Source organism: Halomarina ordinaria (assembly GCF_030553305.1).
GTDB classification, from domain to species: Archaea; Halobacteriota; Halobacteria; order Halobacteriales; family Haloarculaceae; genus Halomarina; species Halomarina ordinaria.
In genome coordinates this window covers 497,080-548,998 of sequence record NZ_JARRAH010000001.1, presented here as the reverse complement: position 1 = coordinate 548,998, position 51,919 = coordinate 497,080, and the positions used below count along the sequence as shown (strand labels likewise).

General features: G+C 70.5%; 64 protein-coding genes and 1 pseudogene (2 of these 65 running past the window's edge). 37 read left to right on the top strand and 28 right to left on the bottom strand.

Annotated elements, in window-relative coordinates:
* Window positions 1-303, bottom strand: the 5' end (the start) of a protein-coding gene (locus P1Y20_RS02955) for a DUF7972 family membrane protein (protein WP_304447165.1). Its footprint begins 696 nt before the window's first position; 303 of the gene's 999 nt are visible here — the first part of the coding sequence; its start codon is at window positions 301-303; its stop codon lies off the left edge, out of view.
* Window positions 304-495: 192 nt separating this feature from the next.
* On the opposite strand from P1Y20_RS02955, the gene P1Y20_RS02950 reads away from it, so the two are divergent.
* Window positions 496-1,854, top strand: a complete 1,359-nt coding sequence (locus P1Y20_RS02950; protein WP_304447164.1) for a sodium-dependent transporter — start codon at window positions 496-498, stop codon at window positions 1,852-1,854.
* Here the strand turns inward: P1Y20_RS02950 and P1Y20_RS02945 are convergent, their stop codons facing one another.
* Window positions 1,855-2,481: a uracil-DNA glycosylase family protein gene (locus P1Y20_RS02945; RefSeq protein WP_304447163.1), complete on the bottom strand. Its 627-nt coding sequence runs from the start codon at window positions 2,479-2,481 to the stop codon at window positions 1,855-1,857. It lies immediately after the preceding gene.
* Window positions 2,482-2,713: 232 nt separating this feature from the next.
* On the opposite strand from P1Y20_RS02945, the gene P1Y20_RS02940 reads away from it, so the two are divergent.
* Window positions 2,714-4,258, top strand: coding sequence for an acyl-CoA carboxylase subunit beta (locus P1Y20_RS02940; protein WP_368662158.1), 1,545 nt, complete (start codon window positions 2,714-2,716; stop codon window positions 4,256-4,258).
* Window positions 4,255-4,509, top strand: a complete 255-nt coding sequence (locus P1Y20_RS02935; protein ID WP_304447161.1) for a DUF8022 family protein — start codon at window positions 4,255-4,257, stop codon at window positions 4,507-4,509. The genes P1Y20_RS02940 and P1Y20_RS02935 overlap by 4 nt, the downstream gene beginning before the upstream one ends.
* Here P1Y20_RS02935 and P1Y20_RS02930 read toward each other — a convergent pair.
* Window positions 4,506-5,186 carry a glycerophosphodiester phosphodiesterase gene (locus P1Y20_RS02930; protein ID WP_304447160.1) on the bottom strand — a complete coding sequence of 227 codons (681 nt, stop codon included), beginning with the start codon at window positions 5,184-5,186 and terminating at the stop codon, window positions 4,506-4,508. The genes P1Y20_RS02935 and P1Y20_RS02930 overlap by 4 nt on opposite strands.
* 163 nt (window positions 5,187-5,349) lie before the next feature.
* Here P1Y20_RS02930 and P1Y20_RS02925 point away from each other — a divergent pair, with 163 nt between their 5' ends.
* Window positions 5,350-7,161 (top strand): acetyl-CoA carboxylase biotin carboxylase subunit, encoded by a 1,812-nt coding sequence (locus P1Y20_RS02925; RefSeq protein ID WP_304447159.1) that lies wholly within the window; start codon window positions 5,350-5,352, stop codon window positions 7,159-7,161.
* Between the two features lie 94 nt (window positions 7,162-7,255).
* Here the strand turns inward: P1Y20_RS02925 and P1Y20_RS02920 are convergent, their stop codons facing one another.
* The gene (locus tag P1Y20_RS02920) at window positions 7,256-8,395 is read right to left on the bottom strand and encodes a DUF4397 domain-containing protein (protein WP_304447158.1); all 1,140 of its coding nucleotides are present in this window, start codon (window positions 8,393-8,395) and stop codon (window positions 7,256-7,258) included.
* A gap of 341 nt (window positions 8,396-8,736) precedes the next feature.
* Between P1Y20_RS02920 and P1Y20_RS02915 the strand changes: the two genes are divergently transcribed.
* From P1Y20_RS02915 to P1Y20_RS02905, 3 genes are all read left to right on the top strand, one after another.
* Window positions 8,737-9,012, top strand: a complete 276-nt coding sequence (locus tag P1Y20_RS02915) for an ArsR/SmtB family transcription factor (protein WP_304447157.1) — start codon at window positions 8,737-8,739, stop codon at window positions 9,010-9,012.
* 68 nt (window positions 9,013-9,080) lie between these two features.
* Window positions 9,081-9,386 (top strand): NifU family protein, encoded by a 306-nt coding sequence (locus P1Y20_RS02910; RefSeq protein ID WP_304447156.1) that lies wholly within the window; start codon window positions 9,081-9,083, stop codon window positions 9,384-9,386.
* Between the two features lie 175 nt (window positions 9,387-9,561).
* A complete protein-coding gene (locus P1Y20_RS02905; protein ID WP_304447155.1) occupies window positions 9,562-10,488 on the top strand; it encodes a biotin--[acetyl-CoA-carboxylase] ligase in 927 nt (308 codons plus the stop codon).
* Between the two features lie 5 nt (window positions 10,489-10,493).
* Here P1Y20_RS02905 and P1Y20_RS02900 read toward each other — a convergent pair whose 3' ends face one another.
* The 3 genes from P1Y20_RS02900 to P1Y20_RS02890 all read right to left on the bottom strand — a co-directional run bounded on the left by P1Y20_RS02900 (window position 10,494) and on the right by P1Y20_RS02890 (window position 13,156).
* Window positions 10,494-11,510, bottom strand: a complete 1,017-nt coding sequence (locus tag P1Y20_RS02900; RefSeq protein WP_304447154.1) for an amidohydrolase family protein — start codon at window positions 11,508-11,510, stop codon at window positions 10,494-10,496.
* 24 nt (window positions 11,511-11,534) lie between these two features.
* Window positions 11,535-12,761 (bottom strand): HD domain-containing protein, encoded by a 1,227-nt coding sequence (locus tag P1Y20_RS02895; protein ID WP_304447153.1) that lies wholly within the window; start codon window positions 12,759-12,761, stop codon window positions 11,535-11,537.
* Between the two features lie 89 nt (window positions 12,762-12,850).
* Window positions 12,851-13,156, bottom strand: coding sequence for a hypothetical protein (locus tag P1Y20_RS02890; protein ID WP_304447152.1), 306 nt, complete (start codon window positions 13,154-13,156; stop codon window positions 12,851-12,853).
* Window positions 13,157-13,250: 94 nt separating this feature from the next.
* On the opposite strand from P1Y20_RS02890, the gene cofD reads away from it, so the two are divergent.
* Genes cofD through P1Y20_RS02870 form a run of 4 tightly spaced genes read left to right on the top strand, consistent with a single transcriptional unit; the run spans window position 13,251 to window position 16,442 of the window.
* A complete protein-coding gene (gene cofD / locus P1Y20_RS02885; protein ID WP_304447151.1) occupies window positions 13,251-14,243 on the top strand; it encodes a 2-phospho-L-lactate transferase in 993 nt (330 codons plus the stop codon).
* Entirely contained in the window at window positions 14,240-15,016 is a 777-nt protein-coding gene (locus P1Y20_RS02880) for a tRNA-dihydrouridine synthase (RefSeq protein ID WP_304447150.1), read from the top strand. Before cofD ends, P1Y20_RS02880 begins: the two co-directional genes overlap by 4 nt.
* Window positions 15,010-15,849 (top strand): triphosphoribosyl-dephospho-CoA synthase, encoded by an 840-nt coding sequence (locus P1Y20_RS02875; protein ID WP_304447149.1) that lies wholly within the window; start codon window positions 15,010-15,012, stop codon window positions 15,847-15,849. Before P1Y20_RS02880 ends, P1Y20_RS02875 begins: the two co-directional genes overlap by 7 nt.
* Complete coding sequence (locus tag P1Y20_RS02870; RefSeq protein WP_304447148.1) at window positions 15,846-16,442, top strand: DUF447 domain-containing protein; 597 nt, start codon at window positions 15,846-15,848, stop codon at window positions 16,440-16,442. The genes P1Y20_RS02875 and P1Y20_RS02870 overlap by 4 nt, the downstream gene beginning before the upstream one ends.
* A 15-nt stretch (window positions 16,443-16,457) precedes the next feature.
* Here the strand turns inward: P1Y20_RS02870 and gvpO are convergent, their stop codons facing one another.
* Both gvpO and gvpA read right to left on the bottom strand, forming a co-directional pair.
* A complete protein-coding gene (gene gvpO, locus P1Y20_RS02865; RefSeq protein WP_304447147.1) occupies window positions 16,458-16,940 on the bottom strand; it encodes a gas vesicle protein GvpO, halophile-type in 483 nt (160 codons plus the stop codon).
* Window positions 16,941-16,966: 26 nt separating this feature from the next.
* Window positions 16,967-17,245: a gas vesicle protein GvpA gene (gene gvpA / locus P1Y20_RS02860; protein ID WP_304447146.1), complete on the bottom strand. Its 279-nt coding sequence runs from the start codon at window positions 17,243-17,245 to the stop codon at window positions 16,967-16,969.
* A gap of 171 nt (window positions 17,246-17,416) precedes the next feature.
* Between gvpA and P1Y20_RS02855 the strand changes: the two genes are divergently transcribed.
* Genes P1Y20_RS02855 through gvpM form a run of 7 tightly spaced genes read left to right on the top strand, consistent with a single transcriptional unit; the run spans window position 17,417 to window position 21,045 of the window.
* The gene (locus tag P1Y20_RS02855; RefSeq protein ID WP_368662157.1) at window positions 17,417-18,049 is read left to right on the top strand and encodes a GvpL/GvpF family gas vesicle protein; all 633 of its coding nucleotides are present in this window, start codon (window positions 17,417-17,419) and stop codon (window positions 18,047-18,049) included.
* Window positions 18,049-18,300: a gas vesicle protein GvpG gene (gene gvpG, locus P1Y20_RS02850; protein ID WP_304447144.1), complete on the top strand. Its 252-nt coding sequence runs from the start codon at window positions 18,049-18,051 to the stop codon at window positions 18,298-18,300. The genes P1Y20_RS02855 and gvpG overlap by 1 nt, the downstream gene beginning before the upstream one ends.
* Window positions 18,301-18,302: 2 nt before the next feature.
* On the top strand, window positions 18,303-19,142 hold the full coding sequence (locus P1Y20_RS02845) for a hypothetical protein (RefSeq protein ID WP_304447143.1): 840 nt from the start codon (window positions 18,303-18,305) through the stop codon (window positions 19,140-19,142).
* Entirely contained in the window at window positions 19,135-19,632 is a 498-nt protein-coding gene (gene gvpJ / locus P1Y20_RS02840) for a gas vesicle protein GvpJ (protein WP_304447142.1), read from the top strand. The genes P1Y20_RS02845 and gvpJ overlap by 8 nt, the downstream gene beginning before the upstream one ends.
* Complete coding sequence (gvpK, locus tag P1Y20_RS02835; protein WP_304447141.1) at window positions 19,619-19,933, top strand: gas vesicle protein GvpK; 315 nt, start codon at window positions 19,619-19,621, stop codon at window positions 19,931-19,933. Before gvpJ ends, gvpK begins: the two co-directional genes overlap by 14 nt.
* Window positions 19,926-20,783 carry a gas vesicle protein GvpL gene (gene gvpL, locus P1Y20_RS02830; protein ID WP_304447140.1) on the top strand — a complete coding sequence of 286 codons (858 nt, stop codon included), beginning with the start codon at window positions 19,926-19,928 and terminating at the stop codon, window positions 20,781-20,783. The genes gvpK and gvpL overlap by 8 nt, the downstream gene beginning before the upstream one ends.
* Window positions 20,770-21,045, top strand: a complete 276-nt coding sequence (gvpM, locus tag P1Y20_RS02825; RefSeq protein ID WP_304447139.1) for a gas vesicle protein GvpM — start codon at window positions 20,770-20,772, stop codon at window positions 21,043-21,045. The genes gvpL and gvpM overlap by 14 nt, the downstream gene beginning before the upstream one ends.
* 11 nt (window positions 21,046-21,056) lie before the next feature.
* Here the strand turns inward: gvpM and P1Y20_RS02820 are convergent, their stop codons facing one another.
* Window positions 21,057-21,188, bottom strand: a complete 132-nt coding sequence (locus tag P1Y20_RS02820) for a hypothetical protein (RefSeq protein WP_304447138.1) — start codon at window positions 21,186-21,188, stop codon at window positions 21,057-21,059.
* A 369-nt stretch (window positions 21,189-21,557) separates the two neighbouring features.
* On the opposite strand from P1Y20_RS02820, the gene P1Y20_RS02815 reads away from it, so the two are divergent.
* From P1Y20_RS02815 to P1Y20_RS02805, 3 genes are all read left to right on the top strand, one after another.
* Window positions 21,558-21,746: a 30S ribosomal protein S17e gene (locus P1Y20_RS02815; protein WP_304447137.1), complete on the top strand. Its 189-nt coding sequence runs from the start codon at window positions 21,558-21,560 to the stop codon at window positions 21,744-21,746.
* A 135-nt stretch (window positions 21,747-21,881) separates the two neighbouring features.
* A complete protein-coding gene (gene asd / locus P1Y20_RS02810; RefSeq protein ID WP_304447136.1) occupies window positions 21,882-22,919 on the top strand; it encodes an aspartate-semialdehyde dehydrogenase in 1,038 nt (345 codons plus the stop codon).
* A 60-nt stretch (window positions 22,920-22,979) separates the two neighbouring features.
* Complete coding sequence (locus tag P1Y20_RS02805) at window positions 22,980-23,351, top strand: VOC family protein (protein WP_304447135.1); 372 nt, start codon at window positions 22,980-22,982, stop codon at window positions 23,349-23,351.
* Here the strand turns inward: P1Y20_RS02805 and P1Y20_RS02800 are convergent, their stop codons facing one another.
* Together P1Y20_RS02800 and P1Y20_RS02795 are read right to left on the bottom strand one after the other, a co-directional pair.
* Window positions 23,352-23,534, bottom strand: a complete 183-nt coding sequence (locus tag P1Y20_RS02800) for a hypothetical protein (protein WP_304447134.1) — start codon at window positions 23,532-23,534, stop codon at window positions 23,352-23,354.
* Between the two features lie 85 nt (window positions 23,535-23,619).
* Entirely contained in the window at window positions 23,620-26,739 is a 3,120-nt protein-coding gene (locus P1Y20_RS02795; protein WP_304447133.1) for an FAD-binding and (Fe-S)-binding domain-containing protein, read from the bottom strand.
* Between the two features lie 144 nt (window positions 26,740-26,883).
* Here P1Y20_RS02795 and P1Y20_RS02790 point away from each other — a divergent pair, with 144 nt between their 5' ends.
* Window positions 26,884-27,654, top strand: a complete 771-nt coding sequence (locus tag P1Y20_RS02790) for a helix-turn-helix transcriptional regulator (RefSeq protein ID WP_304447132.1) — start codon at window positions 26,884-26,886, stop codon at window positions 27,652-27,654.
* Window positions 27,655-27,823: 169 nt separating this feature from the next.
* On the opposite strand, the gene P1Y20_RS02785 is transcribed toward P1Y20_RS02790, so the two are convergent.
* From P1Y20_RS02785 to P1Y20_RS02770, 4 genes are all read right to left on the bottom strand, one after another.
* Complete coding sequence (locus P1Y20_RS02785) at window positions 27,824-29,344, bottom strand: amidase (RefSeq protein WP_304447131.1); 1,521 nt, start codon at window positions 29,342-29,344, stop codon at window positions 27,824-27,826.
* A 99-nt stretch (window positions 29,345-29,443) separates the two neighbouring features.
* Window positions 29,444-30,460, bottom strand: coding sequence for a D-2-hydroxyacid dehydrogenase (locus tag P1Y20_RS02780; RefSeq protein ID WP_379736959.1), 1,017 nt, complete (start codon window positions 30,458-30,460; stop codon window positions 29,444-29,446).
* A 50-nt stretch (window positions 30,461-30,510) separates the two neighbouring features.
* Window positions 30,511-31,041 (bottom strand): hypothetical protein, encoded by a 531-nt coding sequence (locus P1Y20_RS02775; RefSeq protein WP_304447130.1) that lies wholly within the window; start codon window positions 31,039-31,041, stop codon window positions 30,511-30,513.
* The gene (locus tag P1Y20_RS02770) at window positions 31,038-31,412 is read right to left on the bottom strand and encodes a hypothetical protein (RefSeq protein ID WP_304447129.1); all 375 of its coding nucleotides are present in this window, start codon (window positions 31,410-31,412) and stop codon (window positions 31,038-31,040) included. Before P1Y20_RS02770 ends, P1Y20_RS02775 begins: the two co-directional genes overlap by 4 nt.
* A 162-nt stretch (window positions 31,413-31,574) precedes the next feature.
* Between P1Y20_RS02770 and P1Y20_RS02765 the strand changes: the two genes are divergently transcribed.
* Window positions 31,575-32,942: an NAD(P)/FAD-dependent oxidoreductase gene (locus P1Y20_RS02765; RefSeq protein WP_304447128.1), complete on the top strand. Its 1,368-nt coding sequence runs from the start codon at window positions 31,575-31,577 to the stop codon at window positions 32,940-32,942.
* A 515-nt stretch (window positions 32,943-33,457) separates the two neighbouring features.
* The gene (locus P1Y20_RS02760) at window positions 33,458-33,631 is read left to right on the top strand and encodes a DUF1059 domain-containing protein (protein ID WP_304447127.1); all 174 of its coding nucleotides are present in this window, start codon (window positions 33,458-33,460) and stop codon (window positions 33,629-33,631) included.
* Window positions 33,632-33,704: 73 nt separating this feature from the next.
* On the opposite strand, the pseudogene P1Y20_RS02755 reads toward P1Y20_RS02760, so the two are convergent.
* Window positions 33,705-34,833: pseudogene (locus P1Y20_RS02755) on the bottom strand (oxidoreductase).
* 94 nt (window positions 34,834-34,927) lie between these two features.
* On the bottom strand, window positions 34,928-35,353 hold the full coding sequence (locus P1Y20_RS02750; protein ID WP_304447125.1) for a hypothetical protein: 426 nt from the start codon (window positions 35,351-35,353) through the stop codon (window positions 34,928-34,930).
* A 131-nt stretch (window positions 35,354-35,484) separates the two neighbouring features.
* Between P1Y20_RS02750 and P1Y20_RS02745 the strand changes: the two genes are divergently transcribed.
* The 3 genes from P1Y20_RS02745 to hisD are packed head-to-tail and all read left to right on the top strand — an operon-like array spanning window position 35,485 to window position 37,740.
* Complete coding sequence (locus tag P1Y20_RS02745) at window positions 35,485-35,694, top strand: hypothetical protein (protein WP_304447124.1); 210 nt, start codon at window positions 35,485-35,487, stop codon at window positions 35,692-35,694.
* 60 nt (window positions 35,695-35,754) lie between these two features.
* The gene (locus tag P1Y20_RS02740) at window positions 35,755-36,417 is read left to right on the top strand and encodes an ArsR/SmtB family transcription factor (RefSeq protein ID WP_304447123.1); all 663 of its coding nucleotides are present in this window, start codon (window positions 35,755-35,757) and stop codon (window positions 36,415-36,417) included.
* 45 nt (window positions 36,418-36,462) lie between these two features.
* Window positions 36,463-37,740 carry a histidinol dehydrogenase gene (hisD, locus tag P1Y20_RS02735; RefSeq protein WP_304447122.1) on the top strand — a complete coding sequence of 426 codons (1,278 nt, stop codon included), beginning with the start codon at window positions 36,463-36,465 and terminating at the stop codon, window positions 37,738-37,740.
* 6 nt (window positions 37,741-37,746) lie between these two features.
* On the opposite strand, the gene P1Y20_RS02730 is transcribed toward hisD, so the two are convergent.
* Complete coding sequence (locus P1Y20_RS02730; protein WP_304447121.1) at window positions 37,747-38,163, bottom strand: GNAT family N-acetyltransferase; 417 nt, start codon at window positions 38,161-38,163, stop codon at window positions 37,747-37,749.
* Between the two features lie 122 nt (window positions 38,164-38,285).
* Between P1Y20_RS02730 and P1Y20_RS02725 the strand changes: the two genes are divergently transcribed.
* Together P1Y20_RS02725 and P1Y20_RS02720 are read left to right on the top strand one after the other, a co-directional pair.
* Window positions 38,286-38,645: a HesB/IscA family protein gene (locus tag P1Y20_RS02725; RefSeq protein WP_304447120.1), complete on the top strand. Its 360-nt coding sequence runs from the start codon at window positions 38,286-38,288 to the stop codon at window positions 38,643-38,645.
* Window positions 38,646-38,853: 208 nt separating this feature from the next.
* The gene (locus tag P1Y20_RS02720; protein WP_304447119.1) at window positions 38,854-39,618 is read left to right on the top strand and encodes a mechanosensitive ion channel family protein; all 765 of its coding nucleotides are present in this window, start codon (window positions 38,854-38,856) and stop codon (window positions 39,616-39,618) included.
* A 6-nt stretch (window positions 39,619-39,624) separates the two neighbouring features.
* Here the strand turns inward: P1Y20_RS02720 and P1Y20_RS02715 are convergent, their stop codons facing one another.
* From P1Y20_RS02715 to P1Y20_RS02690, 6 genes are all read right to left on the bottom strand, one after another.
* Complete coding sequence (locus P1Y20_RS02715) at window positions 39,625-39,822, bottom strand: dodecin (protein WP_304447118.1); 198 nt, start codon at window positions 39,820-39,822, stop codon at window positions 39,625-39,627.
* A gap of 68 nt (window positions 39,823-39,890) precedes the next feature.
* Window positions 39,891-40,553 (bottom strand): DUF2238 domain-containing protein, encoded by a 663-nt coding sequence (locus tag P1Y20_RS02710; protein ID WP_304447117.1) that lies wholly within the window; start codon window positions 40,551-40,553, stop codon window positions 39,891-39,893.
* Window positions 40,550-41,137 carry a hypothetical protein gene (locus P1Y20_RS02705; protein ID WP_304447116.1) on the bottom strand — a complete coding sequence of 196 codons (588 nt, stop codon included), beginning with the start codon at window positions 41,135-41,137 and terminating at the stop codon, window positions 40,550-40,552. The genes P1Y20_RS02710 and P1Y20_RS02705 overlap by 4 nt, the downstream gene beginning before the upstream one ends.
* A 59-nt stretch (window positions 41,138-41,196) precedes the next feature.
* The gene (locus P1Y20_RS02700; protein WP_304447115.1) at window positions 41,197-42,123 is read right to left on the bottom strand and encodes a metal-dependent hydrolase; all 927 of its coding nucleotides are present in this window, start codon (window positions 42,121-42,123) and stop codon (window positions 41,197-41,199) included.
* Window positions 42,124-42,242: 119 nt separating this feature from the next.
* Window positions 42,243-42,560 (bottom strand): DUF7116 family protein, encoded by a 318-nt coding sequence (locus tag P1Y20_RS02695; protein WP_304447114.1) that lies wholly within the window; start codon window positions 42,558-42,560, stop codon window positions 42,243-42,245.
* Window positions 42,561-42,647: 87 nt separating this feature from the next.
* Window positions 42,648-42,887 carry a DUF5816 domain-containing protein gene (locus P1Y20_RS02690; protein ID WP_304447113.1) on the bottom strand — a complete coding sequence of 80 codons (240 nt, stop codon included), beginning with the start codon at window positions 42,885-42,887 and terminating at the stop codon, window positions 42,648-42,650.
* Window positions 42,888-42,979: 92 nt separating this feature from the next.
* On the opposite strand from P1Y20_RS02690, the gene P1Y20_RS02685 reads away from it, so the two are divergent.
* Both P1Y20_RS02685 and P1Y20_RS02680 read left to right on the top strand, forming a co-directional pair.
* Complete coding sequence (locus tag P1Y20_RS02685; protein WP_304447112.1) at window positions 42,980-44,320, top strand: bifunctional metallophosphatase/5'-nucleotidase; 1,341 nt, start codon at window positions 42,980-42,982, stop codon at window positions 44,318-44,320.
* Between the two features lie 34 nt (window positions 44,321-44,354).
* Window positions 44,355-44,753, top strand: a complete 399-nt coding sequence (locus P1Y20_RS02680) for a universal stress protein (RefSeq protein ID WP_304447111.1) — start codon at window positions 44,355-44,357, stop codon at window positions 44,751-44,753.
* Here the strand turns inward: P1Y20_RS02680 and P1Y20_RS02675 are convergent.
* On the bottom strand, window positions 44,750-45,940 hold the full coding sequence (locus P1Y20_RS02675; RefSeq protein ID WP_304447110.1) for a mechanosensitive ion channel family protein: 1,191 nt from the start codon (window positions 45,938-45,940) through the stop codon (window positions 44,750-44,752). The two genes, P1Y20_RS02680 and P1Y20_RS02675, sit on opposite strands and share 4 nt — an antisense overlap.
* Window positions 45,941-46,016: 76 nt before the next feature.
* Between P1Y20_RS02675 and P1Y20_RS02670 the strand changes: the two genes are divergently transcribed.
* The 3 genes from P1Y20_RS02670 to P1Y20_RS02660 all read left to right on the top strand — a co-directional run bounded on the left by P1Y20_RS02670 (window position 46,017) and on the right by P1Y20_RS02660 (window position 47,949).
* On the top strand, window positions 46,017-46,757 hold the full coding sequence (locus tag P1Y20_RS02670) for a proteasome assembly chaperone family protein (RefSeq protein WP_304447109.1): 741 nt from the start codon (window positions 46,017-46,019) through the stop codon (window positions 46,755-46,757).
* A 274-nt stretch (window positions 46,758-47,031) separates the two neighbouring features.
* A complete protein-coding gene (locus tag P1Y20_RS02665) occupies window positions 47,032-47,247 on the top strand; it encodes a DUF8106 domain-containing protein (protein WP_304447108.1) in 216 nt (71 codons plus the stop codon).
* 30 nt (window positions 47,248-47,277) lie between these two features.
* Window positions 47,278-47,949, top strand: coding sequence for an HAD family hydrolase (locus P1Y20_RS02660; protein ID WP_304447107.1), 672 nt, complete (start codon window positions 47,278-47,280; stop codon window positions 47,947-47,949).
* On the opposite strand, the gene P1Y20_RS02655 is transcribed toward P1Y20_RS02660, so the two are convergent.
* Entirely contained in the window at window positions 47,939-48,772 is an 834-nt protein-coding gene (locus P1Y20_RS02655; protein WP_304447106.1) for an eIF2B alpha/beta/delta subunit family protein, read from the bottom strand. The two genes, P1Y20_RS02660 and P1Y20_RS02655, sit on opposite strands and share 11 nt — an antisense overlap.
* Before the next feature lie 90 nt (window positions 48,773-48,862).
* On the opposite strand from P1Y20_RS02655, the gene P1Y20_RS02650 reads away from it, so the two are divergent.
* Window positions 48,863-49,168: a DUF7969 family protein gene (locus P1Y20_RS02650; RefSeq protein ID WP_304447105.1), complete on the top strand. Its 306-nt coding sequence runs from the start codon at window positions 48,863-48,865 to the stop codon at window positions 49,166-49,168.
* Window positions 49,169-49,173: 5 nt separating this feature from the next.
* On the opposite strand, the gene P1Y20_RS02645 is transcribed toward P1Y20_RS02650, so the two are convergent.
* Window positions 49,174-49,956, bottom strand: a complete 783-nt coding sequence (locus P1Y20_RS02645; RefSeq protein WP_304447104.1) for a DUF502 domain-containing protein — start codon at window positions 49,954-49,956, stop codon at window positions 49,174-49,176.
* A gap of 85 nt (window positions 49,957-50,041) precedes the next feature.
* On the opposite strand from P1Y20_RS02645, the gene P1Y20_RS02640 reads away from it, so the two are divergent.
* Window positions 50,042-50,533 carry a GNAT family N-acetyltransferase gene (locus P1Y20_RS02640; RefSeq protein ID WP_304447103.1) on the top strand — a complete coding sequence of 164 codons (492 nt, stop codon included), beginning with the start codon at window positions 50,042-50,044 and terminating at the stop codon, window positions 50,531-50,533.
* Window positions 50,534-50,769: 236 nt separating this feature from the next.
* Window positions 50,770-51,919: the 5' portion of a gamma-glutamyltransferase gene (gene ggt, locus P1Y20_RS02635; RefSeq protein ID WP_304447102.1), read on the top strand. Its footprint extends 704 nt past the window's final position; 1,150 of the gene's 1,854 nt are visible here — the first part of the coding sequence; the start codon lies at window positions 50,770-50,772; its stop codon lies beyond the right edge, outside the window.

The following is a 51,919-nucleotide window of genomic DNA, read 5'->3' as shown; positions in this document are numbered from 1 at the left end:
CGGCGTGTCGAACACCCGCGAGAGGATGAGCTGATTGATGGACAGCGCGACGGTGATGAGCGTCAACAGCCCGGAGGTGATACCGCTCCCGAGGAGCGTCGGGAGCATCGACCCGCCGCCGATTATCAGGAGGTCCTGCCAGATGAGACCGTAGACGACGAGGCCGATGGCCAGCGAGATACCCGCGGCGATGAGCCGCCGGTCCCCGCCGAGGAGGAACCACCGTCCGACCCGACTGCCGCCCTTCCCTTCGGTCCCGAGTTCACTCATCGCCTGCCGTTCCCCCGAGTGGGACTGACTCATATCCCCGTGGCTGCACCGGCCGCGGGGAAAGGTGCTCCGCTTGCAACGGCCCGTGCGTGTCTGCGAGTCGAATCGGTCGGGAGGAAGCGGAGTCGAGAGATGGAGGAGTGGTCGAGGGCGCGAACGGCGTGTGCGCCGTTCGACGTGATTTCGCACGGTTTATCCCCGTGCTCGTGATTGTACGTGTCAAACATGGCAGAACGAGAGATGTGGGCCACGAGAATCGGGTTCATCCTCGCGGCCATCGGGAGTGCGGTCGGCCTCGGAAACATCTGGCGCTTCCCGTTCCAGGCGTCGGCGAACGGGGGGGCGGCGTTCCTCACCGTCTACCTCGCCGCCGTCCTCGTCATCGGGATTCCGGCCATCCTCGCGGAGTTCGTCATCGGTCGTCGGGCGAAGACGAGTGCCATCGGGGCGTTCTCGAAACTCGGCCGACCGCGGTGGTGGTTCGTCGGCGCCATCGGCGTCGTCGCCGCCGGGTGGACGCTCTCGTACTACAGCGTCATCGGCGGGTGGGTGATACGGTACATCGTCGGCGCGACGACGGGCGCGGCGCTCGCCGACCCCGGCACCTACTTCGGCACCGTCTCGGTGGGCATCGAGTCGGTCGTCGTCCACGCGCTGTTCATGCTCCTCACCGTCGGTATCGTCGCCTTCGGGATCGAGGACGGCATCGAACTGGCGACGAAGTTCATGGTTCCGAGTATCGTCGTCCTCCTGCTCGGTCTGGCCGTGTACGCCTTCACGCTGGAGGGGGCCGGCGCGGGCTACGACTTCCTGTTCACCGCCGACTTCGGCGCCATCGTCGACAACGCCGGGACGGTCATCCCCGCCGCGGTCGGTCAGGCGCTGTTCTCGCTCTCGCTCGGCTACAGCGTGATGATAACGTACGCCTCCTACCTCGGCAAGGACGACAGCCTCCTCTCGGACGGCCTCACCGTCGCGGTAGCCAACACCGGCGTCGGCATCCTCGCCGGCCTCGTCGTCCTGCCGCTGCTCGCCATCCAGTCCGGCGGCGAGATAAGCGCCGAGGGCGGTCCCGGCGCCGTCTTCGTCGCTATCCCGACTGCGCTGGCGGAACTCCCCGGCGGGAGCGTCGTCGGCCAGGCGGTCGGCTTCGTCTTCTTCGCCGTCGTCCTCGTGGCGGCGCTCTCATCGGCCATCAGCCTCCTCGAGACCGTCGTCGCCTACCTCGTCGACAACTACGGCTTCGCCCGCCTCCCGACGGCGGTGGGCCTCGGCGCCGGCATCTTCCTGCTCGGCGTCCCCTCGGCGTGGGACACCGCCTGGCTCACCTGGTTCGACAACATCTCCGTCGCGCTGTTCCTCCCGCTGGCGGTGCTGTTCGTCGTGCTGTTCGTCGGGTGGGTCCTCGGCGCGGACGCCGTCGCGGAACTGCGCGAGGGGTCGAACTCGCCCGGCATCGCGACGGTGTGGCTGTGGGCGCTCCGGACCGTCGTTCTGGTGGCAGTCATCGGCGTCGTCGCGCTCAACCTCTACGACCTCTTCCTCGTCCCGGACGAGGGGACGTACTTCGTCCCGCCGCTCTGATCACCGGACCCGGTAGGGTTCGTCCCCCGGCATGAACCGTCCGAGGTCGACTTCTCGGTAGAAATCGCCCGCCTGGAGCCGCTGTAGCGACTCGACGAGCGTCTCCTCGTCCCCTTCTCCCCACTCGCTCGGGTCGCGGATGGGGTAGACGAGGAAGCCGCTGCCGCGTATCTCCGTCGCGTGGAGCGTGGCCGCGTCGAGGTCGGGGGTGACGCGCCGGGCCGTGTACTGCCCGAGGACGTGGCGAATCGCCCGCTCGCCGACCGGCAGGAGGACGTGAGCGGCGATGGCGCGCAACTCGGCGTCGAAGAAGCGCTCCATCTCCACGTACTCGGCCTCGGTCGGCGTCCCCTCGACGACGCACATGTGCAGGTACGAGAGGAACGTCCGGTTCACGACGGGGCCCTCGCCGGCGCTCTCGAGCAGGTCGGCGTCGGCGAGCGCCCGCAGGAGGCGACGGCCGGCCTCGTTGGTGAAGGGGACGCCCGAGGTCACCCCGCCGTGGACGCCGGGGTGGTCGCCGACGACGTGGAAGTCGGCGTTGGCGTCGCCGTACCCGGCGACGTAGCGCTCACACGGCGGACGCATCCCGAAGGGGTTGGTCGTGCGGTCGGTGACGTTCTTCACGGCGGGCGTATGCGAGGGGACGAAAAAGCTCGTACGGTTCGGAGCGACGCTGTTCGTCGGCTTCGACGCCCTCGGCGTCCACGTCGGCTCGAGCGTCTCGCCGGCGGCCAGGACCGGCGGCAGGTCGCGTTCCCGCGCCGTGCGCCGCGTTACGCGTGACTCCGATAGCTGTTGTCCCATCCCGGTATTCTTTTGGCCCGCCTGCGCGGACTTCCGATAATCAACCATGACGATGGACGAGCGAATCGAGGAGTTGCGCGAGCGCAAGGCCGAGGCCGAGAAGGGCGGCGGCGAGGACCGCATCGAGTCCCAGCACGAGAAGGGGAAACTGACCGCCCGAGAGCGCATCGACTACTTCCTCGACGAGGGGACCTTCGAGGAGTTCGACCAGTTGCGCACCCACCGGAGTCACAACTTCGGGATGGAGGAGAAACAGATTCCCGGCGACGGCGTCGTGACGGGTTACGGCGAGGTGGACGGCCGGACGGTGTTCGTCTTCGCCCACGACTTCACCGTCTTCGGCGGCAGCCTCGGCGAGGTGTTCGCCGAGAAGGTGTGCAAGGTGATGGACCGCGCGCTGGAGGTCGGCGCTCCCATCGTCGGCCTGAACGACTCCGCGGGCGCGCGCATCCAGGAGGGCATCGACTCGCTGGCGGGGTACGCCGACATCTTCCACCGCAACCAGCAGGCCTCGGGCGTCGTCCCGCAGATATCAGCCATCATGGGGCCGTGTGCCGGCGGGGCCGTCTACTCGCCCGCCATCACGGACTTCATCTTCATGGTCCAGGAGACGAGCCACATGTTCATCACCGGCCCCGAGGTCATCAAGACCGTCACGGGCGAGGAGGTCGGGTTCGACGAACTGGGCGGCGCGAAGACCCACATGAACACGAGCGGCGTCTCGCACTTCGCGGAGTCCGGCGAGGAGGCGGCGCTCGACGACATCCGCCACCTCCTCTCGTACCTCCCGGCGAACAACGTCGAGGACCCGCCACAGGTCGAGCCCTGGGACGAGCCCGACCGCGCCGACGAGGACCTCCTCGACATCGTCCCGGACCAACCCCAGAAACCGTACGACATCGTCGACGTCGTCGACGGCGTGGTCGACGTCGACTCGTTCTTCGAGGTCCAGGAGGGGTACGCCCGCAACCTCGTCGTCGGCTTCGCCCGCCTCGACGGCCACAGCGTCGGCGTCGTCGCCAACCAGCCCCGGGTGAACGCCGGCACCCTCGACATCGACGCCTCGCTGAAGGGCGCGCGCTTCGTGCGCTTCTGTGACGCCTTCAACATCCCCATCGTCACCTTCGTCGACGTGCCGGGGTTCATGCCCGGTACCGACCAGGAACACGGGGGCATCATCAAGCACGGCGCGAAACTGCTGTACGCCTACTCGGAGGCGACCGTCCCGCTGGCGACGGTCATCACCCGGAAGGCCTACGGCGGCGCCTACGACGTCATGGCCTCGAAACACATCGGCGCGGACGTGAACTACGCCTGGCCGACGGCCGAAATCGCCGTCATGGGCCCCCAGGGCGCCGTCAACATCCTCTACCGCGACGAACTGGACGAGGCCGAGGACACCGACTCGCGAAGGGAGGAACTCATCGGCGAGTACCGCGAGACGTTCGCCAACCCCTACACGGCGGCCGACCGCGGGTTCGTCGACGACGTCATCGAACCGACGGACACCCGTCGCCGACTCGTTCACGACCTGGAGATGCTCCGGAGCAAGCGTAAGCAACAACCAAGTCGCAAGCACGGCAACATCCCGCTATGAGGATCGGGCTCCCCGAGGACGTCGACGCGGACGAGGCGGCGGCCATCGCGGCGGCGGTGGAGGCGCTCGTGCGCGAGCAGGCGGCGGCACTCGCGGCCGCCGGTGACGGCCCGGAGAACCCCTGGGAGTCGGGCGGTCGGCGCTGGCGCTTCGCCGGGCGGGTCGAGGGCGTCCGCGACCGGACCCGCCGGGTCCCCCGGTTCGCGCCGACCGACCCGTGGGCGGCCGCCGGCCGCGCCGAGCGCTTCTAGACGAGGCGCCAGTCGTCGACGATGACCCCGTCGACGCCCGCGCGGCGCAACCGCCGGACCGAACGCCGGTCCGGGACGGTCCAGGCGTTGACGCGCAGGCCCGCCTTCGTCGCCCGGACGACGCGCCGGTCGTCGTCGAGACAGAGGCGGTACTCCGGGTGGAGGTAGGTACAGCCGAGTTCGCGCGCGCGGCGCACCCCGCGTCGCCACGTCCGTCGTCTGGTGTCGAACCGCCGGTGAAACAGGTACGCGAGCGGCAGGTCGCTCCGGGCGCGCACCTGTTCGAGCGCGCTCGCCTCGAACGAGGAGACGACGACCTCGCCGGCGAACCCCTCGAGGAGGGACACGGCCTCGCGAGCCAGCCCGTCGTGTTTCAACTCGGCGTTGAGACCCACCTCGGCGGGGACGGCGTCGACGACGTCCGCCAGCAGGGGGATGCCCTCCTCGCTCCCGTCGACGCGCAACTCGCGGAGGGTCCGCCAGTCGGTGCGGTCGAGGCGGCCCGTCCCGTCGGTGAGGCGGTCGAGACGCTCGTCGTGGAAGACGACGAGTTCGCCCGACCCGCAGCGCCTCACGTCGACCTCGACCATGTCGACGTGGGGGGCGGCCGTCTCGACGGCGAGCAGGGTGTTCTCGGGGGCGTGGGCGGGACAGCCGCGATGGCCGATACAGCGCATGTCGCGCCGGTTCGGGGCGGGGGATGATGAACCCTCCCGGCGCGGAGCGGTCGCGTCGGGCGGTCGCGTCGACGCGACACCCGACGGGAACCGGGGTCGGTGGAACCGACGTCCCGCTCCCGTTACCTGCACATTTATCTGACGACTACTGATACAGGACAGCATGTTCGAGAAGGTTCTCGTCGCGAACCGGGGTGAAATCGCGGTGCGCGTCATGCGCGCCTGTGAGGAACTCGGCGTCTCGACGGTCGCCGTCTACAGCGAGGCGGACAAGAACGCCGGTCACGTCCGGTACGCCGACGAGGCGTACAACGTCGGCCCCGCGCGGGCCGCGGACTCCTACCTCGACCAGGAGGCCATCGTCGAGGCCGCCCGGAAGGCGGACGCCGACGCCGTCCACCCCGGCTACGGCTTCCTCGCGGAGAACGCCGACTTCGCCGCCCTCGTCGAGAGCGAGGAGGGCATCACGTGGGTCGGCCCCTCCAGCGAGTCGATGGAGCAACTGGGCGAGAAGACGAAAGCCCGGAAGGTGATGCGCGAGGCGGGCGTCCCCATCGTGCCCGGTACCACGGACCCCGTCGAGTCCGTCGAGGAGGTCCACGCCTTCGGAGAGGAGAACGGCTACCCCATCGCCATCAAGGCGGAGGGCGGCGGCGGCGGCCGCGGGATGAAGGTCGTCCACGACGCCGACGAGGCCGAGGAGCAACTCGAGAGCGCGAAGCGCGAGGGCGAGGCGTACTTCGACAACGCCTCGGTCTACCTCGAACGCTACCTCGAGGCGCCCCGCCACATCGAGGTCCAGATCATCGCCGACCACCACGGGAACGTCCGGCACCTCGGCGAGCGCGACTGCTCGCTCCAGCGCCGTCACCAGAAGATCATCGAGGAGGCGCCGTCGCCAGCGCTCTCGGACGACCTCCGCGAGCGCATCGGCGAGTCCGCCCGCGAGGGCGTCGCCGCCTCCGACTACGTCAACGCGGGGACCGTCGAGTTCCTCGTCGAGGACGGCGAGTTCTACTTCCTGGAGGTGAACACCCGCATCCAGGTCGAACACACCGTCACCGAGGAGATAACGGGTATCGACATCGTGAAGTGGCAACTGCGGGTGGCCGCGGGCGCGGAACTCGGCTTCGCACAGGACGACGTCGCGGTCGACGGCCACGCGATGGAGTTCCGCATCAACGCCGAGAACGCGGCCAACGGGTTCGCCCCCGCGACGGGGAAGCTCTCGACGTACGACCCGCCGGGCGGCATCGGGGTCCGCCTCGACGACGCCCTCCGGCAGGGCGACAAAATCGGCGGCGACTACGACTCGATGGTCGCCAAACTCATCGTCTGGGGGGAGGACCGCGAGGAGTGTCTCGTCCGCTCGCAGCGCGCGCTTGCGGAGTTCGAGATAGAGGGGCTGGTGACGGTCATCCCGTTCCACCGGCTGATGCTCACCGACGACGCGTTCGTCGCGGGCACGCACACGACCAACTACCTCGACAACGAACTCGACACGAGCGAGATAGAGGCCGCCCAGGAGCGGTGGGGCCCCGGCGAGAGCGAGGGCGACGACGAGGACGGGGAGGTCACCGAGCGGGAGTTCACCGTCGAGGTCAACGGCAAGCGCTTCGAGGTGAACCTGGAGGAACGCGGCGGCATCGCCCTCCCGCAGTCGGGCGGCGGCGGTGGCGGGCAGTCCAGGCGCCAGGCACCGCGTCGCTCGCGCTCCGGCGGTGACGGCGGCGGTAGCAGTAGTGACGCCGCGAGCGCCGAGGGCGAGCAGATAGAGGCGGAGATGCAGGGGACCATCCTCTCGGTGAACGTCGCCGAGGGCGACGAGGTGGAGGCGGGCGACGTGCTCTGCGTGCTGGAGGCGATGAAGATGGAGAACGACGTCGTCGCCGAGCGCGGCGGGACGGTCACGGCCGTCGCCGTCGAGGAGGGCCAGAGCGTCGACATGGGCGATGCGCTGATGTCGCTCGACTGAATCCTCTCCGTCCGTCGTCGACCGTCCACGGTCTCGACCGAGCGGCTCGAACGATGAAAAACGGAACGTGGACCGCGACGACCGGTCGACCCGCTCAGTAACCGGTGTCGTTCGTCTCGTTGGCCGTCGCGTTGTCGACGGTCTCGTTGACGGTCGCGTTGTCGGCCGTCTCGTTGGCCGTCGCGTTACCGACCGTCTCGTTGGCGTCGTCCGTCGCGTTGTCGTCGGTGACGTTGTCGTCTGCCACCTCGTCCTCGTCGTCAGCCGGTGCCTCGCCGCCGAGGTCGATGGGCGTCACGTCGAGCGGCGCGACGGCGTCGATGGTCGCCACGGCGCCGAGCGGCTGGTCCTCGGTCGCGAGCGACCCGGTGTCCGCGGCGTCGGTCTCGTTGCCGGTGGTGTCGTTCGCGGTCTCGTTCGTCGCGGTGGTCGCGTTCGCGCTGTCGTCGCCGCCACCGTCAGGCGAGACACTCCCGACGACGTACGCCGTCGACTTCGTCCCGCCGGGGAGGTACGCCTGGAGGACGAGCGCCGGGACGCCGCCGGCGATGACCTGGAGCACCTGCGTACAGTCCTCGCTCGGGACGTAGTCGCTCACGCCGCCGAACTCGACGTCCTCGGCGACCGTCCGGTCGGCGACGGCGATGTCGACCGCCCCGGCGTCCGGGGAGGCGTGGACGAACCGGATGGCGGCCTCGCCCGCCGAGGGGTCGGGCAGGTCCTCGCCCTCGGTGTCGGTGATGACGAGCGGTTCGAGCGCCGGTTCGTCGGACTCGGGGTCGAGTTCGCCGACCGCGAGGACCGTCGCGTCCTGGCCCTCGACCACCTCGAACTCGGGGACGTCGATGGCCACCGTCTCGGGGTCGCCGGCGGGCGTGACCTTCAGCGCGTACGTCCCCTCGGGGACCTCGAAGTACCGGCCCGTCGCGCCCGGCGCGAAGGTGCCGTACTCGAGGCCGGCCAGCGCGGGGGAGGTGTCGGCCGGGTCGAACTCCGCGTCGACGCCGACGTAGACGTCGACCGGCGGGGTGTCGGGAGAGAGGTGGCCGACGCGAACGCCACCGGTCGCGAGCCCCCCTGCGGCCCCGGGTACCATCTCCTCGCCGTCGGTTTCGTTGGCCGTCTCGTTCGACTCGTGTTCGTTCGCGCTGACGAAGCCGACGCCGCCGAGTGCGCTCGCCGCCCCCGCGACGCCGAGCAACTTGAGAACCGTCCGTCTATCTGTGTCTGTCATGGGTGCCTCGGTATAAACGTCGGTCGAGAGAATTGTTATCGGTTTTCCCAATTTAGGCCCAAAATCGACAGAAAAACAATCTCGTTTCCGGTTATCTGCTTCAATTCTTCAATATATTCACCGGTTCGTGTGGCTCACCGTCCACGGAGTCTCCCCGAGAGGGGAACTCTAGCGGTATGGGGGCTAGCCGCAGGGGATAAGCGCGTCCCGGCCGTTGTGAGGGGTGAGCGCATCGCCGCTCGCGTGCCGGGCCACCGTCGCGGCGAGTGACAACCGATGCAGGGACAACCACAACTCGCACGGCCGAGAGCCCGTGCTTTCGACGCCCGAGGAACCGTGTGATGGAGGGGGAACTCTGGTACGTCCTGGGAGGGACGCGCGGCGGCCCGAACCGTGCCCGGCTACTCCAGGCGGTCGCGGAGCGCCCGCGCAACGCGAACCAGCTGGCGAGCGAACTGGGCCTCGACTACAAGACGGTCCGCCACCACCTGGAGGTACTCCAGACGAACGGCCTCGTCCGGGACAGCGGCGGCGGCTACGGCACGGTCTACCTCCCGAGCGACCGGGTCCGGACCAACTGGGAGACCGTCGAGGAGATACTCGCGGAGACGGACTGAGGACGGCGGGAGCGAGCACGGCGCGCACGAGCGACGGCGCTAAGTCGCGTCGGCGCGTTTCTCCACCGATGAGCCTCGAAGGGGTAGACGAGGAGGAACTCAGGGAGCGCGTCTCGCGGTTCGTGATGCGCAACTTCCCGCAGATACAGATGCACGGCGGGAGCCACGCCATCCGCGACCTGGACGTCGAGAAGCGGAGCGTCACCGTCGCGCTCGGGGGCGCCTGCAGCGGCTGTGGCATCTCCCCGATGACGATACAGGCGCTGAAGACGCGCCTCGTCCAGGAGATACCCGAAATCGACGTCGTCCACGCCGACACCGGCTTCGGGGCGGAGACGCCGGTCGGCTACGACCCCGACGACGTTCCCTTCTGAGCGACGCACCCGCTCGACAGCGATACTCCCCGAGTGACATCTCGGCGTACGCGACGCCCGCGGAGGTTCCAGCGGGTCGGCGCGCCTCTCGCGGCCGGCGTGGTACGACCGGGCGGTGGACCGGTCGGTCGACCGATAGAGGCAGGTAGAAGGGTCGGCGGACGCAACCGCGGGCATGAACGAGACGCGACGGCGGGTGCTCGCCGCGCTCGCCGACGGTCCGGTCCCGGGACCGGCGCTGGCCGAGGAACTCGACGTCTCCCGGGCCGCGGTGTGGAAGCACGTCGAGGCGCTGCGCGAGGCGGGCTTCGAGGTCGAGAGCGGGGAGGCGGGCTACGCGCTCGTCTCGGTCCCCGACGAGGGGCTCGAAGCCCTCGAGTTCGGCCTCGACGCCCCCTTTACGGTCGAACACCACGACAGCCTCGACAGCACGAACCGGCGCGCTCGCGTCCTCGCGGAGTCGGGCGCGACGGACGTGGTCGTCGTCGCCGACGAACAGACCGGCGGCAGAGGGCGCCTCGACCGGACCTGGGAGTCGCCGCCCGGCGGCGTCTACCTGAGCGTCGTCTGTCGGCCCGACCTCTCGATGACCCGCGCACCGCTCTACACGCTCGCGGCGAGCGTCGCCATCGCCCGCACCACCCGCGAGGCGGGCGTCGACGCGCGCATCAAGTGGCCCAACGACGTCCTCGCGGGCGAGGAGCGTCGGAAACTCGCCGGTATCCGGACCGAGGTGCAGGGCGAGACCGACCGCGTGGCGTGGCTCGTCTGCGGCATCGGGGTGAACGCCGACGCGACCCGCGAGGACCTCCCCGAGGGCGCGACGAGCCTCCGCGCCGAGGGGGCGACCGTCTCGCGGCGCGTGTTCGTCCAGCGACTCCTCGAGACCTTCGACGAGCTCCGGGGGAACCCGGACGTCGTCCTCCCTGCGTGGCGCGACCTCGCGCTCACGCTCGGCCAGCGGGTGCGCGTCGAGACGCCCGGCGGCGAGGTGGTCGGCGAGGCCGTCGACGTCGAGGAACCGGGGACGCTCCTCGTCGACACCGGCGAGGGCGTCGTGCGAGTCAGCGCGGGCGACTGCGAACACCTCCGGCCGGTCTGAGCGCGCTACGGCAGCACGACCCGTTTCACGTCGCTCACGCCGGCGCGGCGGACGACCGCCCGCACGACGTCCTGCACCCCCGCGAGGTTGTCGGAGTCGCCGTCGAGGACCAGCAGGTGGGCCTCACGGCCCGGTTCGACGCAGCCGCGGTTCAGCCCCGCGATGTCCGCGCCGGCGACCGTCGCCATGCGGAGGACGGCCGGCGCGTCGAGGTCGGTCAGTTTCGCCGCGAACTCCATCTCGCGGAACATGGACGGGGCGTTCATCATCACGTTGTCCGTCCCGAGGGCGACGGTGGTCCGTTCCGCGAGCGTCTCGATGGGCGGGAAGCCGACGCCCGTCACGAGGTTCGAGCGGGGACAGACCACCGCGGGGACGCCCTCGCGCTCGATGCGGTCGAGGTGGTCCTCGCCGGCGTGAACGAGGTGGACGAGGAAGTCCGGGTCGTAGTCGAGCGCCGGGTGGATGTCCTCGTCGTCGCGCTCGCCGGCGTGGATACCGAACAGTTTCCCGGCCTCGCGGGTGGCCGCCCGCTCGCGTTCGAAGTCGGCGTCGCGCGCGCCGCTGGCGCCGTAGCCGTCCGCCACGTCGACGACGTCGGCCGACCCGCGCCCGAGGACGACCGGGTCGACGTCGAGGCCCTCGGCGGCCCGGTCGAGCAGGCGCACACCCGCGACGTCGCCCTCGCGGAACTCGAGGAACGTCCCGGTCCCGCCGCGCTGCATATACTGGAGCGAGCGGCGCATCGCCGCCACGAGGTCGTCGTCGCTCGCGGCGCGCAGCAGGCGGTGTTTCAACCCGTCCGGCGGCGCGACCAGGTCGTCGAGCGAGAGGCCCGCGCCGGCCTCCTTCGCGATGGAGTCGCCGACGTGGGTGTGGGCGTTGACGAACGCCGGGAGCACCACGTCCGTCGACTCGACGCGCTCCTCTTCTATCGCCGTGATACGACCGTCCTCGACGACGACCCGGCCCCGGACCGGGTCGAAGTCGCGACCCGTCAGTATCGTCCCCTCGATGTCCATGGTCGATAGCCACGGTACGCCCCCTTAGTTCTCGCTGAACTCGTCGAGCGTCCGGTGGCGGCCCGTCCGGACGTCGCTGACGAGCGCGTCGAGGTCGAGGCCGAGCACCCGCTCGACGGCGCGCCCGACGGCCGCCGTGTGTTCGTCGGGCGCGTAGACGCCGAGGCGCCACTGCTCGCGCTGGACGCGCACGAGCGCCTGGACGAGCGTCGATTGCCCCTCCAGTCGCCGGACGTTCCCGTTGACGACGACCCGGCTCGTCGACTCCGGTATCGACGGCCGAGCCGGGACGTCGAGGACGACGTACTCGGCGGCGACGCCGGCGGCGTCGGCCACCTCGCGTTCGAGGTCCGTCACCTCCCCGTGGGTGGCGTCGAGCAGCGCGTCGGAGACGTCGTCGAACTCCGCCCACACCGCCCGCTTGTAGAGCGCGCGGCGGTCGAGTCGGCTCGCGATTGCCGCCGTCGCCTCGCACTCCCGGAGGGCGACGAGCAGCGAGTGGTCGTCGAAGCGCCGGAGGTCCTCGGCGGCGACGTCGCCCTCGGCGAGCAGGCGCTCGGTCGCCCGGCGGAGCATCGCCTTCCCGATGCGCGCGACGTGGTGGTTGTACACCGTCGGCGTCATCAACGCGCGCGCGAGCAGGAGGCTCTCGGCGGTCTGGACGTTCCCCTCCGCGAGCACGAGTTCCTCGCCGACGAACCGGAGTTCGCGGACGAGGCGCTGGTGGTCGATGGTGCCGTAGGGGACGCCGGTGTGGTGGGCGTCCCTGACCAGGTAGTCCATGCGGTCGACGTCGAGTTCGCCCGAGACGAGCTGTCCGAGTTCCCCGTCGCCCCGGACGAGGGCGGCGATACGCGCCGGGTCGAGGTCGTAGTCGGCGAGGACGGCCGCCACCTCGCCGGTCCGGAGCAGGTCGTCGACGTCGTCGTGATACTTGCCCGTGTGGCGGTGGATGACGCCCTCGACGTTGTGGCTGTAGGGGCCGTGGCCCACGTCGTGGAGGAGCGCGGCCGCCCGGACGCGTTCCGCCGTCGTCCCGTCGATGTCGAGGTGGGCGAGCGCCCCCTCGGCCAAGTGGTAGACGCCGAGGCTGTGCTCGAAGCGGGTGTGGTTCGCCGAGGGGTAGACGAGCCCCACGGTCCCGAGTTGTCGGATGCGTCGGAGCCGCTGGACCATCGGGGTGTCGAGGAGGGCCTCCGCCACGCCCGTGACCTCGATGTGGTCGTGGACGCTGTCCTTGATGGTCGTCATACGCCGGGTTCGTCGCGTTCACGTAAAAACAATCGGCCGGCGGCGGCACCTCGCGGACGGTACGGGGGCTCCCTCGGCGACCGGTCCGATTACTCGGCGGCGAGGCCCCAGTCGTCGTCCGCGATGCGTTCGACGGCGAGTTCGTCGCCGTCGCCGAGGACGCGCACCTCGAAGGTGCCGTCCCCCCGTCCGTGCTGGAGCGTGAGGGTGAGCACGTCCGCCGTGAACTCCTGTTCTCTCGCGTCGGGGGCCTCCTCGCCCGCCGTCAGGCCGTAGTCCTCGTAGGGGAGGCGCGTCGTCTCGACGATGGTGTCGCTCTCGCCGTAGACGTCCGCGGTGATTCCCTCGCGGTTGTCGGTCTCTTCGACGACCAGTCGGTACGTTTCGAGCGCCATGTGCGACGCCACTCGACGCACCGAGGTATGTCTAGGGGCCGCGGCGAGCCGAACAGGCGCAACGGTTTAGCGTCACCGTGCGGGAGTGGCGGGTATGACGACCTTCCTCGCAGGCGGTACGGGCACGCCGAAGTTGCTCGCGGGGGCTGCCGACGTCTTCCCGCCGGGGGGGACGACCGTCGTCGGCAACACGGGCGACGACGTGGAACTCGGCGGCCTGTTCGTCTCGCCGGACCTCGACACCGTCCTCTTCCTCGACGGCGGCGTCCTCGACCGGGAGACGTGGTGGGGTATCGACGACGACGAGGGGACGACCCACGAGGAACTGGGCGCCATCGCGGAGCGGGCGGGCCTCGACGCGGGCGCGCGTTACCTCCCCGCCGCCCGCCAGACCGCGGGGCGGGACATCGCGCGCTGGCGGCGCTTCTCCGGCGTCGGTGAGTTCATGTACATCGGCGACCGCGACCGGGCCGTCCACCTGACGCGCACGAGCCTCCTCGACGAGGGGCGGACGCTCACGGAGGCGACGCGACTCCTCGCCGACGCCTTCGGCCTCGACCGCGACCTCCTCCCGATGAGCGACGACCCGGTGGCGACGCTCGTCCACACCCCCGACGGGCCGATGCACTTCCAGGAGTGGTGGGTCGCGGAGGGCGGCGCGCCGACCGTCACGGAGGTGGAGTTCCGCGGGGCCGAGACCGCAGAGCCGACGGCGGCCGTCCGCTCCGCCCTCGCGGACCCCGTCGTGGTCGGGCCATCGAACCCGGTGACGAGCCTCGGGCCGATGCTGGCGATGGACGCCGTCGGCCGCGCGCTGGCGGCGACGCCGGTCGTCGTCGTCTCGCCGTTCGTCGGCGACCGGGTGTTCTCCGGCCCGGCGGCGACGCTCATGGCCGCCGTCGGCTACGACCCCTCGACCGCCGGCGTCGCCGAGGCCTACCCCTTCGCCGACGCGTTCGTCCTCGACGAGGCGGACCCCACCGACCTGGGACGCCCGGTCGTCCGGACGGACACGACCCTCGACACGGACGCCGACAGCGAGCGGGTCGCGCGCGCCGTCCGCGAGGCGCTGGAGGCCGTCCGATGAGTCAGTTCGCCCCCCGCGTGGCGCTCGCCAGCCTCAGCGGGGCCGCGGACGCCGGGTGGGCGCGCCGGGGGAGTCGGTACGCCGGGTGTGCGTTCCTCGGCGGTATCGCACTCGACGACGCGACGCGCGACGCCGCCCGCGCCATGGTCGACCGCGACCGGGAGGAGTTCCTCCCCCCCGACCCCGTCGCGTTCGTCGAGCGCCAGTTCGAAGCGCTCGACGGCGTCCCGCTCCGCCCGGCGGTGAACGTCCGGAGCGCGACACTTGCGCCGCTCCGGCGCGTGGGCGCAGTCTGTCGTGCACACGACGCGATACTGGAGGTGAACGCCCACTGCCGGCAGGCGGAGATGTGCGCCGCGGGCGCCGGCGAGTCGCTGCTTCGACGTCCCGAACGCCTCGCCGCCCAGGTCCGGGCGGCGAGCGACGCCGGCGCGACGGTGAGCGTGAAGGTCCGCGCCGAGGTCGAGGGCGTCGACCTCCCCGACCTCGCCCGTCGGGTCGAGCGCGCCGGCGCGGGCGTGCTACACGTCGACGCGATGGACGCGGAGTCGGTCGTCGCCGACGTTCGAAACGCGTGCGACTGCTTCCTCGTCGCCAACAACGGCGTCCGCGACCGGGCGACCGTCCGGGAGTACCTCGGGCACGGCGCCGACGCGGTGAGCGTCGGGCGGCCGAGCGACGACCCGCGCGTGCTCGCGCGCGTCCGGGCGGCCGCCGACGAGTGGTTCGACGCCGACGCGCGCCGCCCGGGGAGGGTCGACGGCCGATGGTGAGGCGCGACCACGCGCGGAACGCGGAACTCGCGCTCCTGCTGGAGGTGGCCGGGACGCCGAAGCCGGGCAACGTCGACCGCCGGCGCGACCACGACGACCTCCGGTTCGAACACTTCCTCGCGGGGGCGGTCGGGAGCGCGCCCGGCCTCCGCCTCGCGGGGGGCGACGGGCCGATAGGCGAGGCCTTCGAACGGGCCGTCGCCGGGATGGCCGAACAGCGCGGCGGGAACACGCAGTTCGGCGCGCTGCTGGTGCTCGTTCCGCTCGTCCGCGCGGCGAGCGAGGGGGCCCTCTCGAAGGGGGGCGTCCGTCGCGTCTGCGAGGCGACGACCGTCGACGACGCCTGCACGTTCTACCGCGCGTTCGAACACGTCGACGTGGGCGTCCCTGACCCCCCCGCCGGGCTGGAACCGCTCGACGTCCGCCGGGGGAGCGCGGCCGAACCCGCCATCCGCGAGCGGGGGCTGACGCTGTTCGACGTGCTGGAGCGCAGCGCGAGCGTCGACGGCGTGGCCCGCGAGTGGGTCGAGGGGTTCCCCCGGACGTTCGGAGCGGCCGAGCGCATCACCGCGAGCGAGGGGCCGGCCCCGGACCGCGCCGCGCGGGTCTTCCTCGAACTGCTGGCGGCCGAACCCGACACGTTCGTCGTGAAGCGACGCGGACCCGAAGCGGCGCGCGAGGCGAGCGCGCGGGCACGGGCGGCGCTCGACGGCGAGACGGACCCCGAGGCGCTGGCGGAGGCGTTCGTCGCCGAGGGTATCAACCCGGGGACGACGGCCGACCTCACCGCCGGCGCGCTGTTCGTCGCGCTGGAACGGGGCCTCCCCGTATGAACGGGTCCGACGACCTCGCCGGGTGGCCCGTCGCGCTCGCGGGCGTCACCGAGTCGGTGGTGACGACGCTCGGCCCGAACGAGCGCTGGAACGTCGCCGCGCTCGGCCTGTTCGCACCCGAGGACGGCGGCCCGGTGACCGCCCGGACGTGGGGGCGAACCCGGACGTGGCGGAACTTCCGCGAGCGTGGCGAGGGGTACGTCCAGTTCACGCGCGACCCCGTCGACTTCGTCGAGGCGGCCTGCTCGGTGCGCGAGGAGGACGCCCCGGTCCTCGACGGCGCGGACGCGTGGGCGCACGTCACCGTCGCAGTCGTCGACGCGGGTGAGGAGAGCGACACCGAGTGGACGGAGTGGGAACTCGTGCCCGTCGAGGCGGCCGTCGAACGCCGGGTCGTCCCGACGACGAACCGCGCGCGCGCCGCCGTGGTGGAGGCGACGGTGGCCGCCTCCCGCCTCGGCGTCGCGGGGTACGACGACGAGGTGCTGCGCGAGCGCATCCGCTACTTCGAGTCGGTCGTCGACGCCTGCGCCGGCGCACGCGAGCGCGCCGCCTGGGAGCGTTTCGAAGAACTGGTCGCGTGGCGCCCGTGAGGGCACCGACGAGGGTTAGAACTCCTCGTCGTCGGTGTCGCCGCGGCGGAAGCGCCGCACGCGACGGTAGCCCGTGACGGTGCCGTCGCCGTCGAGGTCGACGTGGTACTCCCCGAGGATGTCCGAGGAGTCCGGGACGGCCCGGCGCTCGATGACCTCGACGCTCGCGCGCCAGCCGTCGCCGTCTCCGGGCTGTTCGACCGCGGAGACGCCGTCGAGCGGCCGCCCGATGAGGTCGGGGGCCACCTCGATGACCGACTCGCGGACCTCGAGGATGCTGGCGGCGGCGCTCTCGCCGTCCGACTCGTCCTCGTCGCTCTCGGCGTTCTCGCCGCTCGATTCCTCGTCGTCCGTGTCGGCCTCGCTCACTGTTGGGTCCTCCTCGTCGTGCTGGTAGCAGAACCCGTCCTCTCGGGCGGGGCGCTCACAGCGGCTTCCGTCGCCCGTCAGTGCTCGACACTGACCGGCGCCGTCGTCGGTCGATTCTGCCTCGCTCATTGGTCAATAAGGGGTGTCAGTCGGGGTTACGACGAGCCGGCCGGTTCGACCAGCGGGGTCGTCGAGCGGTCGAGGTCCTGCAGGTCCTCTAGCTCGCCGGACTGACTCGCTATCTCTATCTTCGACATCTCCCTCGCGTAGTGGAGGAACGTGTCGACGGACGCGACGACGACGCGCGCCTCGACGGTGAGGATCTCGATACCGATGATGGAGACCCGCGCCCAGATGTCGATGACGACACCTTTGTCGAGGATACGGTCGAGCACGTCTGCCAGACTAGATGTACCCGGTCGTTGGCTGGACATCGTGTAGTCCCCACTCCACTGCGCTACTTATCCTTTCTGCCCCCAGAGTTAAGACGCAATAGCGAGTGAGAGACCCCACATGAGTCGCTACTTTCTCTCTCGGTCGTGGTCCCCGCCCCGCTCGCCTACCGTCCCACGCGTACGCGCCGGGGGGCGCAGGGGTCGACGGCGATGAGCGACGCCCACCTCTACGTCTACGGCGTCACCCACGAGACCGACCTCGAACGGAGCGTCGAGGGGGTCGACGGCGGCGAGCGCCTCTACACGGTCGACTACGGCCCGCTCTCGGCGGTGGTGACCGACGTCGACGACCTCGAACCCGAGGAGACCGACGAGAACACGCGCGCGCACGACGACGTCATCCGCGACGTCATCACCGGCGAGGACCCGCTCACGCTCGTCCCGATGCGCTTCGGGATGGTGTTCAAGAACGGCCGGACGCTGAAGAGCGTCCTGCGCGAGGCGCGCCCGGCGTTCACGCGCGCGCTCCGCGACCTCGACGGCACCGTCGAACTGGGGGTGAAGTGCATCGTCCCGGAGGACTCGACGGTCGACCGGGAAGCGCTCGCCGAGGACGCCTCCGAGCGCCTGTCGGCGGTGAGCGAGGGGGAGGTCGACAACGGCCTGTTCAGCGACCGCCTCGCGTTCAACCGCTCGTACCTCGTCGAGCGCGCCGACCGCGAGGCGTTCGACATCGCGGTGGAGGAACTGGAGGCCGACTACGACGAGGAGGTGACGGTCCAGTACACCGGTCCGTACGCGCCGTACAACTTCGTCGACATCGAGATCGGGGCCCAGCGCTGATGTTCATCCTCGACGACCTCCTGTTGCGCCCGCTGGTCGCCATCGGGAACGTCCTCCACTCGATGGCCATCGAGGAGCTGTACGACGTCGGGGCACTCCGCGACGAACTGAAGGAGAACCGGCTGCTGTTCGAACTGGGGGAGCTCTCCCGCGAGGAGTACGAACTGCGCCAGGACGACGTCCGCGACCGTATCGCGCTCGCGGAGGAGGCGCGCGAACACCTGAGCGGCCGGGTCGAGGTGAAACGCTGACCATGTCTCAAGAATCCACACAGACCGAACCGTCCGTGACCGCCCTCGTCGAACGCGCGCGCGACGACCTCGCCGACCTCGTCTCCCTCGCGCTGGGGGACGGGGCCGTCGAGGACGCCGTCGACGCCGTCGACGACCTGCTCGCGGTCGCCCGCGAGGCCGAAGAGCTACTGGAGACCGTCGACGTCGACGACGCCGCGGCGTCGGCCGAGCCGTCGGAACTCCCGGAGGTGATCGACGTGGGGGAACTCGCGACCGGTGACCTCGACGACGGGGTCGCCCTCTCGCGACTCCACCGCCTCGTCGACCTCGGCGAACTCTGGTCGAGCGTCGACGTGCGGGAGTTCTGGCGCAACAAGCAGGAACTGGAGGCGGCGCTCGCCGAGGTCGGCCTGGTCGACGAGGAGAGCGAGGACGAGGGCGACGACGGCGGCGGGTTCGGCCTCGACACGGGCGACGTCGGGTTCGGCGGCGGGGACGGTGGCGGGAGCGATGGCGACGGTGACGACGACCGCATCCCCGTCGAGGCCATCCAGGCGGGCGTCCAGCAGCAGTTGGCCGAGTCGCTGTCGGAGTTCCGCGAGGTGGCGCTCGACGCGCGCGACGAACTGGAGGCGGCGACCGAGAAGGCCCAGGAGAGAATGCCCGAGCACCAGCAGTCGTCCTCGCGCAACCCGACGGCCGTCTCGCTGGTCCCGTCGGCGCGCCGGGACGCGGGGCTCGCGGGACGCGCCTCGACGGTCCCCCGCGAGACGCGCCACTCGGAGGCACCGAACACCGAACGACTGGTCGGACGCCGCCTCCGCCAGCGAAGCGAGGACGAGGGTGAGGACGATGGCTGAACCCGAACGCTACGACGCCGACGGGTCGGTACGCCCCCGGAGCGACAGCCTCGCGGACGTCGTCGAGATGCTCCTCGACAAGGGGGTCGTCATCAACGCCGACATCGTCGTCAGCATCGGCGAGACGGAACTGCTCGGCATTCGCCTCCGGGCGGCGCTGGCCTCGTTCGAGACGGCCGCCGAGTACGGCCTCGAGTTCCCCGAGGGGACCGACCTGCGCCGGGTCGAACACGCCTCCGGACGGGAGAGCCTGGAGGACATCGAGTCCGAGAAACCCATCGACATGTCCGCGCCGGTCGAGGAACTGGGGGAGACGGCCGCCGGGGGAGCGACCGGCGGCGAGGGCGACGCTTCCGACGAGGGCGACGCCTCCGGCGAGACGGACGATGGGGACGAGACGGACACGGACGGGTCCGACGCGACCGACGCCGAGACGGGTGGTGAGACGAACGGCGACGGGGACACCGAGGGGGGAGATGACGAGAATTGACGTCGACGGCGACCGGGCGAGCGACGGGCTGCTCTCGCTGGTCATCGCCGTCGTGGAGGTGGTCGTCGAGGCGCTCGAACGCGAGGCGGTTCGCCGGATGGAGTCGGGGGCGCTCTCCGACGAGGAGATAGAGCGCCTCGGCACGCAACTGGCCGCGCTGGAGGAGGAACTGGAGCACCTGAAGACCAGTCAGGACCTGGAGCAACCGGTCGACGACCTCCGGCGCGACCTCGACGGCCTCGTCGGCGACTTCCTCGACCGCGTCGACGACGGCGGCTGGGAGGCGGTCGGCGATGAGTGAGGAGGGGCGGTACCTCTACTGTGCGGTGGCCGTCCCCGACGGCCCCGCCCGCCGGACCCTCGACGTGGAGGGCATCGACGGCGACCCGGTCTCGCTCCTCGCGGACGACGGCGTCGGCGTCGTCGTCCACGAGCGCGCCGAACAGTACGACTCCGAGGACGCCGTCGCCGTCCAGCGCTGGCTGCTCGCCCACCAGCGCGTCATCGACGCCGTCGGCCAGGAGTTCGGGACGCCGCTGCCCTTCCGGTTCGACACCCTGCTCGCGGGCGACGACGACGACGTCTTCGCGTGGCTGGCCGACGAGCGCGAGACGCTGGCCGAACACCTCGCGGACCTCGCCGACCACTGGGAGTACCGCATCGAGGTGCGCCGTGACCCGGAGGCGTTCGAGGCGGCCATCGTCGAGGCGGACCCGGAGCTCGCAGCCCTCCACGAGCGCGTGGAGTCGGCCGGCGGCGGGACGGCCCACCTCCTGGAGAAGCAGTACGAGGGGAAACTCCGCGAGGCGAAGCGGGCCCACGGCGACGACCGGACCGAAGAACTCCTCGACCGCGTCCGGCCGCACGCGCGGGAGGTGCGGGCGCTCTCGCGACGACCCCAGACCGGCGGGCTGGTCGAGCGCGAGAGCGACGCCGTGACGCTCGCGCGCCTCGCGATGCTCGCCACCGAGGACGGCGCGTCCGCGGCGGGCGAGGAACTCGACGAGGTGGCCGCCGACCCCGGCGTCGAGGTGCGCTACACCGGCCCGTGGCCGCCGTACACCTTCGCGCCGGCCATCGGCGAGGAGGGTGAGGAGGGCGAGGAGTCGGAGGGCGACACCGAACGGGGGGACCCGGATGGAGCCGCGTAGGGACACCGACGACGCCCTCGTCGACCTCGTGGACGTCCTCCTTCGCGACGGGGCGGTCCTGCAGGCGGACGTCATCATCAGCGTGGCGGACGTGCCGCTGCTGGGAGTGAAGCTCCGGGCGGCCCTCGCCGGTATCGAGACGATGGCCGAGTACGGGATGTTCGTCGAGTGGGACGAGCGTATCCGCGAGCGTGCGCTCGCGGACGGTGAGGACGCCACGGCGCTCGAAGGCGAGCGAAACGGGGAGGGTCGCCGCTCCTGAGGTGGGGCCCGTCAGTCGACGCTCGCGTCCGGGGCGTCGTCCGGCAGTGGCCGGCAACTCGGGCAGGTCGGGTCGTGTCCGTGGTGGCTGGCGTCGACGAAGCGGCCGGGGAGTTGCACCCCGCAGCGATTACACGTCTCCATAGTCGCTTTGGTGTCGCCATTCTATACTGTACACAGATAAATACATTCCCCCGGATGCCACAATCGTGCTGTGCGTTCGCGCGTCTCGGCGAGGCCCACCACATCTTAATAAATTATTTACATCCTCGCTCCATAGCCCCTGCTAGTGGCACCACGTCACCGGAATCGTGCCTCTGACAGCTCGAACACAGGTGGGGACCGCCGAATGAGCTCCTGCGTGATTCTCCATCGACACCGGTGACCGGGTGCCGCTTCTCAGACGCCCCGAGCGGCGGCACTCCCGCGGTGCGTTCGCCTCCGACGGCGTGCGTCCGTACCTCGACGACTCGAAGACGAATCCTTTTAGCCGCGGCGTCGGCAGGATAGGGTATGGCCATCAAACCCGCCTACGTCAAGAACACGGGGAACGTGCTGCTCGAGAAGTACTCGGACGCGTTCAACGCGGACTTCGAGCGAAACAAGGACCTCGTGACGGAGTTCACCAACATCGAGTCCAAGGAGGTCCGCAACCGCATCGCGGGCTACATCACCCGCAAGAAGGGCGGCACGGTCGAGTAACACACTTCTGACGTCGCGGCGTCGCGCGAGTTCCCGGACGGAGAGCCGCGCGAATCGCCCGGTAGGGGGGTTCCGACAGGGGAGGCGCTTGCGTCGACCACAACCGTTTTCGTTCGCTCGAACGGAGCCTCGGTAATGAGTGTCAACGTAGGCGTCCTCGGCGCGACCGGCGCCGTCGGTCAACGACTCATCCAGTTGCTCGACCCCCATCCCGACTTCGACCTGGTGTCGCTCACCGCGAGCGACGACAGCGCGGGCAGGTCCTACCGGGAGGCGGCGAAGTGGCGCGTCGACACGCCCATCCCCTCGGACGTCGCGGAGATGACGGTGACGCGCACCGCGGCCGACGCCGTCCCCGACGACGTCGACCTGCTGTTCTCCTCGCTCCCCTCCAGCGTGGGCGAGCGCGTCGAACCCGAGTTCTGCGAGGCGGGCTACGTCGTCTCCTCGAACTCCTCGAACGACCGGACCGCGGACGACGTCCCGCTCACCATCCCCGAGGTGAACGCCGACCACATCGACCTGCTCGAGGTCCAGCGCGACTCGCGAGGGTGGGACGGCGCGCTCGTGAAGAACCCCAACTGCTCGACCATCACCATGGTCCCGACGCTCGCGGCGCTCGACCGCGCGTTCGGCCTCGACACCGTCCACGTCGCGACCCTCCAGGCCGTCTCCGGGGCGGGCTACGACGGCGTCACGTCGATGGAGATACTCGACAACGCCATCCCCCACATCGGCGGCGAGGAGCAGAAGATGGAGAGCGAGGCGCGGAAGCTCCTCGGGTCGTTCGACGGCGCGGAGGTACAGTGGCACGGCGCGGCCGTCGCCGCCTCCTGCAACCGCATCCCGACGCTCGACGGCCACCTGGAGAACGTCTGGGCCGAGACGGACGAGGAGGTCACGACCGAGGACGCGGCCGACGCGATGCGTGACTACCCCAGTCTCGACCTCCACTCCTCACCCGACCCGCTCATCCACGTCTTCGAGGAGCCGGACCGCCCACAGCCCCGTCTCGACCGCATGCGCGGCGACGGCATGGCCGTCACCGCCGGGGGCTTCCGCGAGACGGAGGGCGGCGTCCAGTACAACTGCCTCGCGCACAACACCATCCGCGGCGCGGCCGGCGCGTCGGTACTCAACGGCGAACTCCTGCTCAACGAGGGCTGGCTGTAGGGGAACGTAAGAACCGCCGGGAGGCGGTCTTTTAACCTCTCGCCCTGCACGGGTGTGCGTATGGACCTCATCCACGTCAGGCTGCACGTCGCCGACGCAGACGAGAGCGCGGACTGGTACGTCGAACAGCTCGGCTTCGAGCGCTCCTGGGAGTTCACGACCGAGGACGGGAGCGCCCGGCACGTCTACGTCGCCGACGGCAACGGCTTCGAGCTCCAGCTCACCGACGCGGAGGGCGAGGACGTCGTCGCGGAGGCCGACCAGTTCGACCACGTCGCCCTCGGCGTCGACGACGTGGACGCCGCCTTCGAGGAGATAGAGAACCACGGCGTCGTGAAGGAACCCGGCGACCAGCCCGAGGCGGGCGCGCGCACGGCGTTCCTGAACGACCCCGACGGGCACGTCGTCGAACTGGTCCAGCCCCTCGAGTAACTAGCGCTCCAGTTCTTCGACTCGCCGCTCCAGAGAGCGCACGCGGTCGGACTCGCTCGCCCACTTCGCCCCCACGCCGGCGCCGACGACGATACCCGCCACCGCGCCGGCCGCGCCGTACGTCGCACCGACGTTCCCCACGAGGAACGTGAGTGCGACGACCACGAGGTCCTTGTAGTCCATCACTCGACAGTACGTGACTGTTGGCAAGAACGTTCGGGGTGGGCGTTCGAACCGCGGCGATGCCGTGCGTCGAAACCGGTCCCGTCTACCGGAACCGGCCGACCAGCGAGCCGAACAGCCCCGCGATAGCGCGGGCGGGCGACTGCCTGTCGACGTCGGCGCGCGCGCCGTCCCACGGCCGTTCGCCGACGGCGTCGGCCACCCGCTCGATGGGGTGGGGCGGCATCGCCGCACCGGGGCGGTCGCCGAGTTGCGACCGGCAGGAGGCACCGGGGGCGGTGACCTCGTCGCCGGGGCTCGTCTCGACCTGTCGGAAGAGGATGCGGCCGATGGCCTGCGAGATGTCGTAGTGTTCGGCCTCGTAGCCGAAACTGCCCGCCATCCCACAGCACCCGGAGTCGAGGGGGTCGACCTCGTAGCCCGCTCTCCGGAGGACGCCCACCGCGTGGTGGTCCTTGTTCATCGCCTTCTGGTTGCAGTGGCCGTGGTAGGTGAGCGAGTCACCGACGTCGCCGAACTCGATGGCCTCGTCGAGGCGGTAGGTGTCGAGGAACTCGAGGACGCCGTAGGCGCTCGCGGCCACCTCGCGCACCGCCTCGCCCGTCAGCAGGTCGAGGTACTCGTCCTGGAACATGACGGCGTCGGACGGTTCGACGAAGACGACCTCCCAGCCGTCGCGGACCTTCGGTGCGAGCGCGTCGACGTTGTGACGGGCGCGCTCGCGCGCCAGGTCGAGGAACCCCTTCGAGTAGGGCGGCCGACCGCTGTCGCCGACGCCCTGGGCGAGTTCGACGTGACAGCCCGCCGCTTCCAGCACTCTGACCGCGGCCTTCCCCGGTTCGGGGTAGCTGTAGTTGGTGTAGGTGTCCGGGAACAGCAGCACCTTCTGCGTCGCCTCCTCCTGGGGAACCTGCGCCCCGCCGCGGGCCTCGAACCAGTCACGGAGCGTGGTGCGCGTGAAGTGGGGGAGTTCGCGGTCGGCGGCGATACCGAGCGTGCGCTCCATCGCCTCGCGGGCGTAGGGGAGGTGGGGCGCGACGTTCGAGAGGGGGGCGAGCGCGCTCCCGACGCGCGAGAGGCGGTCGATGTCGGCGAACAGGCGCTCGCGGAGGCCGGCACCTTCGCGCTCGTGGTACTGGTGTTTCGTCTCGGCCTTCAGCTTCGCCAGGTCAACCCCCGTCGGGCAGTCGCTCATGCAGCCCTTGCAGCCGACGCAGAGGTCGAGCACCTCCGACTGGAAGCGCTCGGAGTACATCTCCTCCTCCGAGAGTTCGCCGCTGATGGCCGCCCGGAGCATGTTCGCCCGACCGCGCGTGGTCTGGATTTCCTCCTGTGAGGCGCGGTAGGTCGGACACATCGTGTCCGTCGTCGTCTGCCGGCAGGTACCACAGCCGTTACACAGTTCGACGAGTTCCGAGAAGCTCCCCTCCTCGGAGAAGTCCATCGCGGTCTGCGGGGAGATGGACTGGTAGGTGGCGCCGTAGCGGAGGTTCTCGCGCATGTCGGCGCCCACGCCGCGCTCGCCCGAGGGGCCGACGTCGTCGGGTCCGTCACGGTAGACGACGTTGCCCGGGTGGAGCAGCCAGTCGGGGTCGAAGGCGGTCTTCAGCTCCTTGAACGCCGTCCAGAGCTGGTCGCCGTACATCTTCGGGTTGAACTCGGTGCGAGCCATCCCGTCGCCGTGCTCGCCGGAGAACGCGCCGTGGTGCTTGAGCACGAGGTCGGTGACGTCCTCGGTGATGGAGTGCATCGCCTCGATGCCGCCCTCCTGTTTGAGGTTGAGGATGGGCCGGATGTGGAGCGTCCCGCTGCCGGCGTGGGCGAAGTAGGCCGCCGAGGTGTCGTGGTCGTCGAGCACCTGCTCGAACTCCATGACGTACTCCGCGAGTTCCTCGGGCGGGACCGTCGCGTCCTCGATGAACGGGTAGGGCTTCGGGTCACCGTCGAGGCTCATCAGGAGCGGAATCGCCGCCTTCCGGAGCTTCCAGAGCTTCCCCTGGTCCTCCTCGGTGTAGGCCTCGATGACGTCGAAGGCCTTCCCCGAGTGGACGAAGTGGGCGTTCGTCTCGGCGATGGCCTCCTCGAAGTCGTCGTGGAGTTCGTCGTCGAACTCGAGCATGAGTGCGGCGGCCGTCCCCTCCGGGATGGGTTCGGCGTACTGCGCGAACTCCTGGGACTCCCGCGCGAGGCGGAACACCTCGTCGTCCATCAGTTCGACCGCGCCGGCGTCGAACTCCAGGGCCTCCGGGACGGCCTCCATCGCGTCGACGAGGTTCTCGAAGCAGTAGAGCGCGAGCGCCGTCTCGCCGGGGAGGGTGACGAGGCTCACCGTCGCCTCGACGATGACGCCGAGCGTCCCCTCGGCGCCGACGAACAGCTTCGAGAGGTTGATGACCTCCTCGCCGTCGTCGTTCTCGTAGATGACCTTGTGGAGGTTGTACCCCGACACCGAGCGCTTGAGCGTCGGGTAGCGCTCCTCGATCTCCGCTTCGTTCTCCTCGACCAGTCGCCGCGCCTCGCGGTAGATGTGGGCTTCGAGGTCGTCCTGTGCGAGGATGTCGTCCCACTCGTCGCTGTCGAGGACGACCTCGCGGGTGTGTATCTGCGAGCCGTCCGCGAGGACGACCTCCAGTTCCTCGGTGTAGGCGTCGGTGATGCCGTAGCGGACCGAGTGCGCGCCCGTGGAGTTGTTCCCGATGCCGCCGCCGACGGTCGCCCGGTTCGAGGAGGCGGGGTCGGGGGCGAACTTCAGACCGTGGGGGGCGAGTTCGTCGTCGAGGTGGTCCTGGGGGACGCCCGGCTGGACCCGCGCCAGCTGGCCGTCGGGGTCGATGTCGACGACGTTGTCCATGTGACGCGAGCAGTCGAGGACGACGCAGCCGGGGCCGACCGCCTGCCCGGCGAGCGACGACCCGGCACCGCGCGGCATCACGGGGACCCCGTGGTCGGTGGCGGTCTGGACCGCCGCCCGGACGTCGGCGGCGTGTTTCGGGTAGACGACGCCCGCCGGTCTGGCCTGGTAGATGCTTCCGTCGGTCGCGTAGAGAATCTGTGCGTACTCGTCGAAGGCGACGCCACCGTCGAGCGCCCCCCTGAGGTCCCGTGCGAGTTCCCGATACTCCGCGACGTCCGAGTGCTCGAAACCGAGAGACGAGACGGAGGTATCGAGATCGCTTGGGTCGTAATATCTGTCCTCGACAGCCATGCGTTGCAGTACGACGGCTGCGGGTTAAACCTGTGGTGGCTGGTAACTATACGGACTATCCCAACCCATAATACGACGACCGGGTGCGACCGTCGCGCCCGGCAGTCGCAAGCGTGATACGTGACCGCACCACAGCACGTGCCGATGAGCGTACGCGAGCACGTGGAGTTCCTCGCCGGGTCGGAACACCGGGTGGCGGTGCTGGAGACGCTTCGCGACCGACCCTCGCGGCCGTGCGAGCTGGAGACGGCCCTCGACGCCTCCCGGGCGACCGTCCAGCGGGCGCTCACGGGGCTCACGGACCGGGGATGGATTCACAAGGAGCGCGGTACCTACCGGCTGACGGCCGCCGGCGCGCTCGTGTTGCGGGCGTACGACGACCTTCTGGACCTCGTCGCCGCCGTCGACGACGCCGGCGAGACGCTCGCGCTGCTCGACGCCGCGAGCGTCGACGTCCCTCCGGAGGCCGTCCGGACAGTGACGGTGACCCGCGCCACCGCCAAGACGCCCCACGCCCCCATCGAGCGCTACGCCCGCCTCCTGGCCGAGACGGAGTTCGACTCGTTTCGTGGCGTCAGTCCCGTCGTCAGCCCCGTGTTCGACGAGGTCCACCGACCGCTGGTCGAGGGGGGCTGTCCCATCGAACTCGTCGTCGACGAGGAGACGTTCCGCGCCGCGAACCGACAGCGCGACGACGCCCCGCTCCCGGAGGACGCCCCGTTCACGCTGTACGTCCACCCGGACCCCATCGACGTCGGACTCTCGCTGTTCGGCGACCGTGCCGTCGTCGGCGCCTACGACGACCACGGCCGCTTCCGGGCGTCGCTCGACGGGACGGACGAGGCGTTCGTCGAGTGGTGTTCGACCCTCTTCGCGCGCCACCGCGACGCCGCACGCCCCGTCGAAATCGCCTGACGGTGCACGATGTCTCACTCGGTGAGACACCCGACAGGGGATGCGTATAAACCGTTCTGTTCCCCATGTACACCCGCGTCCACACCACAGGTCCCCGCACTTTCGGCCCCCTGCGATGCGGACGCCGCTCCGACTCCTCCCGGTCGGAGTCCTCCCCGCTTCTTCCCGACTAGGACACCGACCGTTCGAAGGCGTCGCCCGCACGGAGCACCGTCGCGTCGTCGAAGCGCTCGCCGACGAACATCAGCCCGACCGGGAGGCCGTCGCTCGTCCCCGCCGGGACGGAGATGGCCGGGTGGCCGGTGACGTCGAACGGGGCCGTGTTCGCGAGCATGTTCAGCGCCCGCTCGATGGCCTCGACGCGGGTGAGGTCCTCGCGCACCTCGTGGGCGGTCTGGGGCGTCGTCGGCATCGCCAGCACGTCCACGTCCGCGAGTTCGGCGTCGTAGTCGTCGGCCAGCGACCGCCGGAGGTTCTGGGCCTTCGCGTAGTAGTGACCGCGGTAGCGGTCCGAGAGGTACTCGCCGAGGAGGAGCGTCAGTTTCACCGTGGTGAGGTAGTCGTCGGCCTGCGCGCGCCGCGCGCGGCCGAAGGCGTCGGCGAACGCCGTGTCGTAGTAGCCGAGACCGTAGCGTCCCACGCCGTCGTCACGCACGAGCGCCGCCGTCTCCTCCATCACGATGGCGTTCCAGATGGGGAGGCCGTCGAGGTGCATCGGAATCGACACCTCCTCGACGGTCGCACCTGCGGCCTCGAAGGCGTCGAGCGCCTCCCGCACCGTCTCGTCGACGCCCGGTTCGCTCTCCTCGTGACCGAACCCCTCGGTGACGACGCCGACGGTGACCTCCTCCGCCCGGCCGTCGAGCGCCTCCTCGTAGTCCTCGACCGCGACGTCCCGTTTCTGTCTCGGGTCGAGCGGGTCCGGGCCAGCGACGACGTCGAGGACGCGCGCGCAGTCCTCGGTCGTGCGGCACATCGGCCCCGTGTGGTCGAAGGAGTGGCCGAGGCCGACGATGCCCGTGTAGGGGACGAGCCCGTGCGTCGGCTTGTGGCCGACGCCGCCGCTCCACGACGCGGGGATGCGCACCGACCCACCCTGGTCGCCGCCGATGGCGACGTCCACCTCGCCGGAGACGACGGCCGCGATGGAGCCGCTGGAGGAGCCGCCGGCGATGTGGTCCTCGCTCTGCGGGTTGAGCACGGGACCGGTCGCCGAGAGTTCGCCGCTCCCCGAGAACGCCATGTCCTCCATGTTCGTCTTCCCGGTGATGGTGGCGCCGGCGCCGAGCAGGCGCGTCACGATGGTCGCGTCCGTTCGCGGAACGTACCCCTCGAAGAGCTTCGACCCGCAGGTCATCTCGACGCCCGCGACGGCGATGTTGTCCTTCAGGCCGACGGTGAGTCCCGCGAGCGGGCCGTCGTCGGCACCCCGTACCTCGCACTTCGTGACGAAGGCGTTGAGGGGGTCCTCCTCGCGGTCCGGCCGGTAGCCCGGGTCGCGGTCGGTGAACTCGACGGTCGGCGTCGGTTCGACCAGTTCGTCCAGTCGCTCGTAGCCGCCCAGCGTCCCCTCGATGACCGCGAGGAAGTCCTCCACCTCGTCGTCGGTGAGGCTCATGTGGTGGCGGTCGGCCATCTCGTGGAGGTCCTCGGGCGTCGGCGCTCGCACGTTCGGTGGCGTATATGGCATGTCGTCACAAGCCAGGGACGAACGCGACAAAACCGTATCTCAAGGAACGGAGAGTGACTGTCAGTCGTGAGTGTCGTCGTCCGAGGACGGCGGCGGGACTCAGGGGACGACCTGGTTGACCAGGTCCTCGTCCGCGTCCAGTCGGTCGACGTTCTCGGCGACGATGTCGGCGAGGCGGGCGTAGTACTGCGGGGTGTGGCCGCTGTTGTGCGGCGTGATGAACACGTTCTCGAACGTCCAGAGGACGTGCTCGGGCGGGAGGGGTTCGGGGTCGGTCACGTCGAGGGCGGCCCCGCGGACGTGGCTGCCCTGGAGCGCGTCGACCAGGTCGTCGGTGTCGACGACCGGTCCGCGGGCGACGTTCACGACGACGGCGTTCGGGGGGAGGGTGTCGAGCGCCGCCGCGTCGACGAGCCCCTCCGTCTCGTCGGTCAGCGGCACCGCGAGCACGAGGTAGTCCGTCCGGGCGAGGGCGTCGTGCAGGCGGTCGACCCCGAGCACCTCGTCGGTCGGGCCGCCCGCCTCCGGCGAGTTGCGCACGCCGATGGTGTGGACGCCGAAGCCCGACAACCGCTCGACGACGGCCGTCCCGATGGCGCCGAGGCCGACGACGGTGACGGTGCTCCCCTGCAACTCGTCGGCCTGGTAGTGGCGCCACTCGCGGCGGCCCTGGCGGCGCCACGCCTCGGGGAACCCGCGGACGAACGCGAGGATGGCCCCGACGACGTACTCGGCCATGTTCGGGCCGTGGACGCCCGAGGCGGTGGTGACGGCGACGCCGTGGTCGGCGAAGGCGTCGGTCGGCAGGTGGCCGTAGCCCGCGTAGCTACAGGCGAACAGGTCGAGGTCGTCCGCGTCCTCCAGCAGCGACGGGTCGAGGTGGTGACCGGTGACGACCGTCGCCTCGGGCACCAGGTCGCGTTCCTCCGCGGGCGTCCGCGCGACCCGGACGCGCGCGCCGGGCAGGCGCTCGCGGAGGTCGGTCGCGTAGTCGTCTATCGGCATCCCGTGGACGCCGCGGCGCAGGACGACGACGTCGTGGTCGCGGCCGCGGTCGGGGTCGGGGTCGGGGTCGGGGTCGGGGTCGGGGTCGGGGTCGTTCTCGCGTTCGCTCATGCGGCTACCGTCACCGTCCGGCCTCTTGAGTCGCCCCCTTCTCGACGACGTCACTCGGGGAGTAGCCGGGCGAGACGCTCGACCGGCCCGCCGCCGATGCCCGACCCACACTCGACGGTCACCCCTCGACCGACGCCCCACTCGGACACGGCGTCGGCGAGCGCGTCGAACTCGGGAACCTCGTGGAGTCGATAGGCGTGGCCCCGTCCCGTCGCGGGGGAGACGGCGACGCGGGGGCGACCGAGCCACCCCCCATCGTGGAGGGTGACGCGGTCGAGCGCCTCGGGGGCGTACCGCCGGACGGTGTCGGCCCGTCGGAGCACCGCCTCGGCCCCGCCCTCCTCGTAGGTGCGGCGGGCGTCCGCCGCCGCCCGGCGGTGTTCGCCGGTCCCGAGGCCGAACAGGGGCGTCAGATGACCGTACTCCGCGACGTAGAGGGCGTCGTCGGCGAAGAAGAGGTCCGCGAGGCGCAGGGGGAACGAGCCCGTCATCGCGAAGTGGACGTGACGGACCACCTCGACCGGGTCGTCGCGTCCGCCGGCGTCCCGCGTCGCACCGCCGTCAGCCGGCGTCCGGGTCACCGTCCGCGCCCCCCGCCGACGGCGAGTCGGGCGAACAGGACGCCGCCGCCGACGAACAGGACGCCGACGAGGAGGTCGGCCGTCGCCGCGAGGTAGCCGCCGAGTGCGACCCCCGCGACGGCACCGACGGCGGCGACGCGCGTGCCGAGCGCGTAGTCGGGTGTCGCGTCCCGGGGGTCGGTCGTCCCGCGCGCGCGTCGCTCGCCGGCGTAGGTGAGGAGCATCGTCCCGAGCGCGAGCGCCACGAGGACCGTCCGGAGGGGACCGGCGAGGACCACGTCGAACCCCCGGTCGAGGAGGGTCGGGAGGGCGGCGAGGAGGAGGCCTCCGGCGTAGACGGCCAGGCGGTGTGTCACGAGCGCGTCGAGCATAACGGGCGTGGAGAGAGCGCGGCGTCGAGCGGACAAAAACGTGCCCCTCGACGCGCGAGACGGGCTGAAAGGCACCGACGGCGGCGACACGCACGTGGTCGTGTCTTTCACGGGTGACGTACGAGTCACGTCGCTTAAGTCACTACGCGAGGGGGTAGGGATATGCACGAGGTAGACGTGGCCATCGTCGGCGGTGGCCCCGCAGGGTCCTCGGCCGCGCGGGCCGCCGCCGAGGAGGGAGCCGAGGCCGTCGTCCTGGAGAAGGGTGTCCCCCGCGCCGACCGGGACGGCCTCGGTCCCGACTCGACCGACGCCGCCGGTATCCTCGATTACTGGGTCGACATCATGGAGTTCACCCCCGACGAGATTCCCGAGTGGGTGAAGTGCCGGGAACTGCGGGGCGCCGAGTTCGCCGGCCCGAACGCCTCCATGCTCCTCCAGTCGACCGGTATCGAGTCCTCGTATCCGAACTTCGGGTTCACCATGCACCGCGCCCGGTTCGACGACTGGCTCAGGGAGCGCGCCGAGGACGCCGGCGCGGAGTACCGCGTCGGGGCGTCGGTCCGGTCGGTCGAGACGGACCACCGCGAGCGCTCGCACACCCTGATACTGCGCTCCGGTGAGGAGGTCCACGCCGACCACCTCGTCCTCGCCGACGGCCCCCAGCGCACCGTCACGAGTCAGGTGCTCGACCCGCTCCTCCCCGACGGCTCCCTCGAGAACCTCGCCTCCCGGCGGGCGAACCACATCGCCTACCAGGAGTACCGCGAGTTCCCGGAGGAGGTCTTCGAGGACGACGTCATCAAGTTCTGGTGGGGGCTCATGCCCGGGCACACCGCCTACCCGTGGGTGTTCCCCAACGACGGCACCGTCGCCCGCGTCGGCCTCACCATGCCCATCGGGATGGACCTCGACGCGGTCGAGGGCCGCGAGGAGTACGCCCTCCTGCGTCCGGAGGACGAGCGCATCCCGACGGGGACGGAGTACGTCCGGCGCCTCCTCGAGTACGAGTACGGCGGCCGCTTCGATATCGAGGAGGACTTCCCGCTCGTCGAGGACCGCGGCAAGCGCGCGGGCACCGAGACGTACCCCATCTCCTCGACGCGCCCCATCGACTCGCCGACGGCCGCCAACGTCGCCGTCGTCGGGGGCGCGATGGGCGCGACCAGCGCCTTCCACGAGGGCGGCGACCACGTCGCCGTCCGGACGGGGAAGATAGCGGGGCGACTGGCCGCCCTCGACGCGATGCGGGCGTACAACAGCGAGTGGAAGCGCGCCATCGGGAGCGAGGTGCGGCGCAACGTCGCGTTCGCCGACCTCGTCCGCGGGCACCGGCCGGCGGACTGGGACCGTACCTTCCGGACCGCGGACGCCATCGTCAACCGCGGCGGCGCCTACGGCTTCGGGACCCGCGACGCCGTCGGTGCGGGGGTCGCCGGCGTGAAACTGTACGGGCGGTACAAACTCCTCAAGCACTGCTACCGCGACGACCGCTACGTCCAGATACGCGAGCGCGACTACGCCGTCTGAACGGAGAGAAGGGCTTAACCCGCCGACGCGACTACCCCCACTGCGTGCCTCTAGTCCCCGCCCGAGTTCATCTCACGCGGATGCGATGACAGCGCGGAGAACCCGGGCACGCGACACACCGGCGGTTCACGCCGCCACCGAACGTCGTCGTCCTCTGGACGACGCACACGCCGGCTGACGCCGGCTCCGAAAGTCGTCGTGCAGCCGCACGACGCACACGCCCGGCACGAGGGTTTCCCGGCCGACGCGGCACGCCGCCACGGGATGAGGTCGGACGTTAGTGTTCCGGGCGACACGTTTCACGGGTACCACACTCACCGACCAGAGACGACAGTCGCCCCTCGAAGCGACCGGCCGCTCGCTCGGTACTCCCGACCCGGAGCCACCGCCGCGAGCGCGCCGGCGTGCAGGTGGTGCCCGGCGGTCACCCACTGCACGCGCGTCGACGGGTGCCGTGGCGTCATCGGATGCCTATCTACTCCTCGACCACGTACCTCGACGGGGGTGAGCCCACCATGACCGAAGCACGGAAACTCGACTGCGAGTCGGCAGTGGCCGACTGCCGGTTCATCATCCAGTCGGAGGACGAGGAGGAGGCGATAGCTCTGGCCAAGCGACACATGAAAGATGTCCACGGTCAGGAGTACACCGACGAGGAACTCCGCGAGGAACACCTGCAGGTAGTCTGAACGCGTCGACGCCCGGTTCGGCGGTGAGATCCGGCCCCGAATCGGGCCGGACCGGGCGACCCAAGGGGGTCGCTCAGTCGTCGGCCGGCGCGGCGTCCGCCGGAACCTCGTGGTCGGAGAGCGCCGCGCTCGGTGCGAGGAACGAGGCGGGGTCGAACGCCTCGAGGTCGTCGCCCGCCCGAACGCGGGCGGGCCAGTCGGGGTTGGCGAGCGCGCTCGTCCCGAGCGTGAGGAGGTCGGCGCCGGCCTCGACGGTCGCACGGGCGGCCTGCGGGTCGCCGAGGCCGCCGTTGGCGACGACGACGGTCCCCCCCCTCGACGGCCGCGGCCGCCGCCTCCGCGAGCGTCGGTCCCTCGTCGCCGAACGCCGGTTCCGTTATCGCGGGTTCGGTGACGTGGAGGTAGTCCGCGTCGGCCGAGAGCGCCTCGAAGAAGACCTCCGCGGCGCGCTCGCCCTCCACCCACCGGTAGTCGTCGTCGGTCACCTTCGTCTGGGAGACGCGGACGCCGACGACGAAGTCCTCGGGGACGGCGTCTGCGACGGCGGCCAGCACCTCGGCCGGGTAGCGCACCCGGTCCTCGGGGTCGCCGCCGTACTCGTCGTCGCGCCGGTTGGCGTCGCTCGCGAGGAACTCGTTGAGGAGGTAGCCGTTGGCGGCGTGGAGTTCGACGCCGTCGAAGCCGGCCTCGTGGGCGTTCAGTGCGGCGTCGACGAACCCCTCGCGGGCCGCGTCGAGGTCCTCGGTCGTGGCCTCGTTCGGGACGGGGAACGCGCCGCTGCCGCCGTAAGCCTCGGCCATCTCTCCGGCCGGGCGAATCGACGAGGGCGCGAGCGTCTCGCCGTCGTCGACGTGGGGGTTGCCCTGGGCCTGCGCGCCGGCGTGCATCAACTGGGCGAACACGGGTGTGTCGGCGTCGTGGACGGCCGCGGTGACCGGCTCCCACGCCCGGACCTGCTCGTCGGTGACGAGACCGGGCTGGTTCAGGTAGCCCTGGCTGTACTCGTCGTCGGTGTAGACGCCCTCCGTGAGCAGGAAGGAGAAGCCGCCCTCGGCGAACTTCCGGTAGTAGCGCGCCATCTCCTCGGTCGCGCGCCCGTCGTCGGTGGCGCTCACCCGCGTCATCGGCGCGAGTCCGACCCGGTTGTCGAGCGTCAGTCCGTCGAGCGCCGTCCGGTCGAACAGCACGTCGGTGTCGGTCATGACTGGAACTGGGGCCCTGACGGAAAAGTAGCCCCGGCGGGTTGACCGCGGGGTCACACGTCCGGGGCGGTACCAATCGACACGGGAAACGGGCCTAGTCGTCGCGACAGCCGCCGTCCAGTTCCGGTTCGCCGTCCTCGACGAACGCCTCGACGAGGTAGTCCCGGCACTCGGTCGGGTCCCACGTCTGGCCGCGCTGTGCGGCGTCCGTCTCCACGCTCACCTCGGCCCGGTCCCCCGCCGGGCGGAAGGTCGCCACCATCTCGACGTCGTCGTTCGAGCGGGCGGGCAGTCGCCCGGAGAACTCGTTCGTCGCGCTCTCGCCCCGACGGACCACGACGCGGTAGGCGCGCTCGGTGTCGTCGCGGTTTCGCAGCCGGACGGTGACCGTCGCCTCTTCGGGGGACGAGTTGCCGTCGCCGGTACAGCCGGCCAGCGCGGCTCCGAGGCCGACGCCCACCAGCGCGACGAAGCGTCGTCGCGTCCCGAGACTCCCTCCCTCCCCGTCGGTTCCGACCATGCGCTCCGGTACGGCGGGCGGAACATAACGGTGGGTGACGTCTCGCGGGCCCCGAGGTGACGCGACGGGTCGTCGCGTACAGAGCGCCGCGGGTCGCTGGACGTTTGTACTCCGGCGACCGACTCCCGTGCGTGCGGTACCAGACCTACGGGCGACTCGCGGCGCTGGCGTTCGCGCTGGTCCTCGTGAGCTTCGTCATCCTCGGGTTCACGCGCGGGTTCGTCGGCTTCCGGACGGCGCGCCTGCTCGCGGCGCCGACGACGCTCCTCGCGTTCGTCCTCGTTTGCTTTCTCTTCGTGCGCGCCGTCCTCTCGTACCTCGGTCTCGCCCGACTGGAGTGAGTCAAAGGTGGGTTTGATACATCAGAAAAGCCTTAGCCACGACGGAGAGACGGGGAGACGATGAGCCTGTTGCCGCTCCGCGAGTCCCCGACGCGCGAACCGGGCGAGCCACGGATGGTCGGCCTGGACGGCGAGCGGGCGGACGAGCTGTTCGACGTGCTCTCCTCGGCGACGACGCGAGAGGTCCTCTCGCGGCTCTACGACCAGCCGGCGACGCCGGCCGACCTCCGCGACGCGACCGGCACCTCCCTCCAGAACGTCCACTACCACCTGGGGAAACTCGACGACGCCGGCCTCATCGAGGCGGCCGGCGTCGGCTACTCCGAGCGCGGCACCGAGATGACGGTCTACGCGCCGACCAGCGAGGCCGTCGTCCTCTTCGCCGGCCGGGACGAGGACGGGTCGCGTCTGCGCTCGCTGCTCGCACGCCTGTTCGGCGTCGTCCTCGCGCTCGGCGTCGCCACGCTCCTCCTGCGACAGTTCCTCTACGGCGCGATACTCCCCGACGGGACCGGCGGCGACGCGACGGCGCCCGAGTCCGAGGCCGGAGGTGGGGGCGGCCCCGGTGTCGCGACCGACAGCGGGGGCGGCGCCACCGGGTCGGCCGACGCCGCCCAGACCACGGCGGAGGCCGCGGCCGCCCTCGACCCGGCGCTCGCGTTCTTCCTCGGGGGACTGTTCGCCCTCGCCGTCGTCGGCGTCCTCTGGTACGCGACGCGCTGACGCGGGTCAGCAACCGTTTTCCGCACCCCTTCCGAAGCCGCGGGTATGAACGTCAGACGCGTCGCGGACCTCGGTCCGGCCGACCGTCGCGCGCTCTTCGAGCGCGACGCGGGGGTCGACGCGGCCAGCGAAACCGCCCGCGACATCGTCGAGCGCGTCCGGACGGAAGGGGACGTCGCCCTCCGGGAGTACACGAGCGAGTTCGACGGCGTCGAGGTGGGGAACCTCGACATCACCGACGAGGCCGAACGCGCCGCCGAGACGGTGGACCCCGACCTGCGCGACCACATCGAGACGGCCGCGGCGAACGTCCGCGAGTTCCACGAGGCGCAACTGCCCGATGACTGGCGCCGCGAGTTCTCCCCCGGCCGGGAACTCGGGCGGCGGTTCCGCCCCATCGAGCGCGTCGGCGTGTACGTCCCCGGCGGGGCGGCCGCCTACCCCTCCAGCGCGCTGATGGGCGTCGTCCCCGCCGTCGTCGCGGGCGTCGAACACGTCGCCGTCGTCACTCCGCCGGCCGAGGAACTGAACGACGCGACGCTCGCCGCCATCAACCTCGCCGGCGCGGACGCCGTCTACCAGGTCGGCGGCGCGCAGGCCATCGCCGCGCTCGCCTACGGCACCGAGACCGTCTCGAGCGTCGAGAAGGTGGTCGGGCCGGGCAACCGCTTCGTCACCGCCGCGAAGGCCGAGGTGCGCGGCGACGTCGCCATCGACTTCCTCGCGGGGCCGAGCGAGGTGCTCGTCCTCGCCGACGGGGACGCGAACCCCCGGTACGTGGCGGCCGAACTCGTCGCGCAGGCCGAACACGACGCGAACGCCTCCGTCGTCGCCGTCACCGACGACGAGGACCTGGCCGAGGCCGTCCGCGAGGAAGTCGACCGACAGGCCGGGGAGCGCGAGCGCAGCGACGTCGTCCGCGAGGCGCTCTCGAACGAGGCGAGCGGCGTCTTCCACGCCCGGTCGATGCCCGAGGCCGTGCTGTTCGCCGAGGAGTACGCCGCCGAGCACCTGGTCGTCCTGGCGGACGACGACGAGGCGCTCCTCGACCGCATCAGCAACGCCGGGAGCGTCTTCCTCGGGCCACACACCCCCGTCGCGGCCGGCGACTACGCCAGCGGGACGAACCACGTCCTCCCGACCAACGGGGGCGCGCGGGTGTTCGGCGGCCTCTCCGTCGAGACGTTCCTGCGCTCGACGACCGTCCAGCGCCTCTCGGAGTCCGGCCTCGCGGACCTCCGGAACACCGTCACGACGCTCGCGCGCGCCGAGGGCCTCGAAGCCCACGCCGCGAGCGTCGAGGTGCGCTTCGAGGAGGAGTAGGCCCGTTCACAGCCGCCGCTCGTACACGCTGCCCCACGCCTCGTAGCCGTGGGCCTCGTAGAACCGCTCCGCGCCGTCGTTTCCCGCGCGGACCGCGAACGCGACGAGGTCGCAGTCCCGCTCGCGGGCCCACTCCTCGACGAACCCGAGCAGGCGCGCGCCGTGACCCTCCCCCCGGCGGTCGGCGTCGACCACGAGGTCGGAGAGCCAGACGTGGCGCTCGTGGTGGAGCACCGGGCGCACGGAGGCGCCGGCGACGCCGACGAGCGTCCCGTCGGCGAACCGGCCGAAGAGGTGGTAGGCGTCGTCGTCGAGGAACCCGCGGATGCGGTCCTCCTCGACGTCTGAGAAGAGCTGTGCGAGGAGCGAGCACGCCGCGCGACGGTCGCTCTCGGCGGTCAGTTCGCGGGTGGTCGTCGTCACGGGTGAGCTTCGACGTCGCGGGACAAGCACGCGTCGATGACGCGACCGTCGTGTCGAATCGGTCGGGGGGCGGACGTCGCATCGGCGTCAGGGTTAACCTCCTCGGGGCGAGACTGTGAGGTATGAGTAGCACGACCGCACACGCGGACGCGTCCGTGGAGGTGACGACGGGGGCCGCAGAGCAGGCGCTCTCGTTGCTCGAACAGGAGGGGCTCGACACCGACGAGGCTGGACTCCGCCTGTTCGTCCAGCAGGGCGGCTGTGCGGGACTCTCCTACGGGATGCGCTTCGACGACACACCGGAACCGGACGACACCATCTCCGAACACCACGGCCTGCGCGTGTTCGTCGACCCGGCGAGCATGCGCTACATCGACGGGAGCGTCCTCGACTTCGAGGGCGGCCTGCAGGGCGCGGGCTTCCACGTCGAGAACCCGAACACCGTCAGCGAGTGCGGATGCGGCGAGTCCTTCCGGACGTAGTCGCCCACCGCCCACCGCCCGTTCTCCTCCGTTCCTCGACCCACGGCCGTCTCGCTCCCACGGCCAGAGTACGGTCCCGGCGTCGTCGCACTCCCGGTCGCGTGTCACTCCGAAGAAATCGACATTCGTAGTGTCATAGTACGTTTCAGGCACCACTTGCAGATGTCTGCCGGCAGTTTTTACAGCTAAGTGTCGAACGTCGGGTGCGATGTTCCAAACACTCTCGACAGCAATCGCACGCTCCTCACGGAGCGTCGCGTTTCAGGCACAGACCGTCCCGGAGTTCCTCCAGGAGACGGTCTCGCAGGTGCTCGCGTTCCTCCCGCGGCTCGTGGGAGCGATACTCATCCTCCTTGTCGGCTGGGTCGTCGGCCGGGTCGTCGCCGCCGTCATCCGCCGGCTGGCCGACGCCGTCGACATCGACGACCGCGCCCGGGACACCCCGGTCGCCTCGATGGCGGGGCCGGGCGGCGTCGACCGCGCGCTGGGGAAGATCGGCGCGTACTACGTCTACTTCCTCGCGGTCCTCGCGGCGGCCGACGCGCTGGCCATCGACGTGCTCTCGGCGTACGTCAGCGAGGCCGCGACGTACCTGCCCGCGTTCATCGCCGGGCTCGTCATCCTCGTCCTCGGGTTCATCGTGGCCGACTTCGTCGCGGACGTCATCCAACGCGCCGAGGGCGTCGCGGAGACGGCGTACGCGCGGGCGTTCGCCACGGGGGTGCGCCTGTTCCTCTACTTCACCGTCCTCGTCATCGCGCTGAGTACGATGGGCGTCGACGTGAGAATCCTCTACATCCTGGCGCGCGCGGTCGCCTACGGCTTCGGCGCGGCCATCGCCATCGGTGTCGGCCTCGCGCTCGGCCTCGGCGGGCGCGACTACGTCGCCGACAACGTCGACCGGTGGTTCCGACGCGCTCGGGAGGGGTCGCCGCGGATGAGCGACGAACCGACCTCCGGGGCCGACGACTGACCGGCCTTACTCTATCTTGAACGCGACTTCGACTTCGGCCTGATACTCGCGGTCGTCGACGCTCGCTATCTCGACGCCGAACTCCTTGACCTCGACCCAGTGGACGTTGTCGAGGGTCTCGTCGGCGCGCTCGATGGCGTCGTCGACGGCGTCGTCGAAGCTCTCGTCGCTGCTCCCGATGAGGGTTATCTTCTTGTATACCATCGCGGCGGGTTCCTACTCCCGGCGCGGGCATAAGTGTGCACGCGCCAGCAGGTCCTGCCGTCTCCGGCCTACTCCGCCTCGCGGGCCGTCAGCCGGAGGCTCAGCGCGTCGGCGACGTCGGTGAGGTGGGCGGTTCCCCAGAGCGCGACGATGACCCCGCCGATGGTGTTGAACACGAGGTCGAGCATGGTGTCTTCGAGACCGTACTGCGTGAGGACGGGGTCACCGCCGAGCATGGCAGCCGCCTCCGCGATGAGGAACTCGACCACCTCCCAGAGGACGCCGAAGGCGATGACGAACAGGAGGAGGTACACGAACATGAACGGGCCGGGGAAGTGGTTGCTGTCGGAGTGGAGTTCGAGCGCCCGGGCCGTCGAGTAGCCGGCGGCGGCGACGACCGACGACGACAGCGTGTGCGTGAGGTGGTCCCACCACCACACCGACTGGTAGGGCGTCGACGCCGTCCCGGGGAGACCGACGGTACCGAACGCGTGCAGGAACACCGCCGTGGTTATCCACAGGGTCAGGCCCGCGTCCATCGGGAGGCGGAGGTCCCGTTCGAGCAGCGACGGCAGGCGCGTCACCGCGAGTGCGACGGTCGTGTTGACGACGATGCCGGTCTTCCCGCGTTCGAGACCGATGAAGAACATGCCGATGAGACCGAGTTCCATCAGCCGCACCAGCTGGCGCTGGCGCCGCTCGCTGATATCGAGGACGTCGCGCAGCCTCACGGCTGCACCTCCAGTCGGTCGGACGCCCTGGCGTACCGGCGGAAGTACCCGTCGAAGACGACGCCCGCGATGACCCCCGCGGCGGTCGAGGCGATGAACTCGAACATGAGCGCGCGCTCGTCGAGGTCGAAGCCGGTGCCGAGGTAGATGTCGGCGCTCCAGCGCGTGACGGCCCAGACGCCGGCGGTGGCCATCGTCACCACGACGACGAAGAACACCGCGAACGAGTGGCTCATCTCGACGGGCGTGAACACGTGCAGTTCGACGGCGATGATGAGCGCGATGGCCGCCACCGAGAGGTAGGTCGCGACCCCCCCGAGGCTCGCCGGCCCGAAGGGACGGGCCAGCAGTGGGAGCGCCGCGAGCAGTACGACCTCCCAGGGGAGCATGGCGCGCACCGAGCGCAGGCGCACCGCCGGGAGCACCGCCACGAGCGCGACGAGCGCCGCGAACCCCGCCCACAGCGGGTCGCCGTCGAGGGCGTTTCGCACCGCGACGAGGGCGACCACGACGACGAGCGCCCACGCCAACCCGGCGTTCAGGCGGGCGTCCCGCAGGACGCGTCCGATGTCGCTCGTTTCCATGTCCGGGACAGAAACACCGAAAGGATAGAAGCTTTCCCCAGTGCGTCCCGTCGTCCGGTTTACAGGACGGCGAGGTAGCTCGCGGTGTAGGCGAGCGCGCCGAGCGAGACGGTGGCCAGCGCCGTCACGACGGTGGCGACGAGGCGCTCACGCCGGCCCCGACGGACCACGTGCGGCGCGCAGCCGACGACGCCGACCCCGAGGATGCCGAAGACGAACGGGTACGAGAGGTCGAGCGTCGGCGCGGGCACCGCGAGCACCGCCCCCGCGTAGGCGAGGCCGAACGCCGCCCACGGGTGGACCGCGTCGCGGGTCCGGCGCTCGGTCAGGTGGAGGTACGCGACCACGCCCGCCCACAGCGCCAGCAACTCGACGCCCATCGCCCCGAGCAGGTGGAGCGTCGGGTCGCCCGCCAGCGCCACGTAGCCGTCGAAGACAGGTACGTCGAGCGGGTAGAACAGCGCCGGGGGCCCGCCGGTGAAGAGGTCGCCGAACGGGTGGGTCAGCAGGCCGGCGAGCGCCGCGGCGAGCACCGCGCTCGGCGAGAGGTCGAGGTGCCGGGCACCTGCGACGAGGAGGACGCCGCCGGCGACGAACGCCCCCATCACGAGCGCCCCGAGGCCGCCGCTCTCCGCGGCGCCGACGGCGACGAGCGCGACGAGGAGCGTCGAACCGAGCGCGCGCCGGGCGCGGTCCGTCGAGCGCCACGCCGCGAAGCCGACGGCGGCGACGCTCCCCACGACCAGCGAGTGGGTCATCGAGCGGTGGACGACGGCGCTGGCGTCCCAGAACCCCTGCGCGAGCCCGACCAGCGAGTCGGCGCCGGCGAGGAGACCGACCGGTGCGTAGAGCATGTCGACGTCCGGGAGGAAGCCGAACCCGGCGGCGAGGAGACCGACGGCGAGCGCGCGCTCGCGCGACCACCCGACGCGGCGGGCGGCGAGGGCGACGAGGGCGAACGCCACGAGACCGTGCCCCACGAACATACCGTCGTCTATCGCGTGCAGGGACAAAAGGCGTTCGTGGCACCCGCTGACGCGCGTCCGTGGGCGGCGGGCGCGCGTGGGGCGCGTGGAGTGGAGCGGTCTCTCCTACGGGACCGGTCTCAGGACGGGAGCGCCTGACTGCTCTGTGGGTGGAGGACGTCGTAGGCTCCGTCCTCGGCGACGCTCACGACGGCCCAGTCGTAGTCCGGGCCGCGGTCGAGCAACCGTTCGCGCAGTCGTGACGCGCGGTCCTCGCTCGCGACGAAACAGCGGAGGTCGACGTCCTCGGTGACCTCCGACGGGTCGTCGGTCGTGACGTAGACGATGCGCCACTTGCGCTCGGCTCTCAGTTCCGACCCGAGGTCGGTCACCGTGTAGCCGAGACCGGTGAATATCTCGCGCGCTTCCTCGAGTAGCGGCTTGTTAACGACCCCCATTCGTTTGCGGGTTGTATGCGACGGCTCTTAATCTTTGTCACGAATTGGCACGAACTCACCGCGGAGAGACGTACCGACTGCGGGAAACTACTCGTGGGCCGCGTCCCACTCCTCGGCCTTGTGGAAGTTGCGACACTGGTTGCACTGGATGCGGCCCATCGCGTCGACGGCGTTGTCGAACGTCTCGCAGTTCGTACAGAAGAACCCCCAGCGGCGCTCGCCGTCCTCGGTGCGGTAGACGGCGAGGAAGGGCGCTTTCGACCCGCGCTCCGGTTCCGTCCGGTCGACGTAGAGCGTCGTCCCGTCGGGGTGCGTACGTGCCTCCATGCCCTCCCCTCCACGCGCCGGCCCTAATACTCCGACGGTCGGGTCGACGTGTGGTCGACACGGCTTTGTGCCGGCGCCGCGCGCCTCCGACGATGCCGCGGCTACTCCACTACTCGGACATCGAGGGGGTCTACGACGACCCCGACCGCCTCGCCCGCCTCGCCGGGCGTATCGAGGACCTGCGCGGACCGGACGCGCTCGTCGTCGGGACCGGCGACGACACCGCTCCCGGGGTCCTCCCGCTGGTCGCGCGGGGGCGCCAGTCGGTCGCGTTCTTCGAGGCGGTCCGTCCGGACGCGGAGACCTTCGGCAACCACGACTTCGACTACGGCCTCGACGCCACGCGCGCGGTCGTCCGGGCGTCGCCCCAGCGCTGGCTGAGCGCCAACGTCCGCGACGGCGACCGTCCCTTCGGCCACGAGGAGGGCGTCACCGCCTCGACGGTCCTCGAGACGGCCGACGCGCGCGTCGGCCTCGTCGGCGTCACCGACCCGCTGACCCGCGAGATGAGTCCGCGCGCCAACGGCCTGACGTTCGAGGACCCCCTCGCGGCCGTCGAGCGCGAACTCGCCGCACTCCGGGGAGCGGGCGCGGACTACCTCGTCGTCCTCTCGCACCTCGGGGGGATGGACGACGCCCTCGCGGAGCGCGTCGACGTCGACGCCGTCCTCGGGGGCCACCTCCACGTCCCGCGTCTCGAGCGCGTCGCGGGCACCGTCTGTACGCGTCCGGGAGCGAACGGCCACGCCGTCGTCGAGGTGGACCTCGCCGCCGGGACGGCCACCCGCCACGCCGTCGACGGCGCGACGCCCGACGCCGACCTCCGCGAGTACTTCGAGACCCGACGGCGCGAGGCGGGGCTCTCGCAGGTGGTCGGACACGTCGAGCGACCCATCGAGCGCACGCGGTCGCACCGCTACGACGGGGAGAGTCGCATCGGGAACTTCGTCGCCGACGCCTACCGCTGGGCGACGGACGCCGACTGCGCGCTCCACAACAGCGGCGGCATCCGCGAGGGACCGCCGCTCGCCGGCGACGTCACGGTGGCCGACCTGGCGAGCGTCGTCCCCTTCGACGGACCCGTCGCGCTGGCGCGGGTGACGGGCGCGGAACTCCGGGCGCTCTGTCGCGAGGCGCACAGCCACGCCCACGGGGAGTCGCGCTGGCTGGCGCACGTCAGCGGGTTGCGCGTGCGCTACGACCGCGACGCGAGCGAGGTGCTCGACCTGCGAGTCGGCGGCGAGTTGGTGGACGACGACCGCACCTACCGGCTGGCGACGAACGCCTATCTCACGGTGGCGGCCCACGAGTTCCCGACGCTCACGCCCGCCCACTGCGTCGGGTCGGCGGCGGTCCAGTACGAGGTACTCGCGGACTACGCCCGCGCGACCGGTATCGACCCCGAACGCGAGGGACGCGTCGAACTCCGATGAAAAAGTTGAGAGGGGTGCACGGAGAAGCGAACGCATGACGCAGGTCGTCGTTCCCGTCCGCTATCCGCTGTCGGAGCACTCCGAGGCGACGCTCCGTGAGGGGGTCAACGTCGCCCGCGACCGGGACGCCGACCTCACCATCCTCCACGTCAACCTCTACCAGAACGGCGGGACGGTGACGCGGCGGGAACTCAAGCGCGACGTGGAGTCGCTGCTCGGTCCCCTGCCAAGCGCGCGCTACCTCGTCCGCTCGGGGTTCCTGGTCGAGGAGACCATCCTCGACGAGGTGGCGGCCGAGAACGCGGACGTGGTCGTCATCGGGCGCAAGCAGGCCAGTCGCTGGCAGCGCATGATTCGACAACTGATGGACGACCCGGACGTCGAGCGCTACCTCCGGCGGAGCCTCGACTGCGAGGTCGTCACGGTCGGCTAGGTCGAGGGGTCGTCGCTCCGGGCGTCCCCCCGGCCGTTGGGGTTCGCGTCCGAGGTGCCCCGACGGTCGCCGTCCGCCACTCGACCGCCCGGCCCTCCCTCGCCGACCGCCACGTCGAGGTGACCGCTCGTCTCGTCGAAGACGAGGTGCGAGTGGGGGTACGGGAACGTCATGTCGACGTCGTCCTGTCGGTCCCAGACGCGCTCCAGTATCTTCGAGCGGGCGGTGAGCAACTTGTAGGGCTCTTTCACCCAGAACCGGAGCGTCAACAGGACGCCGTGGTCGGCGAAGTCGTTGACGTAACACGTCGGCGCGGCGGGGTAGCGAGCGCTCCCGATGCGGATGTCGGGGCCGCCGTCGATGACGACGTCGACGTCCCGGGCGGCGTTCTCGAGGAGACGACGGGCCGCCTCGACGTCGTCCTCGTAGCTGACGGTGACGTCGAGGCGCAGGCGCGTGCGGGGGTCCTCCGCGGAGTAGTTGACCACGTCGCGGTCGCGTATCGAGCCGTTCGGGATGGTGACGAACGTATTGTCGAGGGTGAATATCTTCGTGTAGCGGAGCGTGACGTCCTCGACGAACCCGTGGACGTCCTGGTCGACGATCTCGACCATGTCGCCCACCTCGTAGGGCTGGTCCGCGAGCACGAAGATGCCGCTGATGTAGCTGCCGACGATGGGCGCGAGGATGACACCGACCACGGCCGTGAACACCGTCACCGAGAGGACGATGTCGCCGAGTTGGACCTCGTAGACGGTCAACACGGTCGTGAACCCGAAGAACATCACCACGAGGCGAATCAGCCGAAGGACGGTCCGGGAGACGCTGGGGCGACGGAAGCGCCGGGCGATGCGCCGGCCCAGCAGGCGGTTGATGACCTTCGAGGCGTACCACGCCAGGACCATGATGACCACCGCGAGGACGAACTTCGAGACGGCGTCGGCCAGCCCGACGGGGAGCCACTGCGCGAGGAACTCCCCGAGGGCGTTGGCCGTCTCCGCGGCGGTGTTGTTCTCCGGCGTCGTCGCGCCGGCCTCGCCGTCGATGCGCGGCCCCCACGTGCTCTCGTTGGCCGACTCGTTCGTCGCCCCGCCCCCACCGGTCGTCCCGTTGGCCGACTCGTTCGTCGCGTCGGCTGGTCCGTCCGCCGACGCGTTCGACCCGTTCGTCCCGTCCTGTGCCGCCATTACCGGAGTCTCTGGCGACGCGGGAAAAAGGGTTCCGACCCGCGAGACTAAGGCACAACACGGCACACACTACCGCATGTCGTTCGACCCGTCCGGCCGAGCTCGCTTCGACGTGACACACGACAGCGCCCCGACGGAGACGCTGCTCTGTGGCTTCTCGGAGTTCGGGCTGGCCGGCCTCACCGCCGCCGACTACCTCGTCAAGCAACTCGACCTGACCGAGACGGGCCACGTCACTACCGCCGAGTTACCACCCATCACCCCGTTCAGCGGCGGGAAACCACGTCACCACACGCGGCTGTTCTCCCGCGACGACCTCGACCTGACGGTCCTCGTGGGCGAACTGTTCATCCCGCTCCCGATGGCGACGTCGTTCGCCGACGCCGTCCTCGACTGGGCCGAGGGCGCGGTCGGTGAGGTGGCCGTCCTCTCCGGTATCCCCGTCACCCACGGCCCCGACGAACACCGGACGTTCTACATCGCCACCCAGGACTACCACGAGCGTCGGCTGGAGGGCGTCGACCTCCCACCGATGGGCGGAGGGTTCCTCGAGGGCGTCAACGGCGCGCTGATGCAGCGGGGCCTCGACGCCGACCTGCGCGCCGCCGTCTTCGCCACGCCCGCCCACGCACAGACACCCGACGTGACCGCCGCGCTCCGCCTCCTCGACGCCGTCGAACGCGTCTACGGTCTCGACGTCGACACCGGGCCGCTGGAGTCGTTCGCCGACGAGGTCAAACACCACTACGCGGAACTCGCCGCCCGGATGCAGTCGGCCGAGGAGCACCGCCAGCCGGAAGACCGGATGTACATGTAGCGTCCGCCGACCCGCGCCGCCGGCGACGTGCCTCGACACTCCTCGACACTCCTCGACACCGCTCGACTCCTTCCCCATGTACCTTGCCCCGACTCGCTCCACCCTCACCTCGTGAACGCGGCCCGCGGGACGGTGTATCAGTGCACATCCGTTTGGAATAGCTGCGAAATACCATGATAAACAACCAGCGGTAAATTCTATAACGGTTGTTTTAGCCACTTTTCGGCGGCTCGACCCACCAAGCATTTACCGCCACACATCCTATCTGAAATCGATGAGTTCCACGAACGCACACCACGGCGCGGGTGACGGGCGCCGGCCGAAGATGACGCTGTTCTGTCCGACGTGCGGCCACGAGGGCAGCGCGGGCGCCGACGGCGACTGGCACCTCGTCGAACGCGACGGCCGCGGGGAACGACGCATCGCCTACGAGTGCCCGGTCTGCGGGGGCGTCGTCGCCGCCCACCGGGTCCTCCCCTGGAGCCGGTAGACCCTTCCGCCCCCCACGAGACGGCCCGCCATGGACGCGGTGTTCTTCGACATGGACGGCGTCGTCGTCGACTCCGAACGTTACTGGGTTCCCGCCGAGCGCGACCGTATCTTCCCGGCCACCGTCGAGGAGTCGGTCGACCCTCACGACGTCACGGGCCTCAACGTCCAGGACCTCTACGACCACCTCGACGAGGAGTACACGGTCCTCGTCGACCGCGAGGCGTTCGTCGCGCGCTACGACGAGACGGCGACAGAGGTGTACACCGAGCGCGCCGCACTCATGGAGGGGTTCGACGAGGCCGTCGCGGCCGCCCGCGAGCACGACGCGGCCGTCGGCCTCGTCTCGTCGTCGCCCCGGCGGTGGATTCGACTGGTCCTCGACCGGTTCGACCTCGCGGACACCTTCGACGCGGTAGCGAGCGCGGAGGACGTCGAGCGCGGCAAGCCCGACCCGGCGGTCTACCTGCGGGCGGCCGACGACCTCGACGTCGACCCCACCCGGTCGGTGGCCGTCGAGGACTCCGCCAACGGGGCGCGGGCGGCCCGGGCGGCGGGAATGGCCGTCGTCGGGTTCGGGGCGTACGAACACGCGCCCGAGAGCGCCGACGCGACGGCGAGCGACGGCGGGGACCTCCGTCGGCTGTTCGCGAACGGCGTCGGCGTGGAAGACGGAGGCGTGGAGGAGGGTCTCAGTCGGTGACGACCCCGTCGACGAGGTGCATCGGCGTGGCGTCGTAGGCGGGGTTCTCGATGCGGAACCCCTCGGCGGGTTCGCGCATCACCTCGCTCGGCGACCGGACCTCGTTCTCGAAGACGAACCCGCTCTCGATGAGCTTCGCGCGCGATCCGACGACGGTGACGGGGACGTCGAGTTCGTTCGCCACCGCCGCGATGGGAAAGGTGCCGACGCGGTTGTAGAGGCTGTCGCCGACGATGCAGTCCATCCCGATGACGACGCGGTCGCACTCGGGGAGGACACAGCCGACGGCGCTGTCGACCAGCAGGTGGGGGTCGACGCGGTCCAGTTCGGCGAGCGTGCGCGCGGTCTTCCGGCCGAGGTAGCGCGGGCGCGCCTCGGTGACGTAGACCGTGAGGTGGACGCCGTCCTGGACGGCGAGTTCGATGGCCTCGAGCACCGTCGAGGAGTAGTCGTGCGTGAGCACCGTCGTGCCGTCCTCAAGCAGGGCGGCGCCGCGCTCGGCGGCGCGGTGTTTCGCCGTCTCGACCTGTTCGACGACGCGTTCGGCGGCCTCGCGGGTGAGCGTCTTCGCCTCCTCGACCGTATCGGGGTCGGCGTCGGTGACGGTGCTGACGATGTCACGCTGGGTGGTGTGGAGGGAGGCGTGGGAGGGGTTCGCCCGGCGGAGGGCGCTGCTGTTGCGTTCGAGGTCGCGGACGAACTCCTCGACGGTGGCGACGTCGCGTTCGGTGAGCGACGCGAGCGCACGTGCGGCCTTCACCGCGACGACCGACGAGCTGTGGGTCTGCATCTCGCGTATCTCCTCGACCGTCTCGTCTATCATACGTAAGCGGTCGCCGCATTCGGGCAAAGAGCTTCTGGGTGGGCGGACCGGACGGACGGGGTTTTGCCCCCGGAGGGCCTATTCGAAGCCATGACCGTACCCGTTCGCTACGTCTGTCCCCGGTGCGGCGCGGTGGCCACGCTCGACCGCGCGGCGCGACTGGCCGACAAGTGCGTCACGCCGGACCCGCTCGACGGCTGGACCTACGCCGCCGCCCACGACGACTTCGAGGACGCCGACGGCGTCGAGGTGGTGTGCGGTGCCGCGGAGACCGACGGCGAGGGTTGCGGCCGGCTCTACTACCTCAGTTTCGTGAAGTACGAGTCGGGGCGCGAACTCGACCCCGCGCGGCCGCTCGACCCGGCGGACGCGCCGAACTTCCGGTTCCGCCCGTAGTCTCGCTACTCCCCGTCGTGGGGTGACTCGCCGTCGGTCCCCGTCCCGGGGGGGTCCTGCACGTCGAGCGAGCGCAGGCGCTCGGGCGACAGTTTCCGGTCGCTCTCCTCCCCGTTGACCGTCACGCCGCTGGTGACGATGGACTGGACGCCCTCCTCGACGGTCATGTCGACGTCGAGCACTCGCTCGCGCGAGACGTGTAGCACGAATCCGCCCATCACCGGGTTGGGCGCCATCGGCATGAACAGCGTCACCATGTCGTCGTGGCCCGCGATGGTCTCGACGTTCTCGGGGGTGTCCGCGGTGACGAACGCCACCGTGTAGGAGCCTTCCGTGGGGAACTCGACGAGCTTCACGTCCTGGAAGCTCTCGACGTCGCTCTCGACGACCACCTCACTCATCTGTCGAAAGCCGGTGTACAACGAGCCGATACCGGGGACGCGCTCGATGCTGCGGTCGATGGCGTCGGTGAGTCGCCCGCCCGTCGGGTGCGTCTCCGCGACGATACCGACCGCCAGCAGGAGGACGAGGAACGCTACCACCGCGAGACCCTTGATGACCCACCCCGCGACGTCGGGTTGTTCCTCGACGTAGCCGAACCCGATGACCGCGACGGTCACCAGCGGGTCGAGCAACCCCGAGAGGAAGTCCAGCGCGAACGCGAGGACCAGCAACGTCGCGAACAGCGGTATCGTCAGCGCGGCACCCGTGATGAACCACTGCTTCAGCAGGCTCCGAAACGACGGTCCCGCGCCCTCGCTCTCGTGCGAGAACTTCCCCGATTCCATACCCCGGCAAACACGACCGTCATATAAATGCGGTTGGATTCACCCCCGGTGGAATTATATCGGTGAGGGGCCGTACGGTGTGGTAGTGAGCGTCAACGTCGACACGCGCGTCGTCCCGCCGGGGAGCGACGACTACGTGGATGCCGCGTGGGACCTCAAAGAGGGGATACGACGGTCGGAAGGGGTCCTGAAACAACAGCGTGGCTTCTTCGTCGACGCCTACCGACGCTCGACGGTCTACTGTTACATCGCTCAGGGCCCCTCGGAGGAGGGGGAACTCATCGCCTTCGCCTCAACGCGCCGGGACGGCTACATCCTCTTTCTCGCGGTCGCCCCCGAGTTCCGAAGCGACGGCTACGGCAAACGGCTCGTCGCCACGGTCGCCGAACACCACCAGTCGGTGACCTGCCACGCCCGGACGACGAACCACAACGCCCTCGACTTCTACGAACACCTCGGGTTCGAGATACAGCGACGCATCAACGGCTACTACGAGGACGGCGGCGACGCCTACTACCTCCGCCTCGGCGACGACGCCAGCCTCCGGGAGAAACTCTCGCGGTTCATCGGGTTCTGACGTGACCGGCCGACACTGTCGTCAGTGACTACGTTCTCCCCGCGAGTACTCCGGCCCCGTAACGTCCCCTCGACGTTCCGCCTCGCCGCTAGTTGCTCACATCGGTTCGCCCCTGCTCTCTCTCACACCGACGACTGAACGGTTCCCGGTAGCCTCAAACAACTCTGACTCTCGATTTAAATAATAAATATCTATTCAAAAAATATTATCCCGAGAGACGTTGTTCGAAACGTGTCATGCCAACGCAGGACGAAAGCGAGGCGCGCTCCGAGCGGCGACAGGCCGACGAACCGACTGCGGACGGACCGCGAACCGACGGGGGGACCCGGCGCCGGACGTTCCTCAAGGGGTCGGCGGCAGCGCTCGGCGCGACAGCCCTGCCGGCGGGCGCCGCGGCCGCGACGGGACGCGACCGCCCGACGCCGGCGGACGTACCCGTCGCCCGGAGCGAGGAGGGGATGGTCTCGTCGCTGCACCCGCAGGCGACGGCCGCCGGCGCGGAGGTACTCCGGTCGGGCGGCAACGCCATCGACGCGGCCGTGGCGGTCCAGTTCGCGCTGAACGTCGTCCAGCCGCACACCTGCGGCATCGGCGGCGGCGGGTTCATGGTCGTCTACGTGGCCGAGGAGGACGAACTGTACGCGGTCGACAACCGCGAGCGCGCGCCGTTCGGCGCCGACCCCGAGATGTTCCTCGACGACGACGGCGAGGCCCTCCCCTTCCAGGAGCGCCGCACCAGCGGGAACTCGGTGGGGGTCCCCGGGACGCTCCGGGCGGCCGACGTGGCGCTCAAGCGCTACGGGACGATGGACCTCGCGCCCCTCGTCGAGCCGGCCATCGGCCTCGCGGGCGAGGACGGCCCCGACGTGCACGTCGACGCGCCGCTGGCCGAGGCCATCGCCGGCAACGCGGAGGTGTTCAACGACGCCGCGAGCGAGGTGTTCGCCCCCGACGGCCACCCGCTCGAGGAGGGCGACACCCTCGTCCAGCCCGACCTCGCACACACCTTCCGGACCATCCGCGACGAGGGCATCGGACCGTTCTACAAGGGCGACATCGCGACGGCGCTCGCCGAGACGGTCCAGGAGGCGGGCGGCACCATGACGCCGGCCGACCTCGCACGTTACAACGTCACCATCGACCACCCGGAGTACGCGGAGTTCCGCGACGTCACGGTCAGAACGCAGTCGCTGCCCAGTTCGGGCGGCCTGACCATCGGACAGATACTCAAACTGGTCGAACCGTTCGACCTGGGCGAGCGCGGGCGGTACTCGCCCGAGACGTACGAGATACTGCTGGAGGCGTTCGGCCTCGCGTTCGCCGACCGCGGTGCGTACATGGGCGACAAGGCGTTCGTCGACGCCCCGTGGCAGGGACTGTTCGACG

Bases quoted from the DNA above. Each gene is read 5' to 3' on its own strand.
- P1Y20_RS02950 (WP_304447164.1), top strand. From the start codon at position 496: ATGGCAGAACGAGAGATGTGGGCCACGAGAATCGGGTTCATCCTCGCG.
- P1Y20_RS02940 (WP_368662158.1), top strand. From the start codon at position 2,714: ATGGACGAGCGAATCGAGGAGTTGCGCGAGCGCAAGGCCGAGGCCGAG.
- P1Y20_RS02935 (WP_304447161.1), top strand. From the start codon at position 4,255: ATGAGGATCGGGCTCCCCGAGGACGTCGACGCGGACGAGGCGGCGGCC.
- P1Y20_RS02930 (WP_304447160.1), bottom strand. From the start codon at position 5,186: ATGCGCTGTATCGGCCATCGCGGCTGTCCCGCCCACGCCCCCGAGAAC.
- P1Y20_RS02925 (WP_304447159.1), top strand. From the start codon at position 5,350: ATGTTCGAGAAGGTTCTCGTCGCGAACCGGGGTGAAATCGCGGTGCGC.
- P1Y20_RS02920 (WP_304447158.1), bottom strand. From the start codon at position 8,395: ATGACAGACACAGATAGACGGACGGTTCTCAAGTTGCTCGGCGTCGCG.
- P1Y20_RS02915 (WP_304447157.1), top strand. From the start codon at position 8,737: ATGGAGGGGGAACTCTGGTACGTCCTGGGAGGGACGCGCGGCGGCCCG.
- P1Y20_RS02910 (WP_304447156.1), top strand. From the start codon at position 9,081: ATGAGCCTCGAAGGGGTAGACGAGGAGGAACTCAGGGAGCGCGTCTCG.
- P1Y20_RS02905 (WP_304447155.1), top strand. From the start codon at position 9,562: ATGAACGAGACGCGACGGCGGGTGCTCGCCGCGCTCGCCGACGGTCCG.
- P1Y20_RS02900 (WP_304447154.1), bottom strand. From the start codon at position 11,510: ATGGACATCGAGGGGACGATACTGACGGGTCGCGACTTCGACCCGGTC.
- P1Y20_RS02895 (WP_304447153.1), bottom strand. From the start codon at position 12,761: ATGACGACCATCAAGGACAGCGTCCACGACCACATCGAGGTCACGGGC.
- P1Y20_RS02890 (WP_304447152.1), bottom strand. From the start codon at position 13,156: ATGGCGCTCGAAACGTACCGACTGGTCGTCGAAGAGACCGACAACCGC.
- cofD (WP_304447151.1), top strand. From the start codon at position 13,251: ATGACGACCTTCCTCGCAGGCGGTACGGGCACGCCGAAGTTGCTCGCG.
- P1Y20_RS02880 (WP_304447150.1), top strand. From the start codon at position 14,240: ATGAGTCAGTTCGCCCCCCGCGTGGCGCTCGCCAGCCTCAGCGGGGCC.
- P1Y20_RS02875 (WP_304447149.1), top strand. From the start codon at position 15,010: ATGGTGAGGCGCGACCACGCGCGGAACGCGGAACTCGCGCTCCTGCTG.
- P1Y20_RS02870 (WP_304447148.1), top strand. From the start codon at position 15,846: ATGAACGGGTCCGACGACCTCGCCGGGTGGCCCGTCGCGCTCGCGGGC.
- gvpO (WP_304447147.1), bottom strand. From the start codon at position 16,940: ATGAGCGAGGCAGAATCGACCGACGACGGCGCCGGTCAGTGTCGAGCA.
- gvpA (WP_304447146.1), bottom strand. From the start codon at position 17,245: ATGTCCAGCCAACGACCGGGTACATCTAGTCTGGCAGACGTGCTCGAC.
- P1Y20_RS02855 (WP_368662157.1), top strand. From the start codon at position 17,417: ATGAGCGACGCCCACCTCTACGTCTACGGCGTCACCCACGAGACCGAC.
- gvpG (WP_304447144.1), top strand. From the start codon at position 18,049: ATGTTCATCCTCGACGACCTCCTGTTGCGCCCGCTGGTCGCCATCGGG.
- P1Y20_RS02845 (WP_304447143.1), top strand. From the start codon at position 18,303: ATGTCTCAAGAATCCACACAGACCGAACCGTCCGTGACCGCCCTCGTC.
- gvpJ (WP_304447142.1), top strand. From the start codon at position 19,135: ATGGCTGAACCCGAACGCTACGACGCCGACGGGTCGGTACGCCCCCGG.
- gvpK (WP_304447141.1), top strand. From the start codon at position 19,619: ATGACGAGAATTGACGTCGACGGCGACCGGGCGAGCGACGGGCTGCTC.
- gvpL (WP_304447140.1), top strand. From the start codon at position 19,926: ATGAGTGAGGAGGGGCGGTACCTCTACTGTGCGGTGGCCGTCCCCGAC.
- gvpM (WP_304447139.1), top strand. From the start codon at position 20,770: ATGGAGCCGCGTAGGGACACCGACGACGCCCTCGTCGACCTCGTGGAC.
- P1Y20_RS02820 (WP_304447138.1), bottom strand. From the start codon at position 21,188: ATGGAGACGTGTAATCGCTGCGGGGTGCAACTCCCCGGCCGCTTCGTC.
- P1Y20_RS02815 (WP_304447137.1), top strand. From the start codon at position 21,558: ATGGCCATCAAACCCGCCTACGTCAAGAACACGGGGAACGTGCTGCTC.
- asd (WP_304447136.1), top strand. From the start codon at position 21,882: ATGAGTGTCAACGTAGGCGTCCTCGGCGCGACCGGCGCCGTCGGTCAA.
- P1Y20_RS02805 (WP_304447135.1), top strand. From the start codon at position 22,980: ATGGACCTCATCCACGTCAGGCTGCACGTCGCCGACGCAGACGAGAGC.
- P1Y20_RS02800 (WP_304447134.1), bottom strand. From the start codon at position 23,534: ATGGACTACAAGGACCTCGTGGTCGTCGCACTCACGTTCCTCGTGGGG.
- P1Y20_RS02795 (WP_304447133.1), bottom strand. From the start codon at position 26,739: ATGGCTGTCGAGGACAGATATTACGACCCAAGCGATCTCGATACCTCC.
- P1Y20_RS02790 (WP_304447132.1), top strand. From the start codon at position 26,884: ATGAGCGTACGCGAGCACGTGGAGTTCCTCGCCGGGTCGGAACACCGG.
- P1Y20_RS02785 (WP_304447131.1), bottom strand. From the start codon at position 29,344: ATGCCATATACGCCACCGAACGTGCGAGCGCCGACGCCCGAGGACCTC.
- P1Y20_RS02780 (WP_379736959.1), bottom strand. From the start codon at position 30,460: ATGAGCGAACGCGAGAACGACCCCGACCCCGACCCCGACCCCGACCCC.
- P1Y20_RS02770 (WP_304447129.1), bottom strand. From the start codon at position 31,412: ATGCTCGACGCGCTCGTGACACACCGCCTGGCCGTCTACGCCGGAGGC.
- P1Y20_RS02765 (WP_304447128.1), top strand. From the start codon at position 31,575: ATGCACGAGGTAGACGTGGCCATCGTCGGCGGTGGCCCCGCAGGGTCC.
- P1Y20_RS02760 (WP_304447127.1), top strand. From the start codon at position 33,458: ATGACCGAAGCACGGAAACTCGACTGCGAGTCGGCAGTGGCCGACTGC.
- P1Y20_RS02750 (WP_304447125.1), bottom strand. From the start codon at position 35,353: ATGGTCGGAACCGACGGGGAGGGAGGGAGTCTCGGGACGCGACGACGC.
- P1Y20_RS02740 (WP_304447123.1), top strand. From the start codon at position 35,755: ATGAGCCTGTTGCCGCTCCGCGAGTCCCCGACGCGCGAACCGGGCGAG.
- hisD (WP_304447122.1), top strand. From the start codon at position 36,463: ATGAACGTCAGACGCGTCGCGGACCTCGGTCCGGCCGACCGTCGCGCG.
- P1Y20_RS02725 (WP_304447120.1), top strand. From the start codon at position 38,286: ATGAGTAGCACGACCGCACACGCGGACGCGTCCGTGGAGGTGACGACG.
- P1Y20_RS02720 (WP_304447119.1), top strand. From the start codon at position 38,854: ATGTTCCAAACACTCTCGACAGCAATCGCACGCTCCTCACGGAGCGTC.
- P1Y20_RS02715 (WP_304447118.1), bottom strand. From the start codon at position 39,822: ATGGTATACAAGAAGATAACCCTCATCGGGAGCAGCGACGAGAGCTTC.
- P1Y20_RS02705 (WP_304447116.1), bottom strand. From the start codon at position 41,137: ATGGAAACGAGCGACATCGGACGCGTCCTGCGGGACGCCCGCCTGAAC.
- P1Y20_RS02700 (WP_304447115.1), bottom strand. From the start codon at position 42,123: ATGTTCGTGGGGCACGGTCTCGTGGCGTTCGCCCTCGTCGCCCTCGCC.
- P1Y20_RS02695 (WP_304447114.1), bottom strand. From the start codon at position 42,560: ATGGGGGTCGTTAACAAGCCGCTACTCGAGGAAGCGCGCGAGATATTC.
- P1Y20_RS02690 (WP_304447113.1), bottom strand. From the start codon at position 42,887: ATGGAGGCACGTACGCACCCCGACGGGACGACGCTCTACGTCGACCGG.
- P1Y20_RS02685 (WP_304447112.1), top strand. From the start codon at position 42,980: ATGCCGCGGCTACTCCACTACTCGGACATCGAGGGGGTCTACGACGAC.
- P1Y20_RS02680 (WP_304447111.1), top strand. From the start codon at position 44,355: ATGACGCAGGTCGTCGTTCCCGTCCGCTATCCGCTGTCGGAGCACTCC.
- P1Y20_RS02675 (WP_304447110.1), bottom strand. From the start codon at position 45,940: ATGGCGGCACAGGACGGGACGAACGGGTCGAACGCGTCGGCGGACGGA.
- P1Y20_RS02670 (WP_304447109.1), top strand. From the start codon at position 46,017: ATGTCGTTCGACCCGTCCGGCCGAGCTCGCTTCGACGTGACACACGAC.
- P1Y20_RS02665 (WP_304447108.1), top strand. From the start codon at position 47,032: ATGAGTTCCACGAACGCACACCACGGCGCGGGTGACGGGCGCCGGCCG.
- P1Y20_RS02660 (WP_304447107.1), top strand. From the start codon at position 47,278: ATGGACGCGGTGTTCTTCGACATGGACGGCGTCGTCGTCGACTCCGAA.
- P1Y20_RS02655 (WP_304447106.1), bottom strand. From the start codon at position 48,772: ATGATAGACGAGACGGTCGAGGAGATACGCGAGATGCAGACCCACAGC.
- P1Y20_RS02650 (WP_304447105.1), top strand. From the start codon at position 48,863: ATGACCGTACCCGTTCGCTACGTCTGTCCCCGGTGCGGCGCGGTGGCC.
- P1Y20_RS02645 (WP_304447104.1), bottom strand. From the start codon at position 49,956: ATGGAATCGGGGAAGTTCTCGCACGAGAGCGAGGGCGCGGGACCGTCG.